Annotated in this window: 47 protein-coding genes and 1 riboswitch (1 of these 48 running past the window's edge); of the genes, 18 read left to right on the top strand and 29 right to left on the bottom strand. The window is 65.7% G+C overall.

The features are described 5' to 3' along the window. Positions 1 to 178: 178 nt before the first annotated feature. Positions 179 to 1,936 carry a M3 family metallopeptidase gene (locus NFC73_RS14250; protein WP_254751249.1) on the top strand — a complete coding sequence of 586 codons (1,758 nt, stop codon included), beginning with the start codon at positions 179 to 181 and terminating at the stop codon, positions 1,934 to 1,936. 142 nt (positions 1,937 to 2,078) lie between these two features. Here the strand turns inward: NFC73_RS14250 and pdxS are convergent, their stop codons facing one another. The 6 genes from pdxS to NFC73_RS14220 form a co-directional block, all read right to left on the bottom strand. Then, complete coding sequence (pdxS, locus tag NFC73_RS14245) at positions 2,079 to 3,005, bottom strand: pyridoxal 5'-phosphate synthase lyase subunit PdxS (RefSeq protein WP_308292687.1); 927 nt, start codon at positions 3,003 to 3,005, stop codon at positions 2,079 to 2,081. 141 nt (positions 3,006 to 3,146) lie between these two features. Beyond that, a complete protein-coding gene (gene pgsA / locus NFC73_RS14240) occupies positions 3,147 to 3,770 on the bottom strand; it encodes a phosphatidylinositol phosphate synthase (RefSeq protein ID WP_254751223.1) in 624 nt (207 codons plus the stop codon). Further along, on the bottom strand, positions 3,760 to 4,347 hold the full coding sequence (locus NFC73_RS14235; protein ID WP_254751221.1) for an HIT family protein: 588 nt from the start codon (positions 4,345 to 4,347) through the stop codon (positions 3,760 to 3,762). Before NFC73_RS14235 ends, pgsA begins: the two co-directional genes overlap by 11 nt. A 20-nt stretch (positions 4,348 to 4,367) precedes the next feature. Continuing rightward, on the bottom strand, positions 4,368 to 6,377 hold the full coding sequence (gene thrS / locus NFC73_RS14230) for a threonine--tRNA ligase (protein WP_254751219.1): 2,010 nt from the start codon (positions 6,375 to 6,377) through the stop codon (positions 4,368 to 4,370). A 116-nt stretch (positions 6,378 to 6,493) separates the two neighbouring features. Then, on the bottom strand, positions 6,494 to 9,982 hold the full coding sequence (locus NFC73_RS14225) for a DNA polymerase III subunit alpha (protein WP_254751217.1): 3,489 nt from the start codon (positions 9,980 to 9,982) through the stop codon (positions 6,494 to 6,496). Next, entirely contained in the window at positions 9,979 to 10,314 is a 336-nt protein-coding gene (locus tag NFC73_RS14220; RefSeq protein ID WP_254751215.1) for a DUF6504 family protein, read from the bottom strand. Before NFC73_RS14220 ends, NFC73_RS14225 begins: the two co-directional genes overlap by 4 nt. A 154-nt stretch (positions 10,315 to 10,468) precedes the next feature. Here NFC73_RS14220 and NFC73_RS14215 point away from each other — a divergent pair, with 154 nt between their 5' ends. Beyond that, a complete protein-coding gene (locus tag NFC73_RS14215; protein WP_254751213.1) occupies positions 10,469 to 10,858 on the top strand; it encodes a hypothetical protein in 390 nt (129 codons plus the stop codon). Positions 10,859 to 10,949: 91 nt separating this feature from the next. Here NFC73_RS14215 and NFC73_RS14210 read toward each other — a convergent pair whose 3' ends face one another. Beyond that, positions 10,950 to 11,270, bottom strand: coding sequence for a chorismate mutase (locus NFC73_RS14210; protein ID WP_141140757.1), 321 nt, complete (start codon positions 11,268 to 11,270; stop codon positions 10,950 to 10,952). Positions 11,271 to 11,289: 19 nt separating this feature from the next. Between NFC73_RS14210 and NFC73_RS14205 the strand changes: the two genes are divergently transcribed. After that, positions 11,290 to 11,712 carry a VOC family protein gene (locus NFC73_RS14205; protein ID WP_058932327.1) on the top strand — a complete coding sequence of 141 codons (423 nt, stop codon included), beginning with the start codon at positions 11,290 to 11,292 and terminating at the stop codon, positions 11,710 to 11,712. Positions 11,713 to 11,736: 24 nt separating this feature from the next. Here the strand turns inward: NFC73_RS14205 and NFC73_RS14200 are convergent, their stop codons facing one another. After that, a complete protein-coding gene (locus NFC73_RS14200) occupies positions 11,737 to 12,468 on the bottom strand; it encodes an SOS response-associated peptidase (RefSeq protein ID WP_254751245.1) in 732 nt (243 codons plus the stop codon). A gap of 147 nt (positions 12,469 to 12,615) precedes the next feature. On the opposite strand from NFC73_RS14200, the gene NFC73_RS14195 reads away from it, so the two are divergent. The 3 genes from NFC73_RS14195 to NFC73_RS14185 all read left to right on the top strand — a co-directional run bounded on the left by NFC73_RS14195 (position 12,616) and on the right by NFC73_RS14185 (position 14,680). Beyond that, complete coding sequence (locus tag NFC73_RS14195) at positions 12,616 to 12,873, top strand: mycoredoxin (RefSeq protein ID WP_131133128.1); 258 nt, start codon at positions 12,616 to 12,618, stop codon at positions 12,871 to 12,873. Between the two features lie 83 nt (positions 12,874 to 12,956). Continuing rightward, the gene (locus tag NFC73_RS14190) at positions 12,957 to 14,042 is read left to right on the top strand and encodes an S-(hydroxymethyl)mycothiol dehydrogenase (protein WP_254751211.1); all 1,086 of its coding nucleotides are present in this window, start codon (positions 12,957 to 12,959) and stop codon (positions 14,040 to 14,042) included. Beyond that, on the top strand, positions 14,039 to 14,680 hold the full coding sequence (locus NFC73_RS14185) for an MBL fold metallo-hydrolase (RefSeq protein ID WP_254751209.1): 642 nt from the start codon (positions 14,039 to 14,041) through the stop codon (positions 14,678 to 14,680). Before NFC73_RS14190 ends, NFC73_RS14185 begins: the two co-directional genes overlap by 4 nt. 54 nt (positions 14,681 to 14,734) lie before the next feature. On the opposite strand, the gene NFC73_RS14180 is transcribed toward NFC73_RS14185, so the two are convergent. Then, positions 14,735 to 15,502 carry a lipoate--protein ligase family protein gene (locus NFC73_RS14180; RefSeq protein ID WP_254751243.1) on the bottom strand — a complete coding sequence of 256 codons (768 nt, stop codon included), beginning with the start codon at positions 15,500 to 15,502 and terminating at the stop codon, positions 14,735 to 14,737. A 16-nt stretch (positions 15,503 to 15,518) separates the two neighbouring features. On the opposite strand from NFC73_RS14180, the gene NFC73_RS14175 reads away from it, so the two are divergent. The 3 genes from NFC73_RS14175 to NFC73_RS14165 all read left to right on the top strand — a co-directional run bounded on the left by NFC73_RS14175 (position 15,519) and on the right by NFC73_RS14165 (position 18,423). Beyond that, on the top strand, positions 15,519 to 15,908 hold the full coding sequence (locus NFC73_RS14175) for a DUF2177 family protein (RefSeq protein ID WP_254751207.1): 390 nt from the start codon (positions 15,519 to 15,521) through the stop codon (positions 15,906 to 15,908). Positions 15,909 to 16,001: 93 nt separating this feature from the next. Then, positions 16,002 to 16,706 (top strand): endonuclease/exonuclease/phosphatase family protein, encoded by a 705-nt coding sequence (locus NFC73_RS14170; RefSeq protein WP_254751241.1) that lies wholly within the window; start codon positions 16,002 to 16,004, stop codon positions 16,704 to 16,706. Positions 16,707 to 16,728: 22 nt separating this feature from the next. Continuing rightward, complete coding sequence (locus tag NFC73_RS14165; RefSeq protein ID WP_254751205.1) at positions 16,729 to 18,423, top strand: SulP family inorganic anion transporter; 1,695 nt, start codon at positions 16,729 to 16,731, stop codon at positions 18,421 to 18,423. A 31-nt stretch (positions 18,424 to 18,454) separates the two neighbouring features. Here NFC73_RS14165 and NFC73_RS14160 read toward each other — a convergent pair whose 3' ends face one another. The 7 genes from NFC73_RS14160 to NFC73_RS14130 all read right to left on the bottom strand — a co-directional run bounded on the left by NFC73_RS14160 (position 18,455) and on the right by NFC73_RS14130 (position 21,851). Beyond that, positions 18,455 to 19,258, bottom strand: coding sequence for a thioesterase family protein (locus NFC73_RS14160; protein WP_254751239.1), 804 nt, complete (start codon positions 19,256 to 19,258; stop codon positions 18,455 to 18,457). A 30-nt stretch (positions 19,259 to 19,288) separates the two neighbouring features. Then, entirely contained in the window at positions 19,289 to 19,801 is a 513-nt protein-coding gene (locus NFC73_RS14155) for a DedA family protein (RefSeq protein WP_254751203.1), read from the bottom strand. Between the two features lie 3 nt (positions 19,802 to 19,804). Continuing rightward, positions 19,805 to 19,948: a hypothetical protein gene (locus tag NFC73_RS14150; RefSeq protein WP_254751201.1), complete on the bottom strand. Its 144-nt coding sequence runs from the start codon at positions 19,946 to 19,948 to the stop codon at positions 19,805 to 19,807. A 62-nt stretch (positions 19,949 to 20,010) separates the two neighbouring features. Continuing rightward, positions 20,011 to 20,535: an NUDIX domain-containing protein gene (locus NFC73_RS14145; RefSeq protein WP_254751199.1), complete on the bottom strand. Its 525-nt coding sequence runs from the start codon at positions 20,533 to 20,535 to the stop codon at positions 20,011 to 20,013. A 54-nt stretch (positions 20,536 to 20,589) separates the two neighbouring features. Beyond that, the gene (locus tag NFC73_RS14140) at positions 20,590 to 20,790 is read right to left on the bottom strand and encodes a DUF1918 domain-containing protein (RefSeq protein WP_254751197.1); all 201 of its coding nucleotides are present in this window, start codon (positions 20,788 to 20,790) and stop codon (positions 20,590 to 20,592) included. A gap of 53 nt (positions 20,791 to 20,843) precedes the next feature. Then, positions 20,844 to 21,404, bottom strand: a complete 561-nt coding sequence (locus tag NFC73_RS14135) for a DNA alkylation repair protein (protein ID WP_254751195.1) — start codon at positions 21,402 to 21,404, stop codon at positions 20,844 to 20,846. 84 nt (positions 21,405 to 21,488) lie between these two features. Beyond that, positions 21,489 to 21,851 (bottom strand): TraR/DksA family transcriptional regulator, encoded by a 363-nt coding sequence (locus NFC73_RS14130; RefSeq protein ID WP_254751193.1) that lies wholly within the window; start codon positions 21,849 to 21,851, stop codon positions 21,489 to 21,491. A 139-nt stretch (positions 21,852 to 21,990) separates the two neighbouring features. Between NFC73_RS14130 and NFC73_RS14125 the strand changes: the two genes are divergently transcribed. Next, positions 21,991 to 22,371, top strand: coding sequence for a cupin domain-containing protein (locus tag NFC73_RS14125; RefSeq protein ID WP_254751191.1), 381 nt, complete (start codon positions 21,991 to 21,993; stop codon positions 22,369 to 22,371). Positions 22,372 to 22,394: 23 nt separating this feature from the next. On the opposite strand, the gene NFC73_RS14120 is transcribed toward NFC73_RS14125, so the two are convergent. Continuing rightward, positions 22,395 to 23,687, bottom strand: coding sequence for an aggregation-promoting factor C-terminal-like domain-containing protein (locus NFC73_RS14120; protein WP_254751189.1), 1,293 nt, complete (start codon positions 23,685 to 23,687; stop codon positions 22,395 to 22,397). A 215-nt stretch (positions 23,688 to 23,902) separates the two neighbouring features. Next, positions 23,903 to 24,071, top strand: a riboswitch (cyclic di-AMP (ydaO/yuaA leader). A gap of 2 nt (positions 24,072 to 24,073) precedes the next feature. Between NFC73_RS14120 and NFC73_RS14115 the strand changes: the two genes are divergently transcribed. Then, complete coding sequence (locus tag NFC73_RS14115; RefSeq protein WP_254751187.1) at positions 24,074 to 24,925, top strand: C40 family peptidase; 852 nt, start codon at positions 24,074 to 24,076, stop codon at positions 24,923 to 24,925. 69 nt (positions 24,926 to 24,994) lie between these two features. Here NFC73_RS14115 and NFC73_RS14110 read toward each other — a convergent pair whose 3' ends face one another. From NFC73_RS14110 to ribA, 3 genes are all read right to left on the bottom strand, one after another. Beyond that, on the bottom strand, positions 24,995 to 26,458 hold the full coding sequence (locus tag NFC73_RS14110) for a protein adenylyltransferase SelO (RefSeq protein ID WP_254751185.1): 1,464 nt from the start codon (positions 26,456 to 26,458) through the stop codon (positions 24,995 to 24,997). A 56-nt stretch (positions 26,459 to 26,514) separates the two neighbouring features. Next, positions 26,515 to 27,492 carry a dienelactone hydrolase family protein gene (locus NFC73_RS14105; protein ID WP_254751183.1) on the bottom strand — a complete coding sequence of 326 codons (978 nt, stop codon included), beginning with the start codon at positions 27,490 to 27,492 and terminating at the stop codon, positions 26,515 to 26,517. Positions 27,493 to 27,565: 73 nt separating this feature from the next. Beyond that, positions 27,566 to 29,449 carry a GTP cyclohydrolase II RibA gene (gene ribA, locus NFC73_RS20810; protein WP_305884514.1) on the bottom strand — a complete coding sequence of 628 codons (1,884 nt, stop codon included), beginning with the start codon at positions 29,447 to 29,449 and terminating at the stop codon, positions 27,566 to 27,568. A gap of 133 nt (positions 29,450 to 29,582) precedes the next feature. Here ribA and NFC73_RS14090 point away from each other — a divergent pair, with 133 nt between their 5' ends. After that, entirely contained in the window at positions 29,583 to 30,080 is a 498-nt protein-coding gene (locus tag NFC73_RS14090; protein ID WP_254751181.1) for a MarR family winged helix-turn-helix transcriptional regulator, read from the top strand. Positions 30,081 to 30,137: 57 nt separating this feature from the next. Here the strand turns inward: NFC73_RS14090 and NFC73_RS14085 are convergent, their stop codons facing one another. Both NFC73_RS14085 and NFC73_RS14080 read right to left on the bottom strand, forming a co-directional pair. Further along, the gene (locus tag NFC73_RS14085) at positions 30,138 to 30,362 is read right to left on the bottom strand and encodes a hypothetical protein (protein ID WP_254751179.1); all 225 of its coding nucleotides are present in this window, start codon (positions 30,360 to 30,362) and stop codon (positions 30,138 to 30,140) included. Between the two features lie 140 nt (positions 30,363 to 30,502). Beyond that, positions 30,503 to 31,252, bottom strand: a complete 750-nt coding sequence (locus NFC73_RS14080; RefSeq protein WP_254751177.1) for an ANTAR domain-containing protein — start codon at positions 31,250 to 31,252, stop codon at positions 30,503 to 30,505. A 138-nt stretch (positions 31,253 to 31,390) separates the two neighbouring features. On the opposite strand from NFC73_RS14080, the gene NFC73_RS20885 reads away from it, so the two are divergent. Then, a complete protein-coding gene (locus NFC73_RS20885; protein WP_254751175.1) occupies positions 31,391 to 32,455 on the top strand; it encodes an FAD-dependent oxidoreductase in 1,065 nt (354 codons plus the stop codon). A gap of 6 nt (positions 32,456 to 32,461) precedes the next feature. Here the strand turns inward: NFC73_RS20885 and NFC73_RS14070 are convergent, their stop codons facing one another. Continuing rightward, the gene (locus tag NFC73_RS14070) at positions 32,462 to 33,196 is read right to left on the bottom strand and encodes an NUDIX hydrolase (RefSeq protein WP_254751173.1); all 735 of its coding nucleotides are present in this window, start codon (positions 33,194 to 33,196) and stop codon (positions 32,462 to 32,464) included. A 103-nt stretch (positions 33,197 to 33,299) separates the two neighbouring features. On the opposite strand from NFC73_RS14070, the gene NFC73_RS14065 reads away from it, so the two are divergent. Further along, positions 33,300 to 34,361, top strand: a complete 1,062-nt coding sequence (locus tag NFC73_RS14065) for an SPFH domain-containing protein (protein ID WP_256548950.1) — start codon at positions 33,300 to 33,302, stop codon at positions 34,359 to 34,361. Between the two features lie 9 nt (positions 34,362 to 34,370). Further along, entirely contained in the window at positions 34,371 to 35,267 is an 897-nt protein-coding gene (locus NFC73_RS14060) for a diacylglycerol kinase catalytic domain-containing protein (RefSeq protein ID WP_254751169.1), read from the top strand. 334 nt (positions 35,268 to 35,601) lie between these two features. Here NFC73_RS14060 and NFC73_RS14055 read toward each other — a convergent pair whose 3' ends face one another. Then, entirely contained in the window at positions 35,602 to 36,420 is an 819-nt protein-coding gene (locus NFC73_RS14055; protein ID WP_254751167.1) for a CPBP family intramembrane glutamic endopeptidase, read from the bottom strand. A 205-nt stretch (positions 36,421 to 36,625) separates the two neighbouring features. On the opposite strand from NFC73_RS14055, the gene NFC73_RS14050 reads away from it, so the two are divergent. Further along, positions 36,626 to 37,096, top strand: a complete 471-nt coding sequence (locus NFC73_RS14050) for a DUF4383 domain-containing protein (RefSeq protein ID WP_254751165.1) — start codon at positions 36,626 to 36,628, stop codon at positions 37,094 to 37,096. A gap of 148 nt (positions 37,097 to 37,244) precedes the next feature. Continuing rightward, positions 37,245 to 38,774, top strand: coding sequence for an FAD-dependent oxidoreductase (locus tag NFC73_RS14045; RefSeq protein ID WP_254751163.1), 1,530 nt, complete (start codon positions 37,245 to 37,247; stop codon positions 38,772 to 38,774). Positions 38,775 to 38,781: 7 nt separating this feature from the next. Here NFC73_RS14045 and NFC73_RS14040 read toward each other — a convergent pair whose 3' ends face one another. Further along, entirely contained in the window at positions 38,782 to 39,177 is a 396-nt protein-coding gene (locus tag NFC73_RS14040; RefSeq protein WP_254751161.1) for a hypothetical protein, read from the bottom strand. 2 nt (positions 39,178 to 39,179) lie between these two features. Further along, positions 39,180 to 39,563, bottom strand: coding sequence for a cupredoxin domain-containing protein (locus tag NFC73_RS14035; protein WP_254751159.1), 384 nt, complete (start codon positions 39,561 to 39,563; stop codon positions 39,180 to 39,182). A gap of 235 nt (positions 39,564 to 39,798) precedes the next feature. On the opposite strand from NFC73_RS14035, the gene NFC73_RS14030 reads away from it, so the two are divergent. Next, entirely contained in the window at positions 39,799 to 40,833 is a 1,035-nt protein-coding gene (locus NFC73_RS14030) for a PDDEXK nuclease domain-containing protein (protein ID WP_256548946.1), read from the top strand. 26 nt (positions 40,834 to 40,859) lie between these two features. On the opposite strand, the gene NFC73_RS14025 is transcribed toward NFC73_RS14030, so the two are convergent. The 3 genes from NFC73_RS14025 to NFC73_RS14015 form a co-directional block, all read right to left on the bottom strand. After that, on the bottom strand, positions 40,860 to 41,597 hold the full coding sequence (locus NFC73_RS14025) for a VOC family protein (protein WP_254751156.1): 738 nt from the start codon (positions 41,595 to 41,597) through the stop codon (positions 40,860 to 40,862). After that, positions 41,554 to 41,952: a hypothetical protein gene (locus NFC73_RS14020; protein WP_254751154.1), complete on the bottom strand. Its 399-nt coding sequence runs from the start codon at positions 41,950 to 41,952 to the stop codon at positions 41,554 to 41,556. The genes NFC73_RS14025 and NFC73_RS14020 overlap by 44 nt, the downstream gene beginning before the upstream one ends. A 251-nt stretch (positions 41,953 to 42,203) precedes the next feature. Next, positions 42,204 to 42,596, bottom strand: partial view of a hypothetical protein gene (locus tag NFC73_RS14015; RefSeq protein ID WP_254751152.1) — the 3' portion only. It continues 99 nt past the right edge of the window; 393 of the gene's 492 nt are visible here — the last part of the coding sequence; its start codon lies beyond the right edge, outside the window; the stop codon is at positions 42,204 to 42,206.

Raw genomic sequence — 42,596 nt, 5'->3', positions numbered from 1 at the left:
CAAAGGCAACAGCTACCGGCTCAAAAGACACCAACCCGACGCCAGTACGGCACAATAGAACCACAACCCCGTGGCCCCGTTTTCAATTGGCACTATTGGCCCTATTTTCGGTTGGCGTTAACACCAGCGGGCGGCCGACTCCTTCTTCACCCTTGCCTCAGCCGACGCAACAGACGAAATCCGTGACCTGGAAACCGAACTCTCACCCCGCATTTCGGCGCATCAGGACGAGGTCTACCTCAACCGGGCACTGTTCGACAGGTTCGCGGCGATTGACACCTCCGGGCATGACGGTGAGTCCGTCCGGCTTGTGGAGGAGTACGTGAAGGAATTCCGCCAGTCCGGGATCCAGCTCGAAAAGCCGGACCAGGAACGGCTGAAGGAAATCAACGCGGAGCTGTCCAAACTGGGCACGGAGTTTGGCCAGCGGGTCAAGGAGGCCATGAAATCGTCTGCCTTGCTGCTGGACACAGCAGCCGACCTGGCCGGCTTGCCCGCAGACGATGTCGCCAGCGCCGCTGAGGCGGCCCGCGCCGTTGGCCACGACGGAAAATTCCTGCTGACGCTGATCCAGCCCAGCAACCAGCCCGCCCTGGCTGCCCTCGAAAACCGGGACATCCGCCGCCGGCTGTTTGAAGCTTCCATCGGCCGGGGCAGCGACGGCGGCAGCCTGGACGTCCTGGAACTGGCCAGGTCGACGGCCCGCCTGCGCGCTGAAAAGGCAGCCCTTCTGGGTTTCGCCAACTATGCCGAACTCGTGGTGGACCGCCAGACAGCCCGCGACTTTGACGCGGTCCAGTCCATGCTGACCAGGCTGGCCCCGGCGGCCGTGCGTAATGCCGACGCCGAGGCTGCGGCCCTGTCCGAGGCTGCAGGGCATCCGGTGGAGGCCTGGGACTGGGCGTTCTACTCAGCCAAGGTGCGGCGGGAAAAGTACGACGTGGACGAGCAGGCGCTCCGCCCCTATTTCGAGCTGGAACGCGTACTCCGGGACGGCGTCTTCTTCGCCGCCACGTCCCTCTACGGCATCACCTTCCACGAACGCAAGGAGCTCGCAGGCTACCACCCGGACGTCCGCGTCTGGGAAGTCCGGGACCAGGACGGCAGCGGACTGGGATTGTTCCTGGGCGACTACTACACCCGCGAATCCAAGCGGGGCGGCGCCTGGATGAACTCGCTGGTGGACCAGTCGGGCCTGCTGGGCACCCGGCCCGTGGTGATCAACAACCTCAACATCTCCAAGCCGCCGGCAGGCGAGCCCACACTCCTGACGCTGGACGAGCTGCGCACCACGTTCCACGAGTTCGGACACGCACTCCACGGCTTGTTGTCGAACGTGACGTATCCGCGGTTCGCCGGGACTGCTGTCCCCCGTGACTTTGTGGAATACCCGTCGCAGGTCAACGAGATGTGGATCCTGTGGCCGGAGGTGCTTGCCAATTATGCCCGGCACCATGCCACCGGCGAACCGCTTCCGCAGCAGGTGGTGGACAAGCTGAACGACTCACGGCTCTGGGGCGAAGGCTTCGGGACCGTGGAATACCTCGGTGCCGCGCTGCTGGACCTGGGGTGGCATGTGCTGGACGAAACCGAAATCCCCGACGACGTCCTGGCGTTTGAGGCGAAGTCCCTCGCGGCCGCGGGCGTGGCCCATGCCTTGATCCCGCCGCGATACCGCACCGGCTATTTCCAGCACATCTTCGCGGGGGCCGGCTATGCGGCCGGCTATTACTCGTACATCTGGAGTGAGGTGCTGGATGCCGAAACCGTGGACTGGTTCACCGAAAACGGCGGCCTAACACGCGACAACGGCGAACGCTTCCGCCAGGAGCTGCTCTCCCGCGGCAACAGCAGGGACCCGCTGGAATCCTTCCGCGCGCTCCGCGGCCGAGACGCCCGGCTGGAGCCCCTGCTGAAACGCCGCGGCCTGGAGTAACCCCCTCCCCAAATGGCTGGCACTTAACGTCGTGAAAAGCGATTTTCGCGACGTTAACTGCGAGTTAGATGGGTTAACGGACGACGGCGGCGCGCCACCTTCGAAAAGGTGACCCGCCGCCGTCGTACTGCTTTTGGAGCTGTTACCAGCCGCGCTCGGAGAGGCGGTGCGGCTGCGGGATCTCGTCGACGTTGATGCCCACCATGGCTTCGCCGAGGCCGCGGGAGGCCTTGGCAATGACGTCGGGGTCATCAAAGAACGTGGTGGCCTTGACCACGGCGGCGGCGCGCTGGGCCGGGTTGCCGGACTTGAAGATGCCGGAGCCGACGAACACGCCGTCGGCGCCGAGCTGCATCATCATCGCAGCGTCGGCCGGGGTGGCGATGCCGCCGGCGGTGAACAGCACCACGGGGAGCTTGCCGGCGGCGGCAACTTCCTTGACCAAGTCGTACGGGGCCTGCAGCTCCTTGGCCGCGACGTAGAGCTCGTCCTCGGGCAGGGCCGCGAGCTTGGCGATCTCTGCGCGGATCTGGCGCATGTGGCCGGTGGCGTTGGAGACGTCGCCGGTGCCGGCCTCACCCTTGGAACGGATCATGGCCGCGCCTTCGTTGATGCGGCGCAGCGCCTCACCAAGGTTCGTGGCGCCGCAGACGAAGGGAACGGTGAAGTTCCACTTGTCGATGTGGTGGACGTAGTCGGCCGGGGTCAGGACCTCGGACTCGTCGATGTAGTCCACGCCCAACGACTGCAGGACCTGGGCCTCCACGAAGTGGCCGATCCGGGCCTTGGCCATGACCGGCACGGAGACGGCTGCGATGATCGCCTCGATCATGTCCGGGTCCGACATGCGGGACACGCCGCCCTGGGCACGGATATCGGCCGGAACGCGTTCCAGCGCCATCACTGCAACGGCACCGGCGTCTTCGGCGATGCGGGCCTGTTCAACGTTGACGACGTCCATGATGACGCCGCCCTTGAGCATCTCAGCCATGCCGCGCTTGACGCGGTTGCTGCCCGTGACGCTGTTCGCGGACGAACCGGCTTCGCTGCTTACATCAGGTGTAGACACAAAAACCCCTATGGGTAGATAGATGATCTTCGCCGGGCGTGAGGGCGGCAAGAAACCGAAAGTACACGCACCGGGTTGCCGGATCCATTGACCGGGCAGTCACAATACTAGTCCCACGGCAGGCGGCGGGCTTAATCAGGCTTAATCCGAAGCTGCGGACTCCGCAAAGGCCTGGCGATGGACGGTGGCTATGCGCTGGATGATCGTGATGAGGCTGGCCAGGGCCAGGAGTCCAAGCGTCACCAGAAGAACCACCGGGGGCAATCCCAGGCCGGTAAATCCGGTGACCACCAGCACCGAAACCAGTCTCTCGGCGCGCTCGGCGATGCCCACATTCGCCGTGAAGCCAAGGGATTCGGCCTTGGACCGCGCATACGAGACCACCATGCCCAAAACGAGGCACAGCATGGCGGCGACGGCGATGGCGTAGTCGCCGCCCCCGGTGAAGAACCAGATGGCCACACCCGCGAACAGAGCGCCGTCGGCAATCCTGTCCAGGGTGGAGTCCAGGAAGTTTCCCCAGCGGCCGCCGGTGTCCCGCAGCCGGGCCATAATGCCGTCAAGCACGTCCGAAAAGATGAACGCGGTAATGAACAGGGTCCCCCACCAGAGCTGGCCGAGGGGGTAGAAGACCAACGCACCCACCACCACGCCGGCGGTTCCGATGACCGTCACAGCATCAGGGGAAACACCGATTTTCAGGAGCCATCGCGCAACCGGAGTGAGAAGCGCGGTGAAAAACCCGCGCGCATGCCTATTCAGCATCCGTCTCCCCGGGCCAGGCCTCAGCAACCTGCTGGCGGACTTCATCCAGGGTCTGCGTGACGGCCTTGGTCTGGGCAATGATGGGGAAGAAATTGCCGTCCCCGCCCCAGCGCGGCACGATGTGCTGGTGCAGGTGCGCGGCGATTCCTGCCCCGCCCACTACGCCCTGGTTCATGCCGAGGTTGAACCCGCCCGGGTTCGCCACCTTGCGCAGGACACGCATGGCCGTCTGGGTGATCTCCGCAAATTCCGCGGTCTCTTCCACCGTGAGGTCTGTGTAGTCCGGGACGTGCCGGTACGGGCAGACCAGGAGGTGCCCCGGATTGTAGGGAAACAGGTTGAGGACCACGTAACAGGTCTTCCCCCGGTAGACGATCAGGGCTTCCTCGTCAGTCCGGCCCGGACCCACGCAGAAGGGGCAGTCGTTCTCGTTCTTGAACTGGTGCTGGCCGCCCTTGATGTAGGCCATCCGGTGCGGAGTCCACAGGCGCTGGAAAGCATCCGGCACGCCCGCGAGCTCATAGTCATCTGTCACGCCGGCATCCCCTGGATAGCCTGCGCCTGTGTTCTCCTGCACCGTGTTCTTATCCGTTTCCGCTAGCTGGTCCGGTTACGGACGGCTTCCGTGATCCGCTTGACGGCCACGGCCACCGGCACGCCGTTGTCCTGGCTCCCGTCACGGAAGCGGAAGGACACCGCGCCCGCCTCTGCGTCGTCGCCGCCTGCGATCAGGACAAACGGGATCTTGTCCTTGCTGGCGGTGCGGATCTTCTTGGGGAACCTGTCCGAGGACGTATCCACCTCGGCGCGGATGCCGGCCGCCTTGAGCTGGTCAACGACGTCGAACATGTACTCGTTGAACGTTTCGGCCACCGGGATGCCCACCACCTGCACGGGGGAAAGCCACGCGGGGAACGCGCCGGCGTAGTGCTCGGTGAGCACGCCCATGAACCGCTCGATGGAACCGAAGAGCGCACGGTGGATCATCACAGGACGCTGGCGCGTGCCGTCGGCTGCCTGGAATTCCAGCTCGAAGCGTTCCGGGAGGTTGAAGTCCAGCTGGATGGTGGACATCTGCCAGGTTCGCCCGAGTGCGTCCTTGGCCTGGACGGAGATCTTCGGGCCGTAGAAGGCCGCTCCACCCGGATCCGCAACCAGTTCCAGGCCGGATTCCTCAGCCACTTCGGCGAGGGTCCGGGTGGCTTCTTCCCAGGCTGCGTCTTCGCCGACGTACTTCTCCGGGTCCTTGGTGGACAGCTCCAGGTAGAAGTCGTTCAGGCCGTAGTCCTTCAGCAGGTCGAGCACGAACGTCAGGGTCTTGGTGAGCTCGTCCTTCATCTGCTCGCGGGTGCAGTAGATGTGGGCGTCGTCCTGTGTCATGCCACGGACCCGGGTCAGACCGTGGACCACGCCGGACTTTTCGTACCGGTAGACCGAACCGAATTCGAAGAGGCGCAGGGGCAGTTCACGGTAGGACCGTCCACGCGAGCGGAAGATCAGGTTGTGCATGGGGCAGTTCATCGGCTTCAGGTAGTAGTCCTGACCGGGCTTGCGCACGGTGCCGTCCTCGTTGAGTTCCGCGTCCACATGCATGGCCGGGAACATGCCTTCCTTGTACCAGTCCAGGTGGCCCGAGACTTCGTACAGGTGGCCCTTGGTGATGTGGGGCGTGTAGACGAACTCGTAGCCGGCGTCGACGTGGCGCTGGCGGGAGTAGTCCTCCATCTCCTTGCGGATAATGCCGCCCTTGGGGTGGAACACGGGCAGGCCGGAGCCCAGTTCGTCAGGGAAGGAGAACAGGTCAAGTTCGACGCCGAGCTTGCGGTGGTCGCGCCGCTCGGCCTCGGCGATGCGCTCCTGGTAGGCCTTGAGCGCGTCCTTGGTGGGCCAGGCGGTGCCGTAGATGCGCTGCAGCTGCTGGTTCTTCTGGTTGCCCAGCCAGTACGCGGAGGAGGACCGGGTCAGGGCGAAGGCGTTGGAGATGAGCTTGGTGTTGGGCAGGTGCGGGCCGCGGCAGAGGTCGCACCAGACCGTGGTGCCCTCTTTGCGCTCGACATTGTTGTAGATGGTGATGTCGCCGGCGCCGACCTCGACGTTGACGCCCTCACCGGCCTCGGCGGCGTTGTTCTTCTTGCCCAGGAGTTCGAGCTTGTATGGCTCGTTCTTCATGGCCTCGCGGGCCTCGTCCTCGCTGACCACGCGGCGGACGAATTTCTGGTTCTGGTTGACGATCTTGAGCATCATCTTCTCGAGGGTCTTGAGGTCCTCGGGGGTGAACGGTTCAGCGACGTCGAAGTCGAAGTAGAAGCCGTCGGTGATGTACGGGCCGATGCCCAGCTTGGCGTCCGGGCGCAGCTGCTGCACGGCCTGGGCCATGACGTGGGCGGTGGAGTGGCGGAGGACGTCCAGGCCGTCCGGGGAATCGATGGTGACGCCCTCGATCTCGGCGCCTTCGGGCAGCTCCTGCTCCAGGTCCTTCAGCTCGCCGTTGACGCGGGCAACAACAACATCGCGGCGCTCAAAGAAGAGTTCCGCACCGGTTGTCCCGGTAGTCACCTTGGTCTCTTCGCCATCGACGATGAGGGTGATCTGCTGGGCATCTGACACGGGTGTCTCCTATTCAAAGTTTTAGGCTTCATAGCTTGCGGCGTACGGGGACCACAGCCAGCCATCGTCAATGCTATCGGTTTCCCGGGAGGCCGACCAACGGGACCCGCAGCCGCTCAGCCGCCCATTCCGGTAATCGCCAGGCTTCGGCTGATCCCGTCCAAAGGATGCGGCACATCGGTGCTCTCCACCCGATCCGCCGCGAACGGCAGGGTTTCCACCCGGCTCAGGTCCCAGGCCATGCTGGCGCTCAGGCTGATTCCCCGGGGACCTGTCCGCCGGGTGGTGCCCCGGATCAGCAGCAGCCTGGTGCCGAACAGCAGCAGCCCCGCCTGTTCCTGGGCTTCATGGAAGAACACGGAGTCGACGCAGCCGGTGCCGTCGTCGATGCTGATGAACACCACCCGCCGGCCGCCGCGCATGGGCGGTGTCTGGGTGGCGATGCGCACCCCTGCCACCAGCACCTCGGTGTTGTTGCGCAGGCCCAGCAGTTTGTCTGCAGTGGTGACACCCAGCCGGTCCAGCATGGGCCGGTGGCTGTCCATCAGGTGCCCGCTGACATCTATGGCCATCAGGTCCAGTTCTGCCCGGACGTTTTCCACCAGGGTGGGCGCGGGAAGCCCGGGCTTGACGTTCCGCAGCTCCACATCCCCCAGCGGAAGGGACAGCTGACCGTCCATGATGTCGAGGCCCTTCCGGGTACCGCCCGCGGCCTGGAGCTGTTGCAGGTGCTGGACGAGGTCTGCGCGGTTGGCGGCGCCTCCCGATTCACGGTGCAGGGAGTCAAAGGCACCCAGCTGGGCGAGCCTTTTGATGCTTGGCTTGCTCAGCCTGGACCGGGCACGGAGGTCAGCCAGGGAGTCGTAGGGCTGGCCGGCGACAATCCGCTTGAGCTCGGTCCCGGACAGGCCATAGATGCCGTTAAGGCTCAGCCTGATCCCCAGCTTGCCGGTGTCCGGTCCGTCCGTCACCCGTTCCACCCGGTACTCGGCCTGGCTGCGGTTGATGTCCAGCGGCAGGATGGGGATGCCCAGCCTGCGGGCTTCTGCCACCAGGAGCCGTTTGGGGTACATGCCGGGATCGTGTTCCCACAGCCCGGCCAGGAAAGCCTCGGGGTGGTGCGTCTTGAGCCACGCGGACTGGTAGGTGGGAACGGCAAATGCCGCACCGTGCGCCTTGCAGAAGCCGAAGCTGCCAAAGGCTTTCAGGGTCCCCCAGACCTTGTCCACTACTTCCGGGGTGTACCCCTTGATCCGGGCCTCCCTGCGGAAGAACTCTTCCACTTTCAGCTCGTGGACCTCGTTGCCGAGCGCCCGGCGGAACTCATCCGCGCGCGCCAGGCCGCAGCCGGTCATTACATCAAAGGTTTTCAGGATCTGTTCGTGGAAGACAGTGACCCCATGCGTTTCCTGCAGCACAGGTTTCAGGTCCGGGTGCGGGTAGACCTCCGGCGAGAAGCCGTGCCGGTGCTCCAGGAAGGGCCGCACCATGTCCGATTTCATGGGGCCGGGCCGGAACAGAGAAATGTCGATGATGAGGTCATTGAACTCACGCGGCGCCAGCTTGCCGATCAGTTCACGCTGGCCGGGTGACTCGATCTGGAAGCAGCCCAGGGTGTGGGTGCTGCGGATCAGTTCGTAGGTTGGTTCATCATCCAGCGGCACGGCGTTGAGGTCGATGTGGCCGTTCTCGGCGATGTACTCCGGCCCGGTCCCGTCAGGACCTGCAGGGTGGGCCCCTGCCGCCACCACTTCCGCTTTGGAAGGATGGATCCGGATGACTTCCCGGACGGCAAACGCCATCGCGCTCTGCATCCTGACCCCCAGGACATCAAGCTTGAGCATGCCCATGGGATCCATGTCGTGTTTATCGAACTGGCTCATGGGCAGCCCCAGCCCGCTGGGCTGCACGGGGGTCCGGTCAAGCAGCGTGGCATCGCCCAGGATCACCCCGCAGGGATGCATGGAGATATGGCGGGGCAGCCGGTCCAGCCGTTCCGTGAGGTCCACCAGCAGGTCAAGCTGCTGGTTTTCGGCGAAGTCCCGTTGTTCCACGCGCCCGGCGAATTCCCGCAGCTCAGGTTTCTCAACCAGTGCCTCACGGAATTTCCGGGCCGAAAAACGCCACAGCTGCTTGGCGATCTCACCGACGTCGTCATCGTCCATCCCCAGGGCCATCCCGGCGTCGCGGACGGCACCGCGGGCGCGATACCCGTTCTGCATGCTCATCAGCGTGACGCGCTCAGAACCGAAGCGGTCAAAGATCCGCCGGTACACGTTGTGCCGTTCGGCGCTTTCGACGTCGATGTCGATGTCCGGCAACGTGGCCCGGTCCCGGGATAGGAAGCGTTCGAAGATCAGGTCGTGTTGCAGGGGGTCCACCTGGCTGACATCAATCAGGTAGTTGACCAGGCTGGAGGCCCCGGAACCGCGGGCGGCTGCCCTGACCCCCATGTCCATGATCATCCGGGAGACCTCCGCGACCGTGAGGAAATAGGAGGAAAACCCGAGGTTCCTGATGATCCCCAGCTCGTGCTCCAGCCGCGAGCGCATGTCCTTGTGGGCTGAGCCTGATATTCCGGGGAACCGCCTGCTGATCCCGGCCTCACAGCGCTGCACCAGTTCATCGTGCGGGTCCTGGCTGATGCCAATGACCGATGCCTCGGGGACCACCGGCTGCTTCCAGCCCATGTCAGTCACCGGGTCAATCCGGCAGAAGTCGGCGAGCGCCTCGGTCTGCGCCATCAGCTGTTTGAGGTCCGCTGCGCCATACCCTGCGGCGCGGATGATTTCCTTGCCGAGCTGAAGCATCTGCGCTGATGATTTGAGCCAGGCCTGCCCGTTGGGCTGGAGCAGCGGCTCGGCCGCGAGCTCGGGAAGTGACTTCAGCGTCCGGGCGGAGTCGAGTACGTCCGCTGTGGCGGCGCCGTCCTCTGCGCAGTAGCGGACCGCGTTGGTGAGCACCGCGGGTACGTGGTGCTCTTCCGCGAGTTTGAGCATTCGTACTGCGTGGGCGGTGCTCAGGGGCGCTCCAGGGGCAGTGAGCTGGGAAACGACTTCCGCCACCAGGGTTCTTGGGGGCATGGCGTCCAGCCAGCTTTTGAAAAGGGTGCGCGGACGGAGGTAGCGCCGGCCGCTCATGGCCCGTCCGACGTCGGAATCCGGGCCGATCAGGACCGTCAGGACCGGTTTCAGGGTTTTGGGGTCGAGCGTGCGGGAGGCGAGTTCGGCGCGGGTGACCGCCACGGGCACCGCTCCTCCGGCTTTGCCGGAGGTGCGGGCATGGGCATCGGACACCAGCCGGCACAGTGCGCGGTAGCCCGCCCCGTTGTTGTGGCCGCGGGCGAGCACCACTACCCTGCCGGCGAGCTGGGTGCGGTGGTCGCCGTCGTCGTCGAAAACCGCAAGGTCCACCCCCACGATGGGGTCGATGCCGGCTTCCATACAGGCTTTGAGGTGTTTGATGGTGCCGTAGAGGCCGTCCCGGTCCGTGCAGGCGAGCGCGGTTGCGCCGTCCGCCGCGGCAACCTGGGCCAGTTCGTCGGGCCAGGCAACGCCATAGTGTGCGCTGAAGGCCGTGGAAACGTGAAGGTGGGAGAAGCTCATGCTGTGTGTGGCCGGAGGGCGTCGTGGATCCGCAGGAGCCTCCAGCGGCCGCTGCCGGTATGCCGGCTCAGGTCCAGGGTGAGCGGCTCTCCGGCATCCCGGGGACCGGCACCCCGCGGGTCCGCCTGCACTTGGACGCGCCAGATTTCGTGGTCCACCAGCCCCGGCCCGCTGCCGAGCGGCGCACGGCGTTCCTCGGTCCACCACTGCCGGCGTTCATACCACCGGACGGGCTCGGCGCACACCGTGTAGTGCCGTCCGGCCCACTGGAGGCTCAGCGGCTGGCCGGCGGGGGTGCACACGACGTCCACGGACTCGCTGAACATACCCATGGCGCCTCCCGGAACTGAACGGAGCAGATGCAAAAATGCTGATGCAAAAGCAAGGTATTCGAATACATATTCGAATACCTTGAGTCTACGACGACGCTCCGACAAAACCTAGACAGGGGTGGACGGACGGGCAGCAGGGAGGCAGGATTGTGGCATGAGCACCAATGACGCACTCCTCAAGCACGTAAGCATCAAAGCCCAGGACGAAAAGCTCGTGGCAACCTTTGATATCGACGGCAACATACCGGGGGCAGGTGCGTACGTAGTGGGACTGGTGGCGGCGAGCCCTGATTACTCATCGCAAAGACGCTTGGGCATTGAGTTCATGAACGGGGAGGCCATTGCCTTCTACTCGTTCAGCCATGACCAGACTGCCGAGGAAAACTATGATCTTGGCGGCGTGACGCACTCGGGCAGCACCATCACCGGCAACTTCCCCGTCGCGGCCGTCCATGGCCTGGGCAAGGGCCACATCATGTCGGCCTTCAGCGAGGCTGACGGCAGGGCGTTCCAGTCGGGCGTTGCCGTCGACGAAGCGCTCTAGGTCAACGAAGCGCTCCAGGTCGACGAAGCGCTCCGGGAAACACCGGGGCAGGTGCTGCCGGAACGGTGTCCGGACAGCACCTGCTGCAGCGTCAGCTGCTTTCTCTGTGGACCTTCATCTCGAGTTTGATGAAGCCCGAGATCATGGCCCGGTACGTTGATTCGACAATGTCCGGATCAATGTCCTTCTTTTCCGCGGCGGCCCGGACATGCTCGATCACCCGTTCCACCCGGCCGGGGGCGCGGACTTCAGCGTCGTCCCCCTTCAGGGTTCCGGCGATCCGGATCAGGCGTTCACGCCGCGCAATGAGGGTGACAATCTGCTCGTCAACTTCGTCCACCGCAATCCGAACAGCAGCGAGCTGTTCCTTGTCGGCCAAAGCGTCCCTATCGTTTCCTTGAATTGTTGCCATCTTCTGACAGTATCGAAGCATGCAGCCCAGAGTCGACTTCATCTCACTAGGCGTTCGCAGTGTTGACGCCTCCCGCCGGTTCTACGCGGAGGGCCTCGGCTGGCCTGTCCACCGCGAGTTTCCCGGTGATGTGGTGTTCATCCAGGTCAACCACGGCCTCATCCTTTCCCTGTGGGACGCCGCGCAGATGCACGCTGAGGCGGGGGTTGGTGTCCCCGGCCCGGTCCCCTGCATCACGCTCAGCCACAACCTGCCCAGCACCGAGGCGGTGGACCGGGTCATGGCGGAAGCGGCATCGGCCGGGGCCACTATCGTCGCCGCGCCGGTCACCCAGCCCTGGGGAGGGTACAGCGGCTATTTCGCCGATCCGGACGGCTTCCGCTGGGAAGTTGCCTACAACCCCACGTGGACAGTGGACGACGCCGGCAAGGTCACCGTTTAGGGGCATGTCGCCACGAGTGCCTGCTTAGAACAGCGCCGCAACGGGCCGGATGAGTTCCGGGGAGTTGTTGCGCACGTTGCCCACCTCGGTGCCGACGGAATCCACATGCCAGTCGGCCGCGACTTCCAACACGCGTGCCCGGACCAGGTCCACGAGGAAGGCGGCGTCATCGATCTGCGGGTCAAGCCAGGACGCCATCGTGGCCCGGTCCATGGGCAGCGGCACGCGGTCGTGCAGGGCGGTGAGCTTGCCGAAAATTGTGGACTCGGCACCGGGCGGCGGAGTATCTGCCGTCAGGATGGACGTGGAGAGCATCCACCGTCCGGGATCGCCCTCGGCCTTGGACGGATCCTTCCACCACTCATACAGGCCCGCGAACACCAGTCCGCCGCTTTTTCCTGGGTGGACGTAGTACGGCTGCTTGTCTTTGCCGGTGCCCTGCTTCCATTCGTAGTACCCGTCCGCCGGGACAGCGCAGCGACGTGACTTCACGGCCTTGCGGAAAGCCGGCTTCTCCAGCACAGTCTCGCTCCGCGCGTTGATCATCTTGGGTCCGATGCCCGGATCCTTCGCCCAGGACGGCACCAGGCCCCAACGGGCCACATGCAACTGCCGCACAGGGCCGTCGTCGATCAGCCGTTCCAGGACGATCGGCACGGGGTCGGTGGGCGCCACGTTCCAGGACGGCGGAAGATGTACTTCCCCTTCCAGCTGGGCATCAAAGTCAGCCAGCAGATCACCCACGGCCCGTGCCATCACGTAACGTCCACACATGGCTCCAGCATGCCATCAGCGTTATGTACTGTCATCCGGCACCTCATCCGCCGGGCCGGCTCAGGGAATAGCCCGCCACGGGTTACCGTTGACGGGAACGAACCCCCTCAACGATTTCAGGAGAGCTCCGTGGACTTTACCCCCGAGAACGGCACCATCACCATGTTTTCCACCACCTGGTGCGGCTACTGCAACCGGCTGAAGAAGCAGCTGGACGCGCAGGGCATCGGCTACACGGAGATCAACATCGAAGAGGTGGAGGGAACGGCCGAACTCGTGGAGCAGCTCAACGGCGGCAACCAGACAGTCCCCACGGTGCTCTTCCCCGACGGCACCGCCGCCACCAACCCCTCAGTTGCCGAGGTCAAGAGCCGCCTCGCAGCCTGACCGCACCGTCTCATGTGGTAGACAGAACGGGACCAACATCCGTGTTGGTCCCGTTCTGTCTATCTGCATTGAGGGAGCCTTTCGTGGTCCATAAAGTCAAAGGTGTCGTAGCCCGTTCGAAGGGCGCCCCGGTCACTCTGGAGACCGTCCTGGTCCCGGATCCGGGCCCGGGCGAGGCTCTGGTGGACATCATCACCAGCGGCGTCTGCCACACCGACCTGCACTACAAGCTGGGCGGCATCAGCGATGACTTCCCGTTCCTCCTGGGCCACGAGGCCACCGGGGTGGTCAGCGCCGTGGGCCCCGACGTCACCAACGTTGTCCCGGGCGACCGCGTGGTGCTGAACTGGCGCGCCGTCTGCGGCAACTGCCGCGCGTGCAACCGCGGCCAGGCGCAGTACTGCTTCAACACCCACAACGCCACCCAGAAGATGACACTTGAGGACGGCACCGAACTGTCCGCCGCCCTGGGCATCGGCGCGTTCATCGAAAAGACCCTCGTGGCCGCCGGCCAGTGCACCAAGGTGGATCCCGACGCCGATGCTGCCGCCATCGGCCTGCTCGGCTGCGGTGTGATGGCCGGCCTTGGCGCCGCCATCAACACCGGAGGCGTCAAGCGCGGCGATACGGTCGCCGTCATCGGCTGCGGCGGTGTGGGCGTGGCCGCCATCGCCGGCGCCGCTCTCGCCGGCGCAACCACCATAATCGCCGTCGACATCGACGCGAAAAAGCTGGACCGCGCCAAGGGCCTCGGCGCCACCCACACCGTGGACTCCTCCACGACGGACCCTGTGGAGAAAATCCGGGAGCTCACCGGCGGCTTCGGCGCTGACGTGGTGATTGACGCCGTCGGCCGTCCCGAAACGTACAAGCAGGCGTTCTACGCGCGCGATCTCGCCGGCACCGTGGTGCTGGTGGGCGTTCCGACGCCGGAGATGACCCTGGAGCTGCCCCTGCTGGACGTCTTCGGCCGCGGCGGCTCGCTGAAGTCCTCCTGGTATGGGGACTGCCTGCCCTCCCGGGACTTCCCCATGCTGATCAGCCTCTACAAGCAGGGCAAGCTGGACCTGGATGCGTTCGTGACCGAGCGGATCACCATCGACCAGGTGGAGGAAGCCTTCGAGAAGATGCACTCCGGTTCGGTGCTGCGTTCGGTGGTGGAACTGTGAGCGTCCGGATCGAGCGGCTGGTCACGTCCGGGACATTCTCGCTTGACGGCGGCACCTGGGATGTGGACAACAATGTCTGGATCGTGGGCAACGAGGAGGAATGCGTGGTGATCGACCCCGCGCACGATGCCAAGGCCGTTGCCGCCGCCGTGGGTAGCCGGAAGCTCAAGGCGATCCTGCTGACCCACGGCCACGACGACCATATCCGTTCAGTAGCTGACTTCTGGGACCTCGTCCAGGCCCCGATCCACCTCCACCGGGACGACTGGATGCTGTGGCGGAACGTCTACCCGGATGTGGAACCGGACGTCGCCATCAAGCACGGCGACGTCATTGAGGTGGCGGGGGCCAGCCTGACGGCCCTGCACACCCCCGGGCACTCTCCCGGCTCGGTGTCCTTCCACCTGGCTGACGGACCCGACGGCGAGGGCTCGCTCTTCAGCGGCGACACCCTGTTCCAGGGTGGCCCCGGCGCCACGGGCAGGTCCTACAGCGACTTCCCCACCATCATCGAGTCGATCCGGACATGGCTGCTGCCGCTGCCGGCCGGAACAGTGGTCCGGACCGGGCACGGCGACAGCACCACCATCGGAGCCGAATCCCCGCACCTGGACGAATGGATCGCCCGGGGCCACTAAAGGGGCCCCGCCGGCCGGAAACCAGGCCAGCCGGCCCGGCCCGGCAAGCGCGGGCTACGCCTCCCGAGTATCCAAACCTGCATAGCTGCTGAAGTCGGCGTGCTGGAGGGAGGCGTGGCCCGCGTACGCGGCAATAACGGCGTCCACAACATCCCGGACCGTGAGGCCAGGCACCAGATCGTTGGCCGCGCCGGCGGTGGCCGGGTCCCACTCCAGGCCCAGGGCTGCATAGCTGTCCGTCAGGACGCTGCGGATGGGGGCGGAATTTTCCACCACGATCACGGAACTGAACAGCCACCCGCCGCTCACCACGCGCTGCGCTGTGCCCACGAGTTTGATCCGGTGCGCCGGGTCGGCCGGGTGGGTGCCGTGAACGCTGAACTCCCCGGGGCAGTACTCCCCCGGAATTTCGCCAACCGCTGCCTGCACACCGACGTCCCGCAGGGACTGCGCCAGCAGCTCGCCAAAGAAGCTGAACCGGCCCTTGGAACCGGCAATGGCGTCCGCATGGGGCATGACGTGGTCCACCACCAGCGTGCCCTCGTGGTAGGCGGCGGCGCGTCCGCCGGCCTTCCGCACCAGGGGTTCAAATCCGTGCTCGCGGCAGGCCCGGGCGGCCGCCTCGAAGCCGGGCAGGCGGGTATCCCGCTGGCCGAAGGCAACAGTGGGCGCGGGCCGGTACAGCCGCAGCGTGGGGCCGATCCTGCCGGTCTTCGCCTGGTTCAGCAGTTCGAGGCCGAATTCCAGGTCACGCGCGGCGCCGAGGGAATGATCCTGCCGCACCACGGTGAGCGTCCGGAGTCCCGCTTCGGCGTCCTGCATATTGCTAAGCTCCCTTATGGTCATATTGCATTTCCTTGTTGTCGCGGCTGCGTTCGCTGCCATCGACGCCGTCTGGCTCAAGCTCATGAACCCGTTCTACCGCAGCCACATCGGTGACCTGCTCGCAGACAAGCCACACTTAGGTTACGCCGTGGCTTTCTATGTCATGTACATAGCGGGGATCGTCTTCTTTGCGCTGCGGCCGGCACTCGACGGCGGCAGCTGGCTGACCGCCGTCGGCCATGGGGCCGCCCTGGGCGCCTTTGCCTACGCAACGTACGACCTGACGAATGCCGCCACGCTCAAGACCTGGCCGCTGCAGCTCGTTGTTGTGGACATCCTGTGGGGTGCCGCCCTGACGGGACTGTCCACCCTCGCCGGCTGGCTGTTGTTCCGCGCCACCTGACATCCAGCGGTGTATTGCTGCACCATCCCCCATCTGGTGGCTAAACTCAGGAACTGGGCCCACCCGCTACTCCTCAGAAGAGGTAATCCACTGATACGCGTCATTAGCTACAACCTCCGCAAGCACCAGGCCAGCGGGGAACTGGTTGATCTTGCCCAGAATTTCGGCGTCGATGCCCTGTGCCTCCAGGAGTGCGACACCGAAGACCTGCCGGACACGCTGGGTCCGCTGCAACTCGCGGACTCCACCAAGGGCAACCGCCTTGGGCTGGCCATCTACTACCGGCCTGACCGGTTCACGGCCCACGGCACCAAGACCTTCGCGCTCAAGAAGTCCCTGCACGACATGGTCCTGGCGCCCGCCCATGAGCGCCTCATCGGCACGCGCGTGCGGGACAACGAGACCGATCACGAACTGGTTATCGCCTCGTTCCACGCCGCTCCGCTGACCGCCACCAACTCGCTGCGGCGCAACCAGATCCACGCGGCCCACGCTGAACTCCTGGGTATGGGCACCGGCCTGATGACTCTGATGGTGGGTGACTTCAACTACCCCTTCTTCACGAAGAACCTCAACGAACACATGAAGAACACGGGCTACGAACTCTCCCTCAGTGACCGCAGGACCTACACCCGCTACAAGGTATTCAAGGGCCACTTCGACTTCGCCACGTCCCTGGGACTGAACATCGAGAATGTGGAAACTCTGCCCCGCGGCGCCTCCGACCACCTGCCGATCCTGGTGACCGCCGAATATGGCCAGGATTCGACGCCGTTCCAGGAGCCCCCCGCGTCCTGATTTCACCAATTTGGAGGCCCGAGTGCGGCACGACTGGATCAATAAGGTGCTACCGGGCGTTGGTGTTGCGCGTGGCTACAAACGGTCCTGGCTGAAGTCGGACCTCGTGGCTGGTGCCGTCTTGAGTGCAGCCCTGGTGCCGGCAGGGATGGCGTACGCCGAGGCCAGCGGGCTTCCTGCAGTGAACGGGCTGTACGCCTCCGTGGTGCCCATGATCTTCTATGCCGTGTTCGGGCCATCCCGGGTTGTCATTGTGGGGCCGGACTCGGCGCTGGCCCCCATGATCGCGGCCGCCATCCTTCCGCTGGCCGGGCAGGATCCGGAGAAGGCGGTGACCATGGCCGGCGTGCTGGCCATCCTGATCGGCCTTTTCCTGATCGCGGGCAGGGTCTTCAAGTTAGGGTTTGTGACGGGATTGCTGTCCCGGCCCATTCGCGTCGGATACCTGAACGGCATCGCGTTGGCGGTGACCGTCAGTCAGCTTCCGCGGCTGCTGGGGATAGATGTCTCCGCCGATGGCCTCTTTGAGCGCCTCACGTCCCTGGCGGACGCCGTCCTCAGCGGCGGTATCAATCCCGTAGCGCTAGCTGTGGGCGCAGGCAGCCTTGCTGTCATTATTGCCGGGCGCTTCCTTCCGTGGCAGGTGCCCAGCGTACTGTTTGCCGTGGCAGGTTCCATCGCCGTTGTGGCCGCTCTGGGCCTTGCCGGACAGCTGCCCATGGTGGGTGCACTGCCGCAAGGGCTCCCGGCGCCCGCGCTGGGCGGCATCGGCATGAACGACGTCCTGTCACTCGTGGGCCCTGCAGCAGGCATCGCGCTGATTGCCTTTGCGGACACCTCCACCTTGTCCAAAAGCCTCGCAGCGCGCCGCGGAGTGAGGGTCAACGGCAATGAGGAAATGGGGGCCTTAGGCATCGCCAACGTGGCAACCGGGGTGCTGGGCGGCTTTCCGGTGAGCGGAAGCTCCTCCCGCACCCCGATTGTGCTCGACGCCGGGGCGAAGACGCAGCTCAGCGGTGTGGTGGCAGCCTTGCTCGTGGTCCTTTTTATGGTCGCCGCACCGGGGGTGACGGCTTTCCTTCCCACCGCTACGCTCGCCGCCGTGGTGATCGTGGCGGCGTCTTCGCTGGTTGACGTGCGAACGCTCGTGCGCCTCGTCAGGATGAGCCGGCTGGAGGCCCTCCTCCTGGTGGTTACATTCCTCGGCGTCGCCTTTATAGGCGTCCTACCGGGAATTGCCGTGGCCATTGGACTGTCCCTTCTGGCCTTTGTCCAGCGCGCCTGGGATCCCTACCGCACTGAGCTGGCCAGCGTGGCGGACGTTCCGGGCTTCCATGACCTGGACCGGCATCCCGAAGGCCGGCGGGTGGAGGGCCTGGTGATTGCCCGTTTCGATGCACCGCTGTTCTTTGCCAACGGGGAAGTGTTCGCCGAGCACATCCACGGCCTGGTGGACGCCGCGCCCTGGCCGGTGAAGTGGGTCATTGTGGCAGCCGAGCCGATCACAGGCCTTGATACGACAGCGCTGGATGAGCTCATTCAGCTCGACGATGAACTGGCGCAGGACGGTATCAGCTTGGTCTTCGCAGAAATGAAGGGACCGATCAAGGACCGCCTGATCCGGTTCGGGGCGAGCGCACGGTTCACAGAAGACCATTTCTTCCCCACCCTGCGCAATGCGGTACAAAGCTACAAAAGCATTACCGGCGCCGACTAGTCACACAGGTCCGGTAGTCACGGCAAGGCCGTCAGGTCCGGCGAAGCGTCAGGATCTGTTCGGCACGGCCGAACGGGCCCTGAAGATCGTGCAGGACAGTGGACGTGAGGCCAATCCCGTCGGTTCCGAAGGAGACTGCGTTGTCCAGGCCCAGCCATTCGCCCTCGGGCCTGCGGTACATGTGGATCTGCAGGTCCAGGTTGGGGAACGCATAGCTGTCCTTGCCCGGCGGGACCCTGGCCGCGATCCCGTTGGCTGTGTCCACGAGGCCCATCAGGCGGGCCAGGTCGCCGCTGTCGGCCTTATCCGTCAGGGGGTGCTGCGTGCGGAGCCACACGACGCCGGCGCCGGGCCGGTGGCCCTCGGCCACGCGCATCTCCAGGGACCGGATGTAGCCGCCTGGCCAGATGGCGGCGCCGTAGAACGGTTTGCATTCATCCGGCGCCGGGATGGCAGTGTCCTCGACGGCGGCAACCGCGGACGTGTCGCTGGTGATCATCCGCCACGCGGTGGCGCGGACGGCCACCCGCCCGTTGGCTACCAGTTCTGCCTGCAGGAGCTCGATGGTCCGGCCGGGGCGGAGGGTGGTGGTTTCGATGTGGAACCCGCCACCCGGGATCAGGCCCAGGATCTCGTAGCTCAGCCGGGCCATCCGCATGTCGGTGCGGGGCTCGTGGCGCTCCAGGCTGTCCGCCATCAGGCCGGAGGCGGGCGCCATGTGCTGTTCGTGCTCATTCCAGGCCCCCTGGGCGTGGATGGTGGAGCGGAAGTGGCCTCCGCCGAGCGCCTGGTAGTAGTAGTCGCCGTCGGCCAGTTCCGGGAGTGCAGCAGTCAACATTGACCCTTTCGCTTGTTCGTGTGCGGCTCAGCCCACCCTATCCGCATTGCCCGCCTCCGCCTGCTCGGCAGCGCTTCCCCCCGGCCGGCGCCGCCGTCGCACCAGCAGCCACGCGATCAGTCCCGCGGCCGCGGCAGCCAGCACGGCAAACCCCCACGGGGACGCGGCAGCCAGCGCCAGCCACGCCTCCACCGCGGCGAGCCCGACGGTGGCATAGACCAGGGCCCAGAGGATGGAACCGGCGACGGCGGCGGGAAGGTAGCGCCGCAGCGGCATCTTCGCCGCACCGGCGGCGAGGTTGACGGCCGTCTGCAGGCCGATGGTCAGGAACGAAAGGGTCACGGCGAACGGTCCCCACCGGCGGACGAGCGCCTTCGCCTGGCCGGCGCGCTGGCCGTTCCAGGACGACGCGAACCGAGTGTGTTCCACGCCGGCTGCCGCTCCCCGGCCGATCCAGTACGTCACATTGACGCGCAGCATTACTATGGCGAACAGGCTGGCCGCCGCCACGCCGAAGGGCAGATCCAGGAACTGGTCCATGGGTCAGGCCGAGGGCTGCGGTCGCGCCCCGACGGCGGCCGCGTCCAGTCTGCCCTCGGGCAGGACGCCCATTAACGGGGACGACTCAGCTTCTTCGTGCGCCGCACTGGTGGACTGTTTAAGCAACACGGAGAGCGGGGCGGTCATGTTCTTCCTCACGCGCAGCAGGGAGTCGGAACACCATTATGGCGCACCGCACTTAGGCAACCCTAATCTCGCCCTTCCAGCATGCGCGCCCGCAGGTCCGGCCACGATTTTGCGAAACCGGGATGGAGCTCCTTCGCCTCCACATGGTCCAACCGAACCCACTGGAGTTCGAGGCTTTCCGGATCGCTGATCACGGGCTCAAAAGGCGCGGTCACCAGCACTACAACGGTGGTGTAGGACCAGTAGCCGAAATCCAGCACAGACGTGAAGAGGACGCTCACATCCGCGGCCGGTACCGCGGCTTCCTCGTGCGCCTCGCGGAGGGCCCCGGTGACTGCGTCCTCGCCCTCGTGCAATGCTCCGCCGGGCAGTCCCCAGGTGCCACCGTTATGGCTCCACAGCGCGCGGTGCTGCAGGAGAACGCCTTTGCCGGGGTCATAAGCCAGCACACCGGCGGCACCGAACCTGCCCCAGAACCTGCCGCGGACGCCCTCCACCCAGGCGTCACCAGGGTCCCGCGGACCGGTCCGGACCGGCGGAATCGTGAGGTTCGCGTCAGGGGACGTGGCAGCCAAGGAGTGATCCATGCCACCAGTCTGACAGGTGCCCGGGGGCCCGGACGCTCAGCCGCCCGCGGCGCGTCAGCCGGCTTGTCCCGAGTGACCGCGTTCGACGGCGAAATCACCGCCCGGGTACATAACGGTTTCGTGCCCGTCGTCGAACCTGACCAGGTAGGGCGGATGTCCTTCCTGACCACGGACTTCCACGATCACGCCGTGCCGGTCCGAAGATCCGACGGTCCTCCCCCGGACGATAATCCTGTCGCCCTGCGCTGCCTCCATGGCAATCACCTCCAAGCCCCAGACTACGACTGACGGGGACCGGGGAACAGGGGTCAGTCGCGTTCCGCGTCGCGGTTCCCGAAAATGCGCGGCAGGTCAGGTCCCTGCGACGCGATGAGCCGGGCAGCGTGGCGCAGCGCATCGTCGGGGTCCTGGTGCCAGCGGGTGATGACGACGTCGGCGCGCTGGCGGCCGCTTTCGCCCAGTCCGTGCAGCAACGGAACCACAACGTCGGCAATCAGCGGGTCCACCAGCTCACTGGTCTGAGCGGTTCTGATGAAGCCCTCCAGCCTGGTCAGGTCAGAGTGGCGAAGGAGGGCCACCCGGGACTGCAGCAGCACCACGGCCGCGAGCCGCCTTTCATAGACCGGGCGCCTGCCGGGACCGGGCCGGCCCCAGAGGAGGGATGCCAAAGCGGTCACCTCATCGTGGCCAAGGTCCTTGAACTTCCTGCCGGCGTCGCGGACGGTGCCGCGTACGGCTCCCACCGACGATCCGTAGGACCCAAGTACCCCGCCCACCCGGGCCTCCACGTCCTCCGCCCGGTACCAGGCGCCCTCATTCTGCAGGGTGGCATCGATGAAGCCGGCAGCGTCCTGCACACGCCCGTTCACAGCACCGTCCCAGTCGCGCTACTGGAAGTCAGGTCACTGGAGTTCACTGCACTGGAGTTCACGACATCTGGGTTCACGTCGCCGCTACGGTCCCTGCCGGCCGGCGGCGGCGTGGAGGATGCAGAACGGCGTCGACGGACGGGCTTCGAGCCGCCCCTCTGCAATGGGATCCCCGCACACGGCGCATGTACCGTAGGTGCCCGCCGCAATCCGCGCCAGGGCCGCATCCACCTGGTCAAGTCCCGCACTGCTCTGCTTCAGGAGCGCCGAGGCCTGCGACAGCTCGAACGCAATGGTGGAACCCTCGGGGTCGTGCTCGTCATCGATGTTGGAATCCTGGCGTGCGGCGTTCGCCGAGGAGATGTCCGCACGGAGCGCGGGGAGCAGCTCGAGTTTCCGGGCGCGCTCTTCTTCCAGCAGGACCCGGAACCGTTCAAAATCGGGCATGGGAAAAGCCTAGTGGTTTGGGTCTCGACAAGCGCCGCCGGCGGGAGGATGCTGGCAAGCGTAAGCGCTTCGGATGCGGTCTGGCAGCCACGGACAGAAAGCTGCCGGACACAAAACCAACAGAGAAAGCCTGCGTGCCATGCCTACCAACATCGTCACAGAACTGGCAGTCAAGTCCCACAACACACCGGATGAGAAGCGCCGGCCGGAGAAAACCGAAGTGGATGTCGTCAACCTGGGCGACTACACGGTCGGCCGGTTGACGTTCAGTCCCGGCTGGCGCTGGTCGGACTGCATCAAGCCGGTGGTCCAGACCGAGTCCTGCCAGAACAACCACGTCGGATACTGCGTTTCCGGGGCACTCAATGTCGAGACCACCAATGGCACGCGGATCAGCATCAGCGCCGGCGACTCCTACACCATTCCACCCGGACATGACGCCTGGGTGGACGGCGACGAAGCCTTCGTCGGCATTGAATTCCTCAGCGCCGCGGTATTCGCCAAGGCACCGGGAACGTGACGCGGCTGCCATCCTCCGGCTGGTCAGTACCAGTGGTTGGCCACGGAATGGTTCCACGCTCCGCATGGTGACCCGTAGCGGTCAGCGATATAGGACAAACCCCAATTGACCTGGGTCCGGTAGCTCGTGAGCCAATCGCTGCCGGCGCTGGCATACTTGCTGGCCGGCAGCGACTGGGCGATCCCGTATGCGCCCGAGTACGGGTTGGTGGCAGTGGTCAGCCAGTTCGACTCCTTGGTCCACAGCGACGCCAGGCACGGAAACTGGTTCTGGCCCCAGCCGTAGGCGCCGAGCTGCCCGGCTGCGTAGTTCTTGGCGCCCGCAGGGTCGTTGACAGCGCCTCCCGGAACGGAAGGCACGACGACGACGGGCGGCGGGACCGGCGTCGGGCTCGGCACCGGAAGCGGGGCGGGCACGCCCGGTACAGCAGGTGGGGCCGGAGCCGGTTTCTGCGCAGCGGCAAGGGCCGCCGCCTTGGCTGTCGCTTCCGCCTGTTGGCGTGCCTGTTCCTGCGCCGCGGCACGCTTGGCGGCCTGCGCCGTTTCATACGCGGCCAACGCCACCTGGCCCTGCCGGAACTCCCCCTCCACCGCAGCCGTGGTGCCCTTGAGGGAGGCCAGCTGCGCGGTCAGTTCCCGGCCGTGCTCCTGCTGCTCCGCGATCTGCCGGGACATGGCCTGCTGGGCGGATTGGGCGGCGTCGAGCTTGGTTCTGGCTTCGCCGGACAGGCGCTCGCGCTCGGCCCTGGCCGCCTGCTCCTGATCGGCCAGGGCACGGGAAATGCGTTCGGCGGCTGCGGATTTGTTGACCAGGGCGGCAGTCTTATCGCTGACGATCTGGACGATATTCAGGCCCTGGATGCTGTTGTTCTGCACGGCGTCGAGGGCAACGAAGAAGCCCATGTTGGTTCCACCGGTCTTGTACGACTGGGCCGCCAGCGCGCCGATTTCCTTCTTGTACCGTCCCAGTTCGGCCGCGGCGCGTGCCGTCTGGGCCGTGAGTGCGTCCACAGTGGAAGTGGCGGCCTGAAGTGCCGCTTCGGCCTTGGCGTACTCCGCGGCGGACGCTACGGCCGCGTTGCCCAGCGCCTCTGCTTCAGTCTGGAGTCCGCCCAGCAGCCCATTGATCCTGGTGACTTCTGCCGCTTTGCCGGCCTCGCTTTGCTTGGCGTTCTGCACGTCCTGCCACGAGGGATACCCGCCGGGCGGCGCGTCGTCGGCGGCATGCGAGGGAAGCAGCGCAGCCGACCCCACCAGGGCGGCCGCCAGCAGGCCGGCGAGGGCGGGCAGCCGCATTTTTTGAACAATCCGGGACATAGTTGGTGAGCTTACCGGGCATATACGGATTACGGGGCCTGACCTGCAACATCGTTACCGGGGAGGGAGGGAATCCGAGATGAAGCGCGGGTGGATTTCACGCCTACATTCCGTTACCGGAATGTGACATTGCCGCTAGCTGGAAGTTATGGTCAAGCGGTGGCCCGGCTCAAGCCGGGACATTCCCGCCAGTATGCCGAGCCCTGCCGCTGACCGGGATCCAGTCGCTTTCCAGCTGGCAGGGACGGGGGAACCACGTTTCCACGGCTTTTCGAAGCCTTGGGGTTAAGTCGGTATCGCTCCGTCCCGCGCGGCGGTGCTACCGGCCGGGTATCTCCGACCCGAACCCGACAGCTCACCCCGCAGGCATGGGAGAGGCTATCACCGTGTCCAAGAATTCCGCTGCCGCACGCCTTCGTGCGGTTCCTGCCCGCTCTACCGTCCTGAATGGCCTGGCCACTGCGGCCAAAACACACCCCCTGACATTTGGCCGGCCGGCCCTGGTGGCTGTTGCCGCATCCGGCCTGCTGTTCAGCATTGGCGTCCCGGCTCAGGCCGGCGTCCACGGCCCGGACAACTCCGGGACTGCCAACACTCAGGTCCAGACCAGTGCGGCGGCAGCGGCTCCGGCCGCTGTTGCTTCAACTTCCGCTGCAGCAGCCCCCGCCGCGGGCAACGTCCACACCGTCGTTTCGGGCGACACGCTGGGCCAGATTTCCGCCGCCCACGGCGTCCCGCTCAACGACGTCCTTGCCGCCAACGGACTCTCGCTGACCAGCATCATCTACCCCGGCGACCAGATCCGGATCCCCGGCGCCGGCTACACCGCACCGGCTCCCACACCGTCTCCCGCGGCGGCGCCGGCCTCCCCCACCAACACCGGCATCCGGCTGGCCTCAACGTCCGTACCGGCGGCCCAGGCTCCGGCCGGCCCGCTCGGCGCGGCCATCCTGGCTTCCGCCAACTCCCAGCTCGGCATCCAGCAGGACTGCACCGCCATGGTGGAGAAGGCGCTGCGCTCGGTGGGTAAGAGCGTGGGTGACCTGGCTCCCGGCCAGTTCTACCAGTACGGCCCGGTGGTGGGCACACCTGCCGCAGGGGATCTGGTCATCACGGCCGGCCACGTGGGCGTCTACGCCGGCAACGGCCAGGTTGTCAGTGGCGGGGTGGACGGTTACAAAACCGAAGTGCACTCCATCAGCTGGCTGGCCGGAGCGTCCTTCGTCCGCGTAGCGTGATCCGACCATGCTCGACGGCGGCGGGCGGCACCCAGCCCCGCGCCGCCGTCGTCCATCCCTGGTGTTCGCTCAGGTCCCGCAGAAGGTCCGGTAGCTCCCGAAGTCTTCAGGGGCGGGGCCGGCGTAGCGTTCCAGCCCGGGGCGCTGCGTGTACGGATCGGCCAAGACGTCCACCAACCGGTTGAAGGGGTCCAGGTCGCCTGCGATAGCCGAGTCCAGAGCTTCTTCAACCAGGTGGTTCCTGGGGATGTAGACGGGGTTGACCCGGTCCATCAGGTCCGCGTCCGGCGCCAGGGCCAGCCACCGTGCGGACCAGGCGTCGAAGGCGCCAGGGTCCGCAAACATGGACCGCGCAGTTTCCGGGGTGCCGCGGGCCGCCGAGGCCAGGCTCCGGAAGAAGGAGGTGTAATCCACCCGGCCTTCCTGGAGCAGCGCCAACACGCCGTCCACCAGGGGCGACGCAACGTCGTCGTGCGTGTCCGGGCGCAGACCCAGCTTGGACTTCATGCCGGCTGACCAGGCAGCGCTGTACTGGGCGCGGAAGGCGCCGAGGGATTCAACCGCGAGCGCCACGGCCTGGTCCTGGTCTTCATGGAGCAGGGGCAGGAGTGCCTCAGCGAGCCGGGTGAGGTTCCATTCGGCGATGACCGGCTGGTTGGCGTAGGCGTAGCGTCCGTCCGCGTCGATGGAGCTGTAGACCGCGCCGGGGTTGAAGGCGTCCATAAACGCGCAGGGACCGTAGTCGATGGTCTCCCCGGAGATGGCCATGTTGTCGGTGTTCATCACGCCATGGACGAAGCCCACCAGCATCCATTGCGCCACCAGGGACGCCTGCGCGGCTATGACCGCCTCGAAGAACGCGAGATAGGGCGTGTCGGCGAGCGCCGCGTCCCGGTAATGGCGGCTGATGGCGTGATCGGCCAGGCGGCGCAGAAGGTCCGTCTCGCCGTTGACGCGGGCGAACTGGAAGCTGCCGACGCGCAGGTGGCTGCTCGCCACCCGGGTGAGCACCGCCCCGGGCAGCATGGTTTCGCGGCGGACGGGACGGCCCGTGGCCACCACGGCGAGGGACCTCGTGGTGGGGACGCCCATGGCATGCATGGCTTCGCTGACGATGTACTCGCGCAGCATGGGACCGACGACGGCGAGACCGTCACCTGCGCGGGCGAACGGTGTCCGGCCGGAGCCCTTGAGGTGGATGTCCCGCAGCTGCCCGTGGATGTCCGTGACCTCCCCCAGCAGGAGGGCCCGCCCGTCGCCGAGCAGGGGTGAGTAGCCGCCGAACTGGTGGCCGGCATAGGCCTGGGCCACCGGTGTGGCACCTTCAGGAATCTGGTTGCCGATGAGCAGCCGCGTCCCCTCGGGCGTCCGCAGCCAGGCCGGGTCGAAGCCCAGTTCGCCGGCCAACGGCTCGTTCAGGACCAGCAGCTGCGGGTCAGGTGCTTCCTCCGCCTGCCAGGGAACCGCCAGCTCCTCGAGTTCGCGGGCGAAACGCCCGCCGAAGGTGAGCGTTAGTGGGATTGCGGTGCTCATGCTTCAAGACTACCCGCGGCAGGACAGCCCAGACCGCGGCGGATCAGACGTGCTGCTCAGACATGCTGTCCGAACCAGGTGAGGGTGTCATTCCAGGCGGCCGTGGCCTGGGTTTCGTTGTAGCGCTCGCCGGTGTCGTTGTGGAAGGCATGGTCGACGCCGGGGTAAACGTTGAGCTGGTGCGTCACCGTAGTGGCGTCCAGGGCATCGCGGAGGGCCGGCATGGCACCGGTGATCCGCTGGTCGCGTTCTGCATACACGCCGAACGCCGCCGCCTCGATGGCCGGCACCTTGTTCAGGTCCGGCGCCGGACCATAGAACGCAGCGATGGCCTTCAGTCCGGCCAGCTCGGTCGCCGCCTGCCAGGTGATGCCGCCGCCGAAGCAGTACCCGTTCATGGCGATGCGTCCGGAGTCCACGAAGTCCTGGGCCCGAAGGTAGTCAAAGGCAGCGGCGAAGTCAGCAACATGGCGCTGTGCCCCGGCTCGGGTCAGTGCACCCGACACGGCGTCGGAGTCAAGGCTGGCGGTGCCGCCCTCCCGGCTGAGCAGGTCAAGGGCCAGCGCCGCGTACCCGGCTTTGGCAAAGCGGCGGGCAACGTCCTGGATGTGCGGGGTCAGGCCGCGGTTCTCGTGGCAGACCAGCACCGCCGGGCCGGCTGCTCCGGATCCGGGCCGGGCGAGGTACCCACTGATATCGGTTCCGTCGGCCGCGAACCGCACGGTCGCCGTCGTCAGCCCCGCGGCGCCCTCCGGGACGGAGAGCGGACTCTTGGCCCCCGGAACTGCACCGGCAGAAGCGGTGCCGGTTCCCGCCGTCGACGATGACGGCGTGGGTGTGGGCATGGGGTCGGTGCTGCGCGGGACTTCCTCGGGTGTGCATCCGACAAGCAGCATCGCGCCCGATGCCGCCGCCATGCTTCCCATGATGAATGCGACCCGGCGGGTGAAGGTGCGGTGCGTCATTGCGCCGGCGCGGTAGTCGTCGAAGAATTCCTCGATCAGGTACCGTTCAAATTTTTCAAGCTGGACCATGGCCGGCCTCCTCGAGTGAGGCTCATATCCTTCTCCGAAGCCGGCGGTCCTGCAAGGGGTCCCCTGCGCCCGGTCAGAACTGCTCGGCCGGGATGGACAGGCCGAGGTCCAGCAGTCCGCGGCCTGCCTGTTCCAGGATCGGATCCATGGTCAGCGAGGCGTGGTTGAGCAGGACGTTCACATCGCGCTGGATCCGCTGGAGCGGGTGCGTCAGCCGGTGCACACTCCCGCCGGATCCCGTCAGGACGAGGCGGACAGCCTCGGCCGACGCCGCACCGCTGAGTCCGAGGGAAAGCCGGTACCGCGCCCGCTCCTCATCGGTAAAAGCGACTGGCCGGCGGTCGTAGGAAGAGGACACCACCCGGACGGCTTCCTGCCAGTGCAGGCGCGCGGTCGCCACCTGCCCGTAGGCCTGGGAGAACCGGGCCTGCGCGAGCGGTGAATCCGCCTGCCGCGCCTGCGTTGTCTGCTTGACCTTGCGCACCTTCATCAGTTCCTGGAACACGTCGATGGCGTGCTCGGCCGACCCCAAAGCGGCGGCCGGGGCAACCATGTTCAGGAACGTGGCCATGGGGGTGTGGATGCTCGGATCCGGGTGGATCCGGCTGCCGGGGTTGTCCGCGGCGGCCAGGAGATTCCACTCCAGGGCGCGGTGCGCCGGGACAAAGAGGTTCTCCGTCCGGAGATCGTTGCTCCCGGTCCCCCGCAGGCCGGCCGTGTGCCAGATGTCCAGCAGTTCAAGATCGGACACCGGAACCAGGCACTGCAGGCGGACGTCACCGTGCTGCACGGCCAGCAGCGCCCATTCGGAGTGCATAACGCCGGAGGCGAAGCTCCAGCGGCCGGAGATGGTGAACCCGCCGGGAACCTTCTCTGCCTTTCCTGGAGGCGCTCCGGTCGCGGCAGCCAGCGGGGCTGGCCCGTGGGCGAAGACCTCGTCCTGGGCTTCCTGCGGCCAGCGCGCCAGCATCCAGACGTGTTCCACCAGATGCCCCACACTCCAGGCCGTGGAGACACATCCCCGGGCGAGGCGGCGAACCACCTCCACGTAGGTTTCCAGCCCCATGCCGAAGCCGCCCACGGCCTTCGGCGCGAGCATCTGGAACACGCCTGTTGCCTTCAGTTCAGCCATGGTGGCTTCCGGGATACGGCGGATCTCCTCGGCTTCCGCGGCACGCTCCCGCAGCCGGGGAAGGAGGGCATCCACCCGAGCCAGCAGCTCGCCGTGCGAAGGAATGATCTCTGCCGGCAGGGTCTCCCGTGGCAGGATCTCCGCCGGAAGGATCCCCGCCGGAAGGTCGATGGTGTGTGCTGTATGGCTGCGCTTCGCGGCCAGGTAGCGGTGATTTGCCTCCGACACGTGCACACCGGTGGGGACCTGCTCCGAGACGTCAACGCCGAAGGCCGTCAGCTGCGCCACTTTGTCCGGGTTGTTGGTGAGCAGGCGGATCCGGCCGGCGCCAAGCGCGCCGAGCATCTGGGCGGCGGCGCTGTAGTCCCGCTCGTCCTCGCCGCGGCCCAGGGCAATGTTGGCTTCGTACGTGTCCAGTCCGGTGTCCTGCAGGGCATAGGCGTCGAGCTTGGAATACAGGCCGATGCCGCGTCCCTCCTGCCGGAGGTACAGCAGGAAGCCCCCGACGGAGGCAATCTCCTCGACTGCCTCGCGCAGCTGGGGTCCGCAGTCGCAGCGCTCGCTGCCGAACACGTCGCCCGTGAGGCACTCGCTGTGCAGCCGGACCAGCGGAGCTGTACCTTCCGGGCCCTGGTCCAGGAGCGTCTGCTCCCATTCGCCGAGCGCGAGCAGCAGATGCTCCTTGCCGTCGGCCAGCCCGTGGAACGTCATGATCTGGGCGGCGGCCGTGAAGCCGTCAGGGAACCGCAGCGGGACGGTGACCTGGCTGCGGACGACGGCCGGTTGTTCGAATGGCCGCGCGACGGTCTCGGACATAACGGTCATCTGGGCTCCTCAGGAAGGTCGGGACAGGAAGTACTTGAATGTTGAAGTAAAAGTTATCGCCTATTACTTCACGATGCAAGTGATATGAGCGACACAAAACTTCATTCGTGAAGTAAAAGCGTAGACTCGCGCTATGGAACGTGCCGAAGAACCGCGCTGGCTGAACGGCGAGGAACGCGACGTCTGGCTGACGCTGGTCGCTGTGATCATGAAGCTTCCCGCCGCCCTGGACGCCCAACTGCAGCAGGACGCCGGGATAAGCCACTTCGAGTACATGGTCCTGGCGGGCCTGTCTGAAGCTCCGGCCCGCACACGCCGGATGAGTGACCTGGCAGGCTTTACCGAGTCCGGGCTCCCCCGCCTGTCCCAGGTGGTCAGCCGGCTGGAGAAGCGGGGCTGGGTGCATCGCTCCACGGATCCTTCCGACGGACGCATCACACTGGCAACGCTCACCGACGAAGGCTGGGCGAAAATCACCCGAACCGCTCCGGGGCACGTGGAGGCCGTACGTGCCTTGGTGTTTGATCCCCTTACGAAGGCACAGTCGCGCCAGCTGGGGAGCATCGGCAAACGCATCATGGCCGCCGTCGACCCCGAGGACCGCTGCCTGGGCGAAAGCGCCCCAGCCTGAGGAGCAGGACGCTTGCGGACGGTCAGGCGTAAACGGTCTTTTCGACCTTCCACTGCATCAGCCGCCGGTATTCTCGGCCCGCCAGCGCTCCACAAGGACGACGGCGAACGGGTAGCAGATGCCCAGGGTACAGATGATGATGAGGGCCCCGAGAAGCTGAGTGCCGAACCACGAGGCCGCGCCGCCCCGGAACTGGTAGATCTGGCCCCCGGCAACCGCAGGCGTTCCATGGGCGCCTGGCGACGGATACTGCCCGTAGGCGGGCTGGTTGTTGATGGTCAAGGGATCCCCCAATAAGTTGCACGATGTCTGAACAATCGAACTGTAATTGGAAGGACGGACAATCCTGGCCTTGGAGGGCCACCAGACAGATTGGTGACGAAGGAACGCACTACCAATGGGCAGGCGCGTGACATCACAGGTCAGCGGTCGAAAAGAACGCGCACCGGGTGTGGCTCGTCGGCAGCGGCGACAATCTCGGCCGCCAAATCGCGGATACTGACGTTACGGGTCCTTGATGCACGGAAGAGCCATTCGAGCGCAACATCGTAGCTGCACCGTTCCTGGCCGATGATGACGCCCAGCGCGAGATCAGTCGGCGTCCGCGAAGCCATGGCCGCCCTAAGGTTCTCCTCAGTCTCCTGCAGTGACACGATCCGGAGGACGAGGCGCAGTCCCTTCGACGCCTCGGCGGCCAAGGCATGGGCTGCCGCCATGGCGTCCCGGCCGAATCCGTGCGGCCTGGAGCTGTAGAAGATCATTCCTGCGCTGGTCGGGCCCGCCAAATGCAGCCGCAACGCCAGGAGCGATCGCACCTTCTCGCGCCGGGCCGCTTCGACGAAACTGGGCCAGCGCTCCTCGGATCTCAGGTCTGTTACCGAGACGATTCCTACCTCGAGCGAGGCAATCACTCCCGGCCCTTCACGGTCTCTGGTCTGCTCGTCCTCAAGGCTTCGGCTGCGTTCATCCGAGCCGCCCATAACAGGGGCACCTGAGGGCCGGAGTACTGTGATTCCGCAGGACACGTCCCCGGAAAACCGCGCAAGCTCGTCCGCGCAGAACACCGACAGGTTCTCGAGGAAGCCGGATAGCTCCGTGGAATTCAACACAAGGTCCTGGATGCGCCGAGTGATGTCGGCGGTTTCATAGTTGAGGGGGGCGCGCGCAGCCATTTTGGACACCTCCGGGATGCTGGGGTGGTTCCACGCCCAGTTGGACGGGCACCGCACACTGCCTGACGGTCATCCCAGCGTACTCGTCCACCCAAACGGGAGGAATGACCGGCTGGGTGGAGTCTGTACCCTTGAGGCGTGGGACATTCAGCGGTCATCATCGGCGCGGGCATCGGCGGCCTGAGCACGGCACGGGCCCTGAAACGTCACGGCTGGTCAGTGACAGTCTTGGAGCAGGCTGCGGCCCTGCCGACGTCGGGCACCATGCTGGGCATGTGGCCGGCCGCCGTGAAGGCCCTCGACGGTATTGGTGTTGACGACTCGCGCCGCGGCGCCGGCTGGGCGCATATTGCTGCTGGCGCAGGAACCCGACTGTGGACGCCTGCGGGGCGGACGTTACTGACAGCCCCCGGGGGCGCCGACGTGCACCTGGTCTCCCGGCCCGCGTTACTCGCCGCGCTTGCCCGGGACATCGAGGTCAGCTTCAACACGCAGGTCATCGAGGCCGAACAGCTGGACGATGCGGAGTTGGTGGTCGGTGCAGATGGCACGTTCAGCCGCACCCGGCAGCGGATGTTCGGTGACCGGTTCCGCGCCCGTTCCCTTGGAGCCGTCGCATGGCGGGGCACCGTCAAGGGCGCCGTGGCCGAATACGGCGAGACCTGGGCCCCCGGGGCACTGTTCGGCATCACGCCGGCAGGTCCAGATGCGACGAACTGGTATGCATGCATCCGCTCCGATCGGACGTTTGATGGACCGCATCTGCCCCGCGTAGTGAACCATTTCGGCAGCTGGCACCGCGGGGTGCGGGAGCTGATCGGCAGGATCGAAGAGAACGCAGTCCTGCATCACGGACTCTTCGAGACGCCGACGTTGCATTCGTTCGTCACCGGGAACACTGCGCTGGTGGGCGATGCCGCCCACGCAATGGCGCCCTTCCTTGGACGCGGGGCCTGCGAGGCCATCGTCGATGGAACCACGCTGGGGCGGGTCATGGCACAGGCCTCCGCTGTCGACGCGGGTCTTGCCGCGTTCAATAAGGAACGCCGGGCGCGGGCTCAGCGGCTGGTGCTCGCCTCCCGCCTGATGGGCCAATTCGCCATGATGGATACCGGCTCAGGAATCCGCAACGCCGCAGTTGTTACCGTCGGACGGCTGGTGAAGCCCAGGCCACGGCAGGATCCCAAGCTCCCCCGCCGCTAAGAGTCGTCAGTCACGCGGGCGCATGAGCGGCGGATTCAGCACGGCATGCGTGGGCTGGCCTGCTGTCGGGCGGGCTGTTTTGGCGAGCCTGAAAAGAGCCGCGGGGCGGCCGGCGTCACCCGCAGTCATCCGCCCGGTGCTCTCCAGAAAACCAGGTGTTCCCGTGGCCTTCCGGTGGAAGTTCCTGGGGTCGAGGCGTGTACCCCAGACGGCCTCATAGACAGCACGGAGCTGTGCCACGGTAAATTCCTCACCGCAAAAGGCCGCCGCCAACGGCGAGTATTCGAGCTTCGATTTCGCCCGCTCCAGGGCATCGGCGAGGATCCGCTCATGGTCGAAGGCGAGCTGCACTTCGCCTCTCAGGACCTGGCTGACCGGATACCAGCCGGCATGCTCGGCGTCGCTCCCGGCGGACAGCACCGGGAAGTTGGGCGCGAGCAGCAAGTGAGCCACGGTAAGCACATCACCGCGCGGATCGCGCCCCTTCGGGCCATAGCTCCCCAGCTGCTCCAGGTGCCCGGGGACGTGCTCGACGCCGGTCTCTTCAGCAAGTTCGCGGGCCGCGGCAGACAGCAGGTCCTCGCCAGCCAGGACAAAACCGCCCGGGAGGGCGAGCGTTCCGCGGAACGGTTCAATGAGCCGGGTGATGAGCAGGACGTTCAGGGTGTCGTCGGCCACGGTGAGGGCGACGACGTCGACCGTCACCGGGAAGCGCGCGTGCTCCGGGTGGGATTCAGGCATCTCCCCATCCTAGGAACTTATCGTCATCTTGACAATAAGTTCCGGCGGCGCCTATCGTTTGATTATCGTCAAAGTGACGACAAAAACCGTTGAGGAGAATCCCATGGCCAACATCAAGAACTACCCCTGGATCAGCCACTTCCTGGGCAGCCCCACCGGCTATGTCGTCCACCTCCAGAAGGGCTCGGTCCGCCACGAAGGAGTAGGCCAGGCGTTCTGGTACCGCCCCGCGGTCTCCGTGCTCAGCGAGGTTCCCGTCGATGACCAGGAACTGCCTACCCTCTTCCACGCCATCACCCGGGACCACCAGGACGTAAGCATCCAGGCGAACGTGACCTACCGCTTCGTCGACCCCGTGGCCGTCTCCAGCCGGCTCGACTTCGGCCTCCAACCGGCCGGTGCGGGCCCCGCGACCGGCAGGGACCAGGTGGCCACCATCATCGGCCAGCTCTGCCAAAGCCACGCCATCGACCAGATCGCCACGACCACGCTGGCCGAGGCGCTGGAGCGCGCCGTCAGCCAGCTCCGCAGTGTCCTTACCGACGCGCTGCGCTCGGACGCCCGGCTCCTGTCCACCGGCATCGAGATCCTTGGCGTGCAGGTCCTGGCCGTCCGGCCGGAGTCAGACGTCGAAAGAGCCCTCCAGACGCCGGTCCGCGAACAGCTCCAGGCCGAAGCAGACCGCGCCGTCTACGAACGCCGGGCCGTCGCCGTCGAACGTGAACGGACCATTTCCGAGAACGAAATGGCGAGCCAGATCGAACTGGCCACCCGCCGTGAACACCTGGTGGCCCAGGAAGGCGCCAACGCACGGCGTGCGGCCGAGGAAAAAGCAGCCGCGGGACTGATCGACGCGCACGCTTCAGCGGAACGCCAGGGCATCAGCGCCGACGCCGAAGCGAACCAGATCCGGCTGCTGGGCGAGGCTGCTGCGGCACGGGAGGCCGCCACCATGGAGGTCTACCAGGACGTGGACCAGGCCACGCTTCTGGGCTTGGCCCTCCGCGAGGCAGCCGGCTCGCTGCCGAACATCGGGGACCTCACCATCACCCCGGACCTGCTCAGCGGGGCGCTGGCCGGGCTGCTCCGGGAGCCGGCCGGCGGCACGGCCTTGGCTGATGCAGGCCGCATGGCTGCAGGCACCACCGGCAACGCCGGGAAGTAGGATCCCGGCATGGCAAATCCACGCCTTGTCATCGTCCACCGACGGACTGAGCTCCAGGAACTGCTGGACCGGCACGCCACCCGCGGACAGGCCGAGTTCTTCCTCCGCACGCGGGGACGCGACATCCAGGATGTCCAGGGGCGACATGACCGGATCACCGTCGCGCTGGAGACGGTGCGGGCAGCAGTCCCGGCCGAATGGCGTCACGCCGAGGTGGAGCGCACGGACCTCAGCCGCTTCCTGCTCACGGCGGAGGACATCGTCGCCGTGGTGGGCCAGGACGGGCTGGTGGCCAACGCGGCCAAGTACCTCAACGGCCAGCCGGTCATCGGGATCGATCCGGAACCCGGAGCGAATCCCGGCGTCCTGGTCCGGCACACGCCCAACGGGGCAGCAAAGCTGCTCCGGGAAGCTGCCCTGGCCGGGCCGGAACGGCTGAACAGCCAGGAGCTCGCCACCGTCACAGCACGCCTCGACGACGGGCAGGAACTCTCGGCGCTCAACGAAATCTTCGTCGGGCATGCCTCGCACCAGTCGGCCCGGTACCAGCTCACCACCCCGGACGGCCGAACCGAACGGCAGTCCTCGTCCGGGCTGATCATCTCCACCGGCACCGGGGCCACGGGCTGGTGCGCTTCCATCGCCCTCGAGCGCGGAGGACGCGCCCTGCCGGCGCCGGCCGACCCCCGGCTCGCGTGGTTCGTCCGCGAGGCCTGGCCCTCCCCCATCACCGGAGCCTCCCTGACGGAGGGGGTGCTGGAGGCGGTCGAGACACTTCGGATCACCGTGGCATCCGACCTGCTGGTGGTGTTCGGCGACGGCATGGAATCGGACCGCCTCACGGCATCCTGGGGCCAGGAAATCACAGTGCGGTTGGGCGAAAGACCGCTGCGGCTCGTGGTGTAGGCAAGTTGTCTGGTCAATCCGGCTCGAGTGTGTTGTGATTTTGACCAGTCGAGCAATAGCGCCGGAAATCCCCGGCTCCCGGCGGCCTCATCGTTGGACGGAACCGTGGCACTGGTGACAGGCGCCAAACGTGAACCACTGGAGCCTGCTGCTGGACGCGCTCACTCACCACGCTGCCGCAACACCCGGCAATTCCCGTATCGTCAACATCGCGTCCCGGCATGGCAATGCCGGGCTGCACAGTAAGGACTGTGCTGCGGCAGCCAGTACGTTCATCGGGATAGGCCCAGGTACGACCGCTCCTGATACAACCGCTGATCCACGTAAGCAGGCGTCAATACAAGAAGATCAGCAGCCAGTCGCGGTTGTGCGCATGCACGAGTGCGAGGAACAGCACGAAGTCGAAGACCAGGTGCACCGTCACAACATAGGTGAACGACTTGGTCAGCTTGAAGGTGTATCCCTGCAGCAGCGCGAACGGGAACGTAAGAAGCGGTCCCCAGGCCATGTAGCCGATCTCCCACAGAAAGGACGAGAAGACCACGGCCTGCAGGATGTTGGCGAGCCAGTCCGGGAAGTGCCGCCGGAGCAGCGTGAACGTGGTGCAGATGAAGAACAGCTCGTCCCAAATACCAACCGCATTCACGCCGAGAAAGAGGCGCCAGAAGATGGTGGGGTCGAACGCGTTCGGCCAGTTCTGATACACCCCGGTGCGGATCAGGTAGACCGGCAGGATGAGGTAGCCGAGGGCCACAACAGCGATCAGGTACAGCTTTGCGCTCAACGGCCACTTGCGGCCCGTGTTCACCGGAAACTTGATGATCCTCTCGCGGTAGGCGAAACGGGACACCAGCCACGGCACCAGCACGGCCAACGCGAGGGCACCACCCATGAGCGTAATGTGCGGGATGCTCAAATCAGCGTTCAGCGGAACCAGGCTGATGATCACCATTCCCGCCGCAATCAGCGCGAGGTGCCGTAGGAATTCGAGGTCGATGACTGCGGCCGTGACGAGGCTCAACGCAAGCACGCCGTAGCCCATGAGGTCATTCTCGACACCGAACAGCAGCACTCCGGACACGGAGAGCAGGACCGCCGGCACCAGTTTCCAGGTGAGCGCGGTACGGGGTGGTTCGGTCACGATCGAAGTCACCCTACCAGCATGTCAGCGACGGCGCCGTCGGGGAAAGATGGCCGCGGCGGTCAACCCCTGGGCGAGGCCCCCAAAGCACTGTTACCCCTGCCCACAGGCGGTTTTCCGGAGTACGATGTGGGCGTCGGCAGGATTCCTGCGACTCCTTGCCGCAAGGCCGGCTCTCCATCTGAAGAGCCGGCAACCAGCGTGAAAGGGAGACAAAATGACTACCGCGTCACACCCTGCCCAACACCACATGATGGGGTTGACACTTCACAACACCGCCATCGGTATCGGTGCAGTTTTCCTGCTGGTTGGAGTCCTCGGGTTCATCCCGGGAATCACCACCAATTACGGCGCCATGACCTTCGCGGGACATGAGTCCGGGGCCATGCTCCTTGGCGTCTTCCAAGTGTCAGTGCTGCACAACATCGTGCATTTGCTGTTCGGTGTGGCTGGGATCGTTATGGCCCGGACAAACCCGATGGCCCGCTGGTTCCTGCTCGGCGGCGGCGTCGTGTACCTGGTCCTGTGGATCTACGGCCTGGTCATCGACATGAACGCGGCGGCCAACTTCGTCCCGTTCAACACCGCTGACAACTGGCTGCACCTGGTTCTGGGCCTCGGCATGATCGGCCTGGGCCTCTGGCTGGGCAGGGATGCCATGGAGAAGGCGAAGGGAAGCACCCCATAACTCCACGGTTCGTGGAAAACCGACGACGGCGGCCGTCCCCCGGGGTACACAATCCTCGGGACGGTCGCCGTCAGTCCCTCTGCGTCGGCTGCTGCTGACGCAAGCCTTAACACAGCCGAGCAGTACCGGGTGATCCTGAGGTGACGCAGTGAATGACGCATCGAACAGTGGACGGCCGGAAGGTGAACCCCGCTCCCTCTGGGTCGCTACCGCCGGAACCACCGATTATCCGGTCCTGCGGGGGGATCTGGAGGTGGACGTCGCGGTCATCGGGGCCGGCATCGCCGGGCTGACCGCAGCGTTGGCGCTCAAACGTACCGGGCGGACTGTCGCGGTCATCGAGACCGCCCGCGTCGGAACCGGCGTCACCGGCCACACCACCGGCAAGGTCACCTCCCTTCACCGCCTTGCCTACACGGAACTTGCCCGCAGACACGGCAACGACACCGCGCGTATCTACGGGGAGGCCAACCAGGCCGCAGTCGAACACGTCGCGCAACTCGTGGCCGCCGAAGCCATCGACTGTGACTTCCGCCGCGTCGCCAACTACACCTACGCCGAATCCGACGACGCGCTCAGCCTTGTGCGCGCCGAAGCCAACCTTGCCGCCAGCCTCGGCCTGCCGGCCGCTTTCACCACCGACGTGCCGCTGCCCTTCCCGGTTAAGGGTGCGGTCCGATTCGACGGGCAGGCGCAAATCCATGCCGTGAAATACCTCCGGGGTCTCGCCCGCGCGGTCAACGGAGAGGGCAGCTTCGTCTATGAGCAGACCCGGGCGCAGCAGGTCCACGATGGTTCCCCGGCCGTCGTTGATACAGAACACGGCACCGTCCGGGCCCGCGGCATCATCGTCGCTACGAATGTGCCCTGGGGCGGGCAGGGCCTGTTCTATTTGCGGTCGCATCCGCACCGCTCCTACCTCGTCGCCGGCCGCGTGGACACGCCACCGCTGGATGCCACGTTCATCAGCGCCGACGAACCGATGCGATCCATTCTGACCACCAGCGTCAACGGCACAAGCTACGTGCTCACCGGCGGCGAGGGCCACCGTGTGTCCGAGCCCGGCGACACAGCAGCGCGTTACCGCAGACTCGCCACCTTCGCCCACGACCGCCTCGGTGTGGACGCGATCGCCTACCGATGGTCAACACAGGACGGCATCCCGCTCGACGGGCTGCCCTACGCCGGACTCATGTCCCCCACCGCCAAACACGTGTACGTGATCACCGGCCTGCGCAAATGGGGCCTGTCCAATGGAACCGCTGCCGCCCTCATTCTTGCCGACACCCTCAGCGGCCGGGAAAACCCCTGGGCCTCTGTGTTCAACAGCAACCGGTTCACCCCGGCAGCCAGCGCGAAACGGTTCGCGGAGGAGAACTTCAAGACCGTGGCAGCTGTCCTGGCCGGCAAACTCCGCGGCCGGCCCGGCCACACGGAACTGTCGCCGGGTCAGGGGAAAGTCATGACCGTCAACGGCGAGAGCACCGCCGTCTATAGAGACGCAGACGGGCAGGTCCACGCCGTCTCCGCCACATGCACCCATCTCGGCTGCACCGTCGGCTTCAACACCGCCGACGCCACCTGGGACTGCCCCTGCCACGGCTCCCGGTTCTCCACCGACGGCACGGTCATCCAAGGACCCGCCGCCAAGAGCCTCCCACCCGCGCAGATGCCCTGATCCCCTGCTAGTTGCCGGACCGGCGCCTGGGGCCGGTCCGCACCACGCCCACAGCGGCCAGTAGGGCTCCCACTCCCTCAGCCACGGCGCTGAGGGACTTCTCGAAAAACCACACCGGCTCATACATCGCAGGCAAAGGTCCAAAGGCCGGAATATCCACATACCGGTACAACACCACGGCCACGAATGCGCTCAGGGCCACCACCAGGGCCAGGGCAAAGGAGGCTCTGCTGCCGCGGAACAGAACCCACAGCGCCGCCAGCACCGCCGCGGCCGATTCGAGATAGAACAGGTTGCCTTGTCCGATTCCGCCAGGCGAGGCCGCCTGGTAGCCGGGGGCCAGATAGATATGTACCCCGGCATCGATGAACAATGCCAGTGCCGTCAGTACCCTCAGTGCCATGTTCATTTGACTATCAGCGTCCCGCGCATATTGGGGTGATAGGTGCAGAAGTAGGGGTAGGAGCCGGGTGACGAGGGCGCCGTGAACGTGGCCGTCCCGCCGCTTCCCCGCACATCCACGTCAAATGCCTGGCCCTGGTCCGCGGTGACGGTATGGCCCGCGGCGTCCATGTTGGTGACCGTGACAATTGTGCCCGGCGCAACGGTCAGCGGCGCGCCGTACCCGAAGTCCTTGATGGTGATAACAGGCGCTCCGGGGGTGACCGCTCCCATCGTCGCTGTCCCCGCCCCGGGGGACGCCGTGGGACTTCCGGTGCCGGAGCCGCAACCTACCAAAAGGAGCGCCGCCATCAGCAGCACTGTGGCCTTGGCCTGAATCGCTCTCACTGTGACCGTCCTCGACTCCGGAAAACCAGGGCCGGCCAGGCCCTGCCTGTCCCTATTATTGTGCGCGCATCCGACGGAAATGGCGCCTGCGGCTGCAGCGGCAGGCGCCACCTTGCCCGCGGATCAAGAATGTCAGTGCCGGCAGATAGGTTCAGGGCGAAATGATCGCCACGAAAGGGAACCGATCCGCGTGTCTACACCAGCATCGTTTGAATCAACGCCCGCGACGTCAAGCATGCCCGATTGGTACCCGGAGTTGTTGGCGTCCGTCGCCTCACAGGTCCGTTCCGGCCGGTCCAGGGCAATTTCGGCCGCCAACCGGGAGATGCTGCTTTCGTACTGGGTGATTGGCAGCGAATTGGCCAAGCGAGAGTCAGCCCAAGGTTGGGGTAGCAAAGTGGTAACGCGGCTCTCGGCTGACGTCCGCTCGGCTTTTCCCGAGGCACGTGGATTTTCGCCGCGAAATCTCCGCTATATGAAGTCGTTCGCCGAAGCCTGGCCTGACTTCCCAATGTTGCAACAGCCTGTTGCAACATTGCCGTGGGGCCACAATGTCACCCTTCTCGACAAGCTTGAAGACTCGGGCGCCCGGCGCTGGTACGCCGCTGCCGCCGTCGAGAATGGCTGGTCACGGAACGTGCTTGCCCACCACATCGAGACGAAGCTCTCCGAACGTTCCGGCAAGGCGATCACCAACTTCAAAGCGACATTGCCGCCGTCGGATTCGGATCTTGCCCAGCAGTCTTTCAAGGACCCCTATGTTTTTGACTTCGTGGCCATGACAGGCAAGCGGAATGAACGTGATCTTGAGGGACAGCTCGTGGTGCACGTCGAAAGGTTCCTGTTGGAACTCGGTCAGGGATTCGCCTTCGTTGGCCGGCAAGTCCGGTTGACCATCGGGGCGGACGAATTCTTCGCCGACCTGCTGTTCTACAATTTCAAGCTGCGTTGCTTCGTCGTGGTCGAGCTGAAGGCCACCGCCTTCAAACCGGAGTATCTGGGCCAGATCAACATGTACATGTCCGCTGTTGATGATCTCCTGGGTCATACAGACGACGAGCCCACCATCGGACTGCTGTTGTGCAAGACCAAGAACAACGTCGTAGCTGAATACTCTCTACGGGGCTTCTCGAAACCGATCGGGATCGCCGAATGGGAATCCGGGATCGTGGCGTCCTTGCCGCAGGAATTCGCTGCCACCCTTCCCAGCATCAGCGAAATCGAAGCCGAGCTTTCACAAGACTTTTCCCAAGGAGATCCGGTGGATTAGCCGGAATCACTAGGCAAGGCTCTGCGTCAGCCCGGGGTGAGGACGCAGAACTCGTTGCCCTCCGGGTCGGCGAGGCACACCCATGGCACATCGCCCTGGCCGACGTCGGCGTCAGTGGCGCCCAGCGCCCGCAGCCTGGCCACTTCTGCCGCTTGATCATCACCCGGGTACGGCATCAGGTCGAGATGGACACGGTTCCACACCGTCTCCACGCCGGACGTGCGAAGTAGTTCCAGATACGGCCCGACACCCGTGGCAGAACGCAGCCTCGCATGGTCGTCGTTCACCTCATGCACGGTCCAGTCCGTGGCCTCGCCCCAGAACCGGGCCATGGCCCGCGGATCCGCGCAGTTGACCACCACCGTGGCGATCGGCCCGGTGTCCCGGTAGATCGGTCGCGGCTCCAGCACACAGAACACATTGCCCTCCGGGTCGGCCAGGACCGTCCACGGCACATCACCCTGACCCACGTCGGCAGGCGTCGCACCGAGTTCCAACAGCCGCGCCACCAGTTCTGCCTTATGGGCCGCAGAGGTGGTGGCCAGATCGAGGTGCGCGCGGTACTTCACTGTCTCGGGGTCCGGGACAGTCACGACATCGACGCACACGGCGGTGGGGTCCGGCCATGCGAAGCCCACAGGTTCAACATTGGTCACTCCGGGTCCCTCGCTGGAAACACCCCAGCCGAGCGCCTCCGCCCAAAACCGGCCGAGCGCCGAGTCATCCCGAGCCTTGAAATTCACCTGAACAAGTCGCAGCGCCATACCACCCGACCCTATACCAAACGTGGCAAGACCCCATGGGTAATGTGCGGGGAGGGCCACTGCGAGGTCCGACGGTCGGGACCAAAACGGCTGTGCCGAAGGCCCACTGTTCGCCGCGGCGCACCCCGTACCAGGACAGGCCTGCGATGGCCAGCCCGGTCGCAGCGATGAAGCCGCTGAGCGCAATGTGCAGATGGCTGATGTAGTGATGCAGCTGTGGGCTGAACGCCTCGACCTCGGCCATCCCCTTGTCCACTTGATCGGGGCCGATGCCCAGCTCAAGGAAGGCGCCGCTAAAGTTGAGTCCCAAGAAGACCACGGCGTACGCAACGAAGACCAGCCCGGCAAGCGTCATGAGAGCGGCTCCCGTCCGGAGGCGGGCCTGGTTTCCCGGGGTGCTTTGGATGGCAGCCATAGCCACCACCCTCTCTCGTGTCCATTTAGGTACTCGATGAGAGTCCCCTGATCCCAGGACTGTCAAACGGTCCTCCTGAATAGGAGGCTAGCGTGGGGCGACCAGGAAAAGGATGCCTTAGAACCGCGGCGAGTAGCCGGCCGATGTCCCCCATGGGCCGTCCTTATCGTCACAGTCTTCGGGACGAGCCATCAAGTAGTCGCCTGCTTTCGTAGGATCCAGCAGTCCGGGAAGTATTCCAGGGTCATGGGAATGTGCGGCGATGGGTGCTTCAGGAACCACTCGTAGGCCTCGTCGTCGCCGGCCGCGAGCCACGGCTTCGGCAGGCCTCTGAGCTTTCGTGCTTTCCTGCCGCGCAGTTCCTGCTGGAGGTTGAAGTAGCACTGGAGAACGGCGAAGCCGAAGAGGGCGCCGAAGAAAAGCATAACCAACGTCATGACGGGTAGTTCGAACACCGTAATGACTGCAAGCACCAGGCAGCCCAGGGTGACCGGCGCGAACAGGATCATCATGAACAGGCTGAAGTAGAAGGACCGGATCGTGTTGTGGTCACCGCCCCCGTCGCCGGCGCCCAGGCCCCATTC

Origin of the sequence: Pseudarthrobacter humi (genome assembly GCF_024294965.1) — a bacterium.
In the GTDB taxonomy this organism is placed as follows: domain Bacteria; phylum Actinomycetota; class Actinomycetes; order Actinomycetales; family Micrococcaceae; genus Arthrobacter; species Arthrobacter humi.
Note: the sequence above shows the minus strand (reverse complement) of the source record. Positions and strands in the feature narration are given on the sequence as shown.

Coding starts and splice junctions, on each gene's coding strand:
- pgsA (WP_254751223.1), bottom strand. CDS start 3,770: ATGCTGAATAGGCATGCGCGCGGGTTTTTCACCGCGCTTCTCACTCCG.
- NFC73_RS14225 (WP_254751217.1), bottom strand. CDS start 9,982: ATGAGCTTCTCCCACCTTCACGTTTCCACGGCCTTCAGCGCACACTAT.
- NFC73_RS14220 (WP_254751215.1), bottom strand. CDS start 10,314: ATGGGTATGTTCAGCGAGTCCGTGGACGTCGTGTGCACCCCCGCCGGC.
- NFC73_RS14215 (WP_254751213.1), top strand. CDS start 10,469: ATGAGCACCAATGACGCACTCCTCAAGCACGTAAGCATCAAAGCCCAG.
- NFC73_RS14210 (WP_141140757.1), bottom strand. CDS start 11,270: ATGGCAACAATTCAAGGAAACGATAGGGACGCTTTGGCCGACAAGGAA.
- NFC73_RS14205 (WP_058932327.1), top strand. CDS start 11,290: ATGCAGCCCAGAGTCGACTTCATCTCACTAGGCGTTCGCAGTGTTGAC.
- NFC73_RS14200 (WP_254751245.1), bottom strand. CDS start 12,468: ATGGCACGGGCCGTGGGTGATCTGCTGGCTGACTTTGATGCCCAGCTG.
- NFC73_RS14180 (WP_254751243.1), bottom strand. CDS start 15,502: ATGCAGGACGCCGAAGCGGGACTCCGGACGCTCACCGTGGTGCGGCAG.
- NFC73_RS14175 (WP_254751207.1), top strand. CDS start 15,519: ATGGTCATATTGCATTTCCTTGTTGTCGCGGCTGCGTTCGCTGCCATC.
- NFC73_RS14155 (WP_254751203.1), bottom strand. CDS start 19,801: ATGGACCAGTTCCTGGATCTGCCCTTCGGCGTGGCGGCGGCCAGCCTG.
- NFC73_RS14150 (WP_254751201.1), bottom strand. CDS start 19,948: ATGACCGCCCCGCTCTCCGTGTTGCTTAAACAGTCCACCAGTGCGGCG.
- NFC73_RS14145 (WP_254751199.1), bottom strand. CDS start 20,535: ATGGATCACTCCTTGGCTGCCACGTCCCCTGACGCGAACCTCACGATT.
- NFC73_RS14140 (WP_254751197.1), bottom strand. CDS start 20,790: ATGGAGGCAGCGCAGGGCGACAGGATTATCGTCCGGGGGAGGACCGTC.
- NFC73_RS14130 (WP_254751193.1), bottom strand. CDS start 21,851: ATGCCCGATTTTGAACGGTTCCGGGTCCTGCTGGAAGAAGAGCGCGCC.
- NFC73_RS14125 (WP_254751191.1), top strand. CDS start 21,991: ATGCCTACCAACATCGTCACAGAACTGGCAGTCAAGTCCCACAACACA.
- NFC73_RS14120 (WP_254751189.1), bottom strand. CDS start 23,687: ATGTCCCGGATTGTTCAAAAAATGCGGCTGCCCGCCCTCGCCGGCCTG.
- NFC73_RS14110 (WP_254751185.1), bottom strand. CDS start 26,458: ATGAGCACCGCAATCCCACTAACGCTCACCTTCGGCGGGCGTTTCGCC.
- NFC73_RS14105 (WP_254751183.1), bottom strand. CDS start 27,492: ATGGTCCAGCTTGAAAAATTTGAACGGTACCTGATCGAGGAATTCTTC.
- ribA (WP_305884514.1), bottom strand. CDS start 29,449: ATGACCGTTATGTCCGAGACCGTCGCGCGGCCATTCGAACAACCGGCC.
- NFC73_RS14090 (WP_254751181.1), top strand. CDS start 29,583: ATGGAACGTGCCGAAGAACCGCGCTGGCTGAACGGCGAGGAACGCGAC.
- NFC73_RS14080 (WP_254751177.1), bottom strand. CDS start 31,252: ATGGCTGCGCGCGCCCCCCTCAACTATGAAACCGCCGACATCACTCGG.
- NFC73_RS14070 (WP_254751173.1), bottom strand. CDS start 33,196: ATGCCTGAATCCCACCCGGAGCACGCGCGCTTCCCGGTGACGGTCGAC.
- NFC73_RS14065 (WP_256548950.1), top strand. CDS start 33,300: ATGGCCAACATCAAGAACTACCCCTGGATCAGCCACTTCCTGGGCAGC.
- NFC73_RS14060 (WP_254751169.1), top strand. CDS start 34,371: ATGGCAAATCCACGCCTTGTCATCGTCCACCGACGGACTGAGCTCCAG.
- NFC73_RS14050 (WP_254751165.1), top strand. CDS start 36,626: ATGACTACCGCGTCACACCCTGCCCAACACCACATGATGGGGTTGACA.
- NFC73_RS14040 (WP_254751161.1), bottom strand. CDS start 39,177: ATGGCACTGAGGGTACTGACGGCACTGGCATTGTTCATCGATGCCGGG.
- NFC73_RS14030 (WP_256548946.1), top strand. CDS start 39,799: ATGCCCGATTGGTACCCGGAGTTGTTGGCGTCCGTCGCCTCACAGGTC.
- NFC73_RS14025 (WP_254751156.1), bottom strand. CDS start 41,597: ATGGCGCTGCGACTTGTTCAGGTGAATTTCAAGGCTCGGGATGACTCG.
- NFC73_RS14020 (WP_254751154.1), bottom strand. CDS start 41,952: ATGACGCTTGCCGGGCTGGTCTTCGTTGCGTACGCCGTGGTCTTCTTG.